Here is a 57,671-nt window from a genome sequence, read left to right as displayed (position 1 = left end):
GCACGTCCTGCTTGCGCATAGCCGCGTCAAGCTCGGATACCGCGATGATGGGGATGAAGCCGGTGGCCGGTTCGACCGCCTTGACGGCGTCGATCATCGGCTGGCGGGCCTTCTCGGGGACGGCGGTGAAGACGCCGGCCTTGCCGAGCATGCTTTTTTCCATCAGCGCGTTGCACGGGCAGACGGTGACGCAGTGGCCGCAGGAAACGCAACTCGATTCGTTGATCGGCTGGCCGCCGTCCCAGACCACGCGCGGGCGTTCCAGACTCCAGTCGATGCTCAGGGTTTCGTTGACCTGCAGGTTCTGGCAGGCCTCCACGCAACGGCCGCAGAGGATGCACTGGTCGGGGTCGTAGCGATAGAAGGGATTGCTCGCGTCCACCTCGTAGGGCTTCGGCGTGTACGGGTACACCTGATGCTCTACACCCATGTCGCGGACCGTATTGTGCACGGTGCAGGTGCCGTTGTTGTTGTCGCACAGCGTGCAGTAAAGGTCGTGATTCTTCAGCACGCGGTTGAGGCCTTCCTCGCGTGCCTCCATCGCTTCGCGGCTGTCGAGGCGGATGTTCATATCCTGGGCGAGAGTGGTGGCGCATGCGCGCCTGGGATTGCCATCGACGGCGATCCAGCAGGTGTCGCAGCTCTGGATCGGCCCGAGCGCGGGGTGATAGCAGATGTGCGGTACGTCGATGCCATGGTGGGCCAGGAACGGAATCAGCGGTTCGTCCGCTTCGCCGATGAGCGTCTCGCCGTTGACCGTGATCCGGCATTTGGCTCCCTGATCCATGCTCCGACCTCCTGGGGTAGTGTGGACGCACAGACTATGACAACCTATATTATCACTCAAATTTCTTTTATCTATTTTCTTTATTTGTATTTCTGATGTTTAGCCACTGGACACGCCATGGTCAATCCCCAGCACCTGCTGACCTTCACCGTCGTCGCGCGGTTGCGCAGTATCAGCCGCGCCGCCGACGCGTTGTATTTGAGTCAACCCGCGGTATCCGGGCAGTTGCGTCAGCTGCAGAACCTGGTTGGCGAACCCCTGTACGCGCGTCGCGGCTACGGTATCGAGTTGACCGCCGCCGGGCAGGGGCTGTTGCGCTATGCGGAAACCCTGCGCCGCGCGCATGCGCAGGCCGACGACTACATCCGCCAGTTGCAGGGCGTCGAGGCCGGCAGCATCCATATCGGCTCGACCAGTACGCTAGCCAGCTATTACCTGCCCGAGTATGTGGTGCGTTTCCAGCAGGCTTACCCAGGCGTGTCCGTATATATCGACACGGACAACTCGCTGGCGCTGATGCGGCGTCTCGAGGAGTTCGATATCGGCATGATCGAGGGGCCGCTGCCGGATATACCGATGTCCGGACAGTACGAGTTGCTGCCCTGGGTGGTGGACGAGGTGGTGTTGGTGTTGCGCGCCGGGCACCCTCTGGCCCAGCGCTATCCAGATGTGGTGCCGATGGCGGCGCTCGGCGAGTATCCGATCATCTGGCGCGAACCGGCTTCGGGTGCGCGCCAGACCTTCGAGCGCGCACTGGCCGAGGCCGGGATGCAGTTGCCGGTGAAGATCGTGGTGACCGGCGTCGATGCGATCAAGGAGGCGGTGCGGGCGGGCCTCGGCATCGGTTTCGCCTCGTTCCGGGCCTTGGCGCACGCCGGTCCGGACCTGGTGTGCCGGCATATCGAGGATGTGCGCGGAATCAGCTGGAATCTCTATGTCGCGGCGCCGGTAGGCCGCTTGCGCTCGCGCGCGACCCAAACCTTTCTCGATGCGCTGACGGATGTGGCGGATACGGCGGACCTCGGAGACTGAACTTAACGGCTCAGTTAATGCCTGTATAATGGAATTTTGTCTTTCGGCCGGGGTCAGCACTGAATGGACACAGCGCGCACGGAAAACGAACGGCTCATGGAGGCGTTGCAGCGTCTGGGTGCCTACCATTTCCAGACGCGTCTGGACGCGGCGGACTTTCCCACGATGGCGCCGCTGGCGGATGCCTTCAACACCATGGCCGATTCGATCGAGGCCTTCGTCAGCCATGACGCCAGCCAGCGGGTAACCTGGTCGGAACGTGACCGGCTTGCATGCATGAGCCAACTCACGGCGGGTATCGCCCATGAAATCCGCAACCCGCTGGAGGCCATCGTCAATTCGGTGGCACTGCTGGTGCGCAACAACCTGACGCCGCGCGAAAAACAGGAGCTTTCCGGCATCGTGTCCAACGAATGCGCGCGTCTGCAGCGCATTTTCCGGCATTTCATTCAGTTTTCGCGCTTTCCCATCGCGCGCATGGAGCCGACCGATCTCGTCGAGGCGACGGGCAATCTGTTCACGCTCCTGGGGACGAACAACCCCGAATCCGTCGAGTTCGCGTTGGAGGCCGAGGAGACGCCGGTGATGGCGCTCTGCGATGGCGACCTGATTCACCAGGCATTGATGAACCTGACGCTCAACGCACTCGAGGCCATGCCGGCCGGCGGGCGACTCACGGTGCGCATCGTGCCGGACGAACGCCACGTCGCGGTGAGCGTGGTCGACAGCGGCGAAGGCATTCCCGCCGATCGCCTCGAACAGATCATGGAGCCCTTCTACACCAGCCGCGCGAGTGGTGTCGGTCTGGGACTCGCGATCACCCAGCACATCCTGGCGCAGCATGGCACGCGCCTGGTGATGAGCAGCGAGCCAGGGCGTGGCACGCAGGCGTCCTTCATCCTGCCCAGGGCGAGGCAGCATGGCTAATATCCTGGTCGTCGACGACGAGCCCAACATCCGCCGTACCCTCCGCCTGCTGCTCGAAAAGGAGGGGCATAACGTCGCGGATGCCAACTCCGGAGAGCAGGCGCTGGCGATCGTGGCGGAGCAGCACATTGATCTGGTGATGCTCGATCTTCGTCTCGGCGCCGAGGACGGGCTGGAAATCCTGTCTAAGATCCGTGCGCGTGGCGACCATCCCGAGATCGTGATCGTGACCGCGCACGCCGAGGTCGACGAGGCGGTGCGGGCCATGAAGCTCGGCGCCTACGATTACCTGGTGAAACCGCTGGCGCCGGACGAGCTGTTGATCCGGGTCGGCAAGATTCTCGAAAAGCGCGCGCAGAGTCAGGAGCTGATGCAGCTGCGCGAGGAGGCCGCGCGGCGCCAGGAGCCTTATGTCGCCTCGCAGAGCGAAGCCATGCGCGAGATCATGCGCCGGGTGCAACGGATCGCGCGGCAGGATATGCCGGTGTTGATCACCGGCGAGACCGGGGCGGGCAAGGAAGTGATCGCGCGCCTGATCCACCGTCTGAGCACCCGCGCCGCCAAGCGTTTCGTGGCGGTCAATTCGTGCGCGCTGACCGAGAATCTGCTCGATTCCGAGCTGTTCGGCCATGTGCGCGGCGCCTTTACCGGGGCGAACACGAGTCAGCCGGGCCTGTTTCAGGAAGCCGATCGTGGTACCTTGTTTTTGGACGAGATCGGCGACATCACGCAAAGCCTGCAGGCCAAGCTGCTGCGTGTGCTGCAGGAAGGCGAAATCCGACCGGTCGGCAGTACCAAGGTCGCCAGGGTCGACGTACGCGTGATCGCGGCGACCAATCGCGATCTGTGGACCCTCAGTGAGACCGGAGAATATCGCAAGGATCTGCTGTTTCGTCTGGGTGTCATCGAGATCAAGATTCCGCCGTTGCGTCAGCGGCGCGACGACATCTATGCGCTGACCGATTTCTTCCTCGCACGGCAGAACGAAAAGAACGTGGAGGGGCAGTCATTCGAGATAACCCCGCGCGCCCGACGCAAGCTTTACATGTATGACTGGCCCGGCAATGTGCGCGAGCTGACCAGCGTTCTGGAGCGCAGCTTCGCTTTGGCGGACGGCCATGTGATCGACGCCGAAGACATCATCATCAATCAGAATACCGCCAACGACGGCATCGACGAGCCGCCGCACGGGATGAGCCTGCACGAGATCGAGGTGGCGCACATCCGGCGGGTGATGGGCCTGTGCCAGGGGAATCAGGTCAAGGCCTCGAAGCTGCTCGGGATCAGCCGCTCCACCCTGCAGCGCAAGCTCAAGTATCTTCACGGTGCCGCCTGAACGGCGGCCTCAGGCAAGACGGGGAGGGGGCGTGCTGCCGGTCAGCTTGAGCACGGAATCCGCCCAGTCGAGTGCGTCGAGTCGGGCTCGGGTCAACAGCGAAGCCGGGATGTCGGTGCGTCCGACACGTCGCCACTGGCTGAGTTCGTAGTTCAGTACCACCTCCAGGTAACGCCCGAGCGCGCCCTGGTGTTCGAGAATGGCGCGCTTGATATCTTCGGACAGCGGCAGCGGCGAGATCACCTGCGGCAACGGCCGATCGAGCAGGATGTCGAGCGCGGAGAGCAGCCCTACGATGAAGCCGTCTCCGGCCACGATCCCGCTGGTGGCTTCGCCCAGCAGTTCGCACATGCGCGCTCTGGCCAGGGCGATGACGAATACCGCGGAAGGTTTGTCGCTGAGCTGGGTCAGTGCAAGCAGAGTGCACCAGGTGGCCAGCCTCTGACGGCCCAGCAGCAGGATGGTGTCCTTGAGCGCGGTGACGGGGCGCGGCAGATTGAAAAAGGCCGAATTGATCAGGCGCAGCAGCTTGTAGCTGAGGATGGGATCGGCAGCAATTGCGCGCTCGATCTCGTGAGTTTCGGTGGCCGGATCGTGAATGATCGCGAACAGGCGCAGCAACGCGACCTTGTTGGGCGGCAGGCTGGCGCCATGCCGGATGACCCGCGGCCGGCTCAGGAAATAGCCCTGGAAATAATCGAAGCCCAGATCCCGGAAGCGCTCGAATTCCGCGAGTGTTTCGATACGCAGGGCGAGCAACTGCAAGTCGTGACGTCTGAGTGCGGCCATGTCGGCGGACAGGCGCTCCGGCGCGATGGCCCTGATATCGAGCTTGACCATGTGGGCCAGCGCATACAGCTCCGAATGCGCCGGGTCGTAGCGGCCGTCGTCGAGCGCCAGGGTATAGCCCATGGCGGCAAGGCGGCGCAGCTGCGGCAGGTGCTGCGGGTGGCCTAAAGCAGGCGGAATGTCGAATATGACGCGCTGCGGGGGCAATGGCAGCTCGTGGGCGATTTCGAACAATTGCGGGCTCAGATTGATGCCGACCCGACGCGAACCGGCCAGCTGCTCGATGCCGAACTCCTGAAAGGCGTTTACCACGACGTGCGCGGTGGCCGTGTCGGCGGCTGTCGGACCGCTGCCCCTGAACAGCAGCTCGTAGGCATCCACGCCCAGCTGGGTGTTGTAGATGGGCTGGCGCCCAATCAGGACTTCAAGCGACATCCGTTCTCGCCAGGTGAAGGGCTGGCCGCGTCAACCCGCCAGCAGGAATACAACTTCGAGTATGGGTGCTTTCTTGCCGCATGCCAATCGATTCGATGCGCGCCATCGGTAAGCGCCGCAAAATGTTATTTTTCTAACATTTGACTTGCTTATGATTTGGAAGGATCATAAGCCCATACGATTAGCCGGGATGCGGAGGCGGGTCGAATGGACTGGATCGGCGCCGAGGTCGGACACGACGCCAGTTTCACCAAACTGGAGAAGCGGGTGGCGGCCTATCTGACGGCCAATCCGGACGCCCTGCTGGTCGACACCAGCCGCGCGATCGCCGAGCGGGTGGGCGTCAGCCCGATGACCGTAACCCGGTTCTTCAAAAAACTCGGCTACGAAAATGCCGCGGCGGCAAGGCGCAAGCTCAAACGCCAAGTATACGGCCCGGAGCTGAGCCGGATCGGCAATCGCTTCGATCTGTTTCGCGAATCCAAGCCGCCCGCGGGCGGAGATGCCGTGCTGCAAAGCGGCATCGCGGCTATCCGCCGAGCCTTCGAGGTGCGAAGTCAGCCGCAGTGGCAGCGGATCGTCGAGGCGGTGGCCGGGGCCGACAGCGTCTACGTAACCGGTTTCCAGACCATGGGTTATCTGGCCCGCGGTTTCGCCATGCGGTTGGGCTATGTGCGTCCCGGGGTGCATGAAATCGACGGCGCAGACGGCGCCTACGCCGGCTTGCTGACCGACCCCGCGCCGCGCCGCGCGCTGTTGATCATGGATATCTTCCGCTACGCGCGCAACGGCCCGGTACTGGCAAGGGCGGCGCGCGCGCGCGGCGTCGAGGTGGTCGTGTTCTGCGACGAGTTCTGCGACTGGGCGGCGGACATCACACCGCACGTGGTCGCGCTGCCGTCCGCCACGCCGCTTTTTTTTCGCTCGGACACGGGGATTCATTTCAGTCTGAGCCTGTTGGAGCAGGATGTGATCGACGCCTACGGCGAGCAGCGTGTGCGCGAGCACATGGAGCTGCTGTCGGAGGCACAGGAGTGGTTCGGCCAATATTCGAAATGAAGTCCGGCGCAGACCGGGTCAGTGGCAACCGTAATCAACCTATGGGAGTTGAGGCAATGACAAGACGCAAATGGGTACGGGTGCTGGCCGTCGGGCTGGCGGTGTTGTCGCTGGCGGGCGTGCGCGCGTTTGCCGCGACGCCGGCGAATGTGCTGGTGATCGGCAAGGCGGCCGACCCGCAGACGCTGGACCCGGACGTGACCATGGACAACAACGACTGGACGGTGACTTACCCGGCGTATCAGCGGCTGGTGCGCTACGAGACGATCGGCGGCAAAGGCAGCACGCAGGTGGTCGGCCAGCTGGCGCGTTCCTGGAAGGTGTCGAAGAACAAACTGACCTGGACGTTCGAGCTCAAATCGGGCGAGCGCTTCGCGGACGGCAGTCCGGTCGACGCCTCGGCGGTGAAATTTTCCTTCGACCGGCTGCTCAAGCTCGGCAAGGGGCCGGCGGAACCGTTCCACAATCTCGCCTCGGTGATGGTGATCGGCCCGCATACCGTCCGTTTCCGCCTCAAGCAGCCTTTCGCGCCCTTCCTGTACACCCTGGCCAACGATGGTGCGGCGATCATCAATCCCAAGGTGATGGTGCATCAGGTGAACGGCGACATGGCGCAAGGCTGGCTTGCCGAACATACCGCCGGCAGCGGGGCCTACCAGCTGCGCAGCTGGCAGAAAGGGCAGAGCCTGATCATGACGCCCAACGCTCACTATGCCGGTCCGAAGCCGCATTTCGCGGAGGTGGTGGTCAAGATCGTGCCGGACGCCTCGGCGCGGCGTCTGCAGCTTGAACGCGGCGACCTCGACATCGCCGAAAACCTGCCTGCCGACCAGCTCAATGCGATCAAGAAGGCCGGCACGCCAGGCGTCAGCGTGCGCGAGTATCCGAGCCTCAAGGTGACCTACCTGTATCTGAACAACAAACGCCCGCCGCTGGACAAGGTGGCGGTACGGCGCGCGATCATCGATGCGGTGGATGCCAGGGCCATTATCGCCGGCATACTGAACGGCGAGGGCAAGCCGATGGGGGCGCCGATTCCTGATGGCATGTGGGGCTACGATCCTTCTCTAAAGCCCGCGACGCGCGACGTCGCCAAGGCGCGCGTCCTGCTCAAGGAGGCCGGCGCATCGGATCTCAAGCTGCGCTTCGACTATTCCGACGCCGATCCGAACTGGGCGACCATCGCGCTGGCGGTGCAGGCCAATCTGGCGGACGCCGGCATTGCCGTGAAGCTCGAGAATTTCGCCAACGCGACCTACCGCGACCGGCTCGGCAAGGGCGATTTCGACATCGCGATCGGCAACTGGAGCCCGGATTTCGCCGATCCCTATATGTTCATGAACTATTGGTTCGATTCGGCCAACGGTGGTCTGGCGGGCAATCGCTCGTTTTATGCCAATCCGGAGGTCGATCAACTGGTGCGCAAGGCCGCGGTCGCCGCCACCCATGCCGAACGTCTGCGCCTGTATCGGAAGGCGCAGCGGATCGCGGTACAGGATGCGGCATATGTGTACCTGTTCCAGAAGAACTCGCAGATCGCCATGCGCAAGGACGTGAAGGGCTTTGTGTTCAATCCGATGCTGGAGCAGATCTACAACATCGCCGAGATGTCGAAGTCGCACTGATGTCGTCATGCGACGGGCGGTGGCTGTCCGCCGCCCGTCGCCCCCGGGCCGGCGATGCCGGTTGTTCGTACGCACGGTCTTGAGCAGACGTACCCATGACCTTTTTGAGAGTCATCCGCAAACGCTTGCTGTTTTTGCTGCTGGTGGTGTTCGGCGTGTCGCTGGTGACCTTCGTGATTTCCCATCTGATTCCCGGCGATCCCGCGCGGCTGATCGCGGGTCCGCACGCGTCGTCCGCAGTGGTGGCGCACATCCGTCATCAGCTCGGACTGGACCTGCCGCTATGGCAGCAGTACGCACGTTATGTCGAGGAGCTCGCCCACGGCAATCTCGGCGTGTCGATCCGCACCGGCCGGCCGGTGGCGCAGGACATCGCCGCCTTCTTTCCCGCCACGCTGGAACTGGTGGTCACGGCCCTGTTGTTCGCCGTGCTGATCGGTGTGCCCCTGGGCGTCGCCTCCGCGGTATGGCGCGACCGTCCGATCGACCATGTGGCCCGCGTGCTGGCCGTCACCGGCATTTCCGCGCCTGCCTTCTGGCTCGGGCTGGTGTTGATTGCGGTGTTTTACGGTCACCTCGGCTGGTTTCCCGGCGGCGGGCGCATCAGTGCGCTGATGGTGCCGCCGCGAACGATCACCGGCTTCTACCTGGTCGACTCGCTGCTGGAGGGCAACGCCGCGGCCTTCTGGAGCAGCCTGCGTCACATCGCCCTGCCGGCGTTCACTTTGGGCTTCGTGAACGTCGGCATCATCGCGCGCCAGATCCGTTCGGCCATGCTTGATCAGCTGGGCGAGGACTACGTGCGCACCGCGCGCGCCGGCGGGCTGTCGCGCCGGCGGGTGATTCTCGGTCACGCGCTGCCCAACGCGTTGATTCCTTCGGTGACCGTGCTGGGTCTCGCCTTTGGCGACCTGCTCTACGGCGCCGTGCTCACCGAGACCATCTTTGCCTGGCCGGGCATGGGCAACTATGTCGTCGCCTCGATCCAGGCGCTCGACTTTCCCGCCGTGATGGGCTTCACGCTCGTGGTGTCATTCGCTTATGTGCTCGTCAATCTGGCGGTCGACCTGGCCTATCTGGCACTCGACCCGCGGATCACGGAGGTCGGCTGATGTCCGTACCCGAGCCGATGCCCGCGCGCCGCATCGCCGTCACGCGATGGGGCTATCTCGCATACCGGCTGCGGCGCAGCCCTCTGACCTTGCTGGGCGCAGGCATGATCGCCGTCATCCTGTTCGCCGTCCTGTTGTTGCCGGCCTTGTTGAACGTCGACCCGGATCGCATCGATCTGGCGGCGCGGCTGGCCGCGCCGTCTTGGGCGCACTGGTTCGGTACCGACGAAGTCGGCCGCGACATCTTCGCCCGCGTGCTCTATGGTGGCCGTATTTCCATCGGTGTCGGCTTTTTCGTGGTCGCGATTTCAGCCGGCATCGGCAGCGTGGTCGGCGCGCTTGCCGGTGTGATCGGGCGCTGGATCGACACGACGGTGATGCGCCTGATGGATGTGGTTATGTCGGTGCCTTCGCTGGTGCTGACGCTGGCGCTCGCCGCCGCGCTGGGTCCGAGCCTGTGGAACGCCATGCTGGCCATCGCCCTGGTGCGCATTCCCGCCTATGTGCGGTTGGCCCGCGGCCAGACGCTGGGTCTGCGCGAGAGCGGCTACGTGCGCGCGGCGCGCGTGTTCGGCGCCAAACCCTGGCAGCTGCTGCGCTGGCATATCGCCGCCAACGCCATGCCGCCGATCATCGTGCAGGCGACGCTGGATATCGGCAATGCCATCCTGATGGCCTCGGCGCTGAGTTTCATCGGCCTGGGCGCGCAACCGCCGACGCCGGAATGGGGCGCCATGGTCGCCACCGGGCGTAATTACATTCTCGACCAGTGGTGGTACTCGGCCTTCCCGGGCGCCGCCATCCTGTGCACCGCGGCCGCCTTCAATCTGCTGGGCGACGGCCTGCGCGATCTGCTCGATCCGCGCCAGAGGGGGCGTTGAACATGGCGCAGCACAAGGTGGCCGTGCTGGAGATCGAAGATCTGAGCATGGAGTTCCCGGTCTACGGCGGTGCGGTGCGCGCGCTCGACGGCGTGAATCTGAACGTCGCGCAGGGGGAAATGGTGGGCGTGGTCGGCGAATCGGGCTGCGGCAAATCGGTGACCTCGCTGCTGGCCATGGGGCTGCTGCCGAGGCAGGACTACCGGGTGCGCAGTGGCCGCATCACCCTGCTGGACACGGACGTACTGAATGCCTCCGAGAGCACGCTTGTGACCATGCGTGGGCAACGCGCCGCGATGATCTTCCAGGAGCCGCTCACGGCGCTGAATCCGACGCGCCGCATCGGTAGCCAGATGATCGAGGTGATCCGCCGCCGGCGGCTGCTGTCCCGGTCCGCGGCACGCACGGAGGCGGCACGCCTGCTGGGCGAAATGCGAATCGCCGACGCCGACGAAGTGCTGCGCCGTTATCCCTTCGAGCTATCCGGTGGCATGCGCCAGCGCGTGCTCATCGCCCTGGCCTTCTCCGGCGACCCGGCCATCGTCATCGCCGACGAGCCGACCACCGCGCTCGATGTCACCGTACAGCGCCAGGTGCTCGGCCTGCTGCGCGAACGCGCGCGTCAGGCGGGCGCCGCTGTCATGCTGATCACCCACGACATGGGCGTGGTCGCGCAATACACCGATCGCGTCTACGTCATGTATGCCGGCCGCGTGGTCGAATCCGGGGGCACGCGCGAGGTCCTGTCGTCACCGGCACATCCCTACACCCGCGCGCTGCTGGCCGCTCTGCCGGAGCGCGCGACCGCCGGCGCGCCGCTGGACGCGATTCCCGGCAGCGTGCCCGATCTGCGCGACCCGCCCGCGGGTTGCGCCTATGCCCCGCGCTGCGCGGAGGCGCAGCCGGTGTGCGCCCGGCGTCCGCCGATGCGGGTGCTCGAACGTGCGCCGTCGCACGCCGTCGCGTGCTGGCTGGTCGATGGGCAGGAGGAAGCATGAACGAGGACGCGACGTCCGACATCCCGCTGCGTGTCGAGGAACTGCGCGTGCGTTTCCCGCTGCGCCGCGACTGGCTGGGCCGCGCGCGCGAATACGTGCATGCGCTCAACGGCATCGATCTTGAGGTCGCCCAGGGCGAGACCTTGGGCATCGTCGGCGAATCCGGTTGCGGCAAGAGCACGCTCGCGCAGGTGTTGACCGGGCTGCTGACCCCCAGTAGCGGTCGTGTGCAGGTCGGCGGCGCGCATGTGCATGCGCATGCGGACAAAAGACCCGCGCAGATCGTGTTCCAGGACCCCAATGCCTCACTCGACCCGCGCATGCGTGTCTGGCGCATCATCACCGAGCCAGTGTTCCTGCGCCAGCGCTTGCCGACGCGCGTGCTGCGCCGGATGGCTGCAACGCTGGCCGAGCAGGTCGGCCTGCGCGCGGAGCATGTCGACCGGTATGCCCACGAATTCTCCGGTGGCCAGCGCCAACGCATCGCGATTGCCCGCGCGCTATCCTCCGAACCCGATATCATCGTGCTCGACGAACCCACATCGGCGCTCGATGTATCGGTGCAGGCGCAGATACTCAACCTGCTGCTCGACCTGCGTCAGCGGCGCCGCCTGACCTATGTGCTCATCTCGCACGACGTTTCCGTCGTCCGTCACATGGCCGACCGGGTGGCCGTGATGTATCTCGGACAGATCGTGGAAATCGGCCCGGCCGGCGCCGTGCTCGACGGCCCGCGCCATCCCTACACGCGCCTGCTGTGCGAATCGGTGCCCCGCGTCGACGGTGGTGCCGCGGCGGAGCGTCCGCCGGAGAACGTTGAACTGCCCTCCAATCGCAGGCTACCGTCGGGCTGCTTCTTTCGCGAACGCTGCCCACACGCGCAAGCCGGTTGCGAACGCCCTCAGGAATTATCGACAGTGGTCGACACGCCGACATGGGCCGTGCGCTGCCATCGCTTCCGCGCAGCGCGCTGAGCCGGCCAGGACCGAGACCACCACAGGAGGAACGGACTTGTTCGCCATCGACCATCCCGCGATCGCCATCGACTTGCGCTACGCGACCGCCGACAACATCACGGGCCACCCGATCTACGCCCGTCCCGCTGCGCTGCTGCACCCGGAGGCCCATGACGCATTGATGCGCGCCGCCGACCTCGCCGCGGCGCTCGACTGCCGACTGATCGTCTACGACGCCTATCGGCCGCCGGCTGCCCAATGGCGTCTGTGGGAAACGCTGCCCGACGCAACCTTCGTCGCCGACCCGCGCATCGGTTCCACCCACAGTCGCGGCATCGCCGTCGATCTCACACTGGCAGGCGCCGATGGCCAAGCGCTGGCGATGGGAACCGGCTTCGACGACATGCGCGAACAGTCCTACCATGGCCGTCTGGACATTCCCCCCGACACCCAGCGCAACCGCGCGCTGCTGCTGGGCCTCATGACCGCCGCCGGCTGGTGCCACCAGCCCCACGAATGGTGGCACTATAACCTCCCTGCCGAAGACCAATACCCCATCATCGACGACAAGGAGACGGTCGCTCGCGTGATGGATGTGTGATGTCGGGAGAAGGTGATGGTGGGCCCGCTCGGACTCGAACCGAGGACCAAGGGATTATGAGTTGTATTTAAAATCAATAAGTTACGGATAAGCTGGGTAACTGGCCGTAACTTCAGGAAACGCTAAAACTTATAAATCTCTCTTTAATATCATTAGGTTACATCAATTTAGGTGAGTTGAGAGGAACTAGGGACTGTACCGCTACTGTACCGCCGCGCGGAGCCGCCGAGACAGAGACGATGGCGACATGCCTACCCCTCGTGCCGCTTGTCTTAGGCTGGAGCCGCTGCTCATCATAAGTTGGGCCCGAGATACTTTATCGTCGTCCATCATCCTTGGTCGACCACCCTTGGCGCCGCCGCGCTTACCTCCCTCAATTCGGGACTCAGTCACCCATCGACGGTACTCAGCCTCTACTGCTAGATGTGCCGAAATCCGGATCGGCAACTCCAGGTCGGGCAATCGCTTCCACCACGCCAGGGTAACTCGGTCAATGCTGGCCCCCGCCAGCACTGCTTCTAGTTTTTGGATGGTTGCCTGCTCGGTGGCAGGTTCACTTAATTCCCCTCTCAGCCTCACCACCTCGTTTAAAACTTTGTCATGAAGTGATATCACTCCTCCAGCCCATCGTGTGAGCCGCGCAGCCCGTTGTGCTCCCGGGGTGCGAGCTATATGGTGGGCGCATACTTTCGCTTTTAGCCCGAGGCCTCCAGGAGGCGAAGTTACACCTACAGACGGGCGATGGCAGTAGCTACACAACTGCCGAGCGGAGGGGCTCTGCGCATCATCCGAGTATGGCCAGCCGCGCCAGATCAATGCCTCGACTAAGTCACCCACATCGGGGGCTGGACTCCCGATCCCGTGGAGGATCTGACTTTCCCGTTCGATCTGCTCGCTGAGGCGATCTAACTTGCTCCAGCTTACCTCTCGCCGGATCTTGGCGATGCTTCGCGCCATCTTGCGTCCTCGCGGATACTGACCACGAGGCAGCAGTCTCATCACCCGCTGCGCCACTACCTGCGGAGTGAGCGCCTTTTGGCGTGGGGCTCGGAAAAGTTGCCGGTGGATTGTTTCATAACCCATGCGATGAAGTTACGACTACTTTCTGGTTACCGCAACCGCCAAAGTGCCCTCAGATAGTTAAACGAGGGCATCAGTAATGCACCGAACACACACAAGACCGGATGTCGAAGGAATTGCGAATCGCCTGCGAGCTAGTTATGGAGAACTGCTGTTACTAACCGAAACCGCTCGCGAGCTTAGGAAGTCAGTAGGCACCCTGAAAGTCACCCTCGCCAGTCCCCGCCGGAGGGAACGATATCCATGGGCACGACGATTGGCAGACTCGAGAGTGCGGATGGGGCGGAGAGTTTATTTTCCCGCGGCTGTGGTCGCAGAGGTAATCGCGTTTGGAGATGCTGTCGAACTAGATGCTGACCAACCGCAGCACGGAGATGCCGCGTGAGCATCCGCGCACAACTTGCCGTCTGGGATGCGGGGCGGGCAGTCGATGGAACACTCTTGATCGCGATGCTGGCGCTAGCCGATTGGGCGGACGACGACGGGGTGGTCATCTACCGCCGCGCGACGGTCTCACGCCTTGCCAAGCGGATCCGACGAGGCAAGCGGCAGACTCAAAGAGTCCTGAGCGACCTGGCGAGTCGGGGATGGCTGACAATCACACACCGCCCCGGACATCGCTCTATCTATCACGTTCGCGTTGATTTACTGCAGACGCTGAGTGGTGACGTCATGAATGTCGCCGCTGTCGCAGGCGTCACCCCTGAAACCTGGGATGTCACTCCGAATCCTGACACTGGTGTCGGGGGTGAAGTGACATCATCCGTGTCATCTCATATACCACTACGACCAAATGCTACTACCACAACCACCCCTCCAGTTAGCAATCAAGGGCAGGGCGGTGGTAGTGGTAATGATGACGATCGGCAGGAACTGATCTTCCCATCGATTCTGACAGGACCTGAGCGTGACGGGCTCTCGTCCCTGCTGTGCAAGCTGCCGATATGTCTGCATCAGGCGCTCCTTGATGAACTAGCGGGGGCAGTCGCCGCTGGTCGGAAAATCCCCAACCGTCTCGGTTGGCTGCGCGCGACGGCGCAACGGTGGATGACTGACCAACCCACTCCCGAGCTTGGGCTGAAGGTCGCTGCCGCCAGAAATTCTGCTGCTGAACCCGATCTTGACTCGAAGCGCGTCCGTGTTCGCGAGCTGGCGAGCGCGATAGTGCACTTCCAATCGTTGGGTCGACCCGAACTCGCGGGCAAAGAGTTGGATGAGCTCCGAATGCTCGCGCCGCACCATCCTCTTCTCACCAGTTCTACTGCCACGCCAGGAGCATCACGATGAGTATCCGGAGATCCGGTCGTGGCAAGTGTCGTTCTTGCGGCAGTATCCCAAAGAGTGTCTTGGCAGCAGCACGTTTTCTATCCACACCCGACTCACCCTCGGTGTGATCAGTAGCATTTCCCGAGCTTTTTTGCCTTTGGCTATGGCGCGTCAACATGTTTACGCGGCGTTATACGGGTGGCGGTTTAATTGCCAACGACGCCCTTATTAAATCGCGTGTCAACGCCGTTTACATCGAATCTAACGCAAATAAATGACCTTTTTGGCAAAGGAAAAGAAGAGGGCAAGAATGCGGACCATCAATACAGCAGTGCGGCTTCCAGAAAGCATTCATCAACAGATAATGAATCGAGCTGAACGCGACGGCACGACGTTTTCGGATGCTATGCGAAGTCTTATTAATGACGGGCTCGGGACTAACGCTCAGGAAAACAGGCTGGCAGCCATGGAAGCTCGACTGGCAAAAAAAATTGAAGCGTCCGCACAGAAAATCATCGCTGACCTGATCGCGGAGTGAGACATAAATGGACCGTGACTACCCTCTCACTCTTCTCTCAATTTCGATTTTGGGGTTGCTGTTTATCCCCGCTTTGGCTGTGGCAGCGCTCTACGTGGGATACGCCAGCAGTCTCTATCCGCGGGGTTGGCTCTATCCAGTTTCATTTCACGAACTGATGGTCGTAGTTGTTTGGTCGCTCACACCCGAGAACCTCCCTTCGCTTACGAGGCATGTTATCTCAGCTGTGGTGGGTTACTCAGCCGACCCAGACTCGGCAAGAAGATGGCTGTCTGTCTACGCGAAATGGTGGTGGTTATGCTCTGGCGCCGGAGCATTCGCTGGACTGATGGTGGCCATCATATCGGGCGTGCGGGTTGGTTCTGTGGATGTTCGCCCTCTCCGCGGCCGTTGGCTGCTGATCGGCCGTACAGCGATGCGCTCCGCACAGCGAGAAATGAGAGCTGAGTGTCGTGCAGGCGGAGCCGGTGTTCGGATTCACCCGCAGCTGCAGATCAGCCGCCTACGCGAGTCTGAATCCATTTTATTTATTGGCGGTCAAGGTAGTGGCAAGACCACCGTCGAGGAATGGCTTGTCACATCAATCCTACGTGATGAGCCAGCGAGTCGCTTGGTCATCCACGATCCCAAGCGTGAGTACACTGCTCGAATTCTGAGCCAACCCGAGGCCAAGGGGGCGATTCTGCACGCCCTATGGGACAGGCGCACGGTCATTTGGGCGGTTGCCGAGGACATCGATTCGGAAATCGCCGCGCAAGAATTGGCCTCTCGGCTAGTACCTCCGGCAGATGGAAGAAACGCGATCTTTGCCGACGGTGCGGCGGCGATCCTGACTGGCCTGTTGGTGTATCTGGCAAATCGGAAAAAGAACGAGGGCATAAATTGGGGGTGGGCCGATCTACGTGCCGCAATTCTGCAGCCGTTCGCTGAGATGCGCGCTGTGGCTCTGGAGGGCAATCCCGACGCAGATATAGCCGAGAACCCGGCCTCCAATCCCACGGCCAGCTTTCTGTCGAACCTCAAAACGCAGGTTGCCCCTCTGCTGCGTGGACTCGCTGTGGCAGAGCAGGAGGCGCGAAGCCGAAAGAATTTTCGGGCATGGAGCGCCCGTGAATGGATCCGCGGTGAGTGCGGCCCACGCGTCGTGATACTGCAGGGGTCTGGAAACTACAAACAGCTCGCGGAAGCGGTGAATGGGGCAATTATTCAGGCGCTCGTAGCCGAAGTCAGTGAACTAGAAGACTCTCGCTCTCGCCGAGTGTGGCTAATGTTGGACGAGTTTGCACAACTCGGCACTATCGATGGTATCGAGAAGTTTTTGGAGACTGGGCGATCAAAGGGAATTTGCTGCTTCTTCGCCACACAGCAGACGAAGCACTTTGAGCGGTACCGGAACGTCAACCTGCCAGGTCTCTTCAGCACAGTTTTGTTAGGGAAATGTCGGGATGAGGACGCTACCTGGGCAGCGGATTACGTAGGACGCCAACTGATCACCCGCCGCACTCAGAGCCAAAGCGGCACGCCGGGGGTTATTGCGCATCAGACGAACTCCATAACGGCCACCGAACAGCATGCCGAATCATATGTTGTCTACCCCCATGAGTTTAGCGGACTCGGGTTTCGTCGCCGTTGGTTTCGCCCAGGGATTGATGCGCTGCTGTTGACCGGTCCCGATTACGTGTTTCGGCTGTGGTGGCCTAGTAGCCAATGGCGGAACGTCACCAAAAGCCATCTGCCGGCCCTGTGGACCCAATCGCTCAAATCAAAGAAGGCGGGCAAGGCCAGGCCATGTCCCGCTCCCACCCAACCTGCTCCGCCGCCCAAGTCGGTCGGAGGCGCATCCGCCAAATCCGAACAGCGGATGGCCGAGGCACAACATGGCTCTACGAAGATTTCGGCCGACGAGGAAGCCGAGCAGCTTCAGCAAGTGACCGAAGCTCCAACTGCATCGCAACCGTCCACCGCCATGTCCCGACGTCGGAAATTTCGTCTCCGTTCCAGTTCCGAGCCCGCTGACCAGATGGAGGTCCGATAATGCTAAGCATCAGCAGCCGTGGGAGCGCCGGCGAAGCAGTCAACTATTACACGCACATGCGCGATGAGCGGGGGCGCGCGGATGAGTACTACGCGTCCGAAGGAGGCGGTCAATGGTTCGGGGCGGGCGCCGCTGCGCTGGGTCTGATCGGAGAGGTCAAGGCTGACATGTTTGTTATGGCGGCCGAGGGCCGGTCCCCGAGTGGCCAGGACTTGGTACAGGGAGCGGGGTCCGCGCACCGAGCCGGATGGGACGCTACGTTCAGTGCACCGAAATCCGTATCCGTCCTCTGGGGTTTGGCTGACGTCACGCGTCGCATGGAGATCCAGCGTACGCATGATCATGCGGTAGAGAGTGCGCTTTCACATATTGAGCAAGAGTTTTCGCTAGCCCGTCGTGGTAAGGGCGGCAGAGAGTATGAGTCGGCGAAGTTACTCATAGGTCTTTTTCGGCATGGCACAAGCCGTGAGCAAGACCCGCAGCTTCACACGCATGCATTTCTTCACAACTTGGCCATGAGGCAGGATGGAACCTGGGGCGGGATTGATCCCCTTGAGCTATATCGTTGGAAAATGGCTCTAGGCGCCATATATAGGGCCGAGCTAGCTGCCGGCATGGCCGAGCTGGGTTACCAAGTGGCTGCCGACGGTGATTCATTCAAGGTATGTGGCGTGCCCGATGATGTGTGTCGGTATTTCAGCAAACGCCGTGAGCAGATTGAGGCAGCGCTTTCCGAAGTTGGTATGGAAGGCTCCGCCAAAGCTAGCGAGCTGGCCGCCCTCAGCACCCGGGTGAGTAAAGCCAAAGATCTCGATGCCGAGCTTCTGCACGCGCGTTGGCAGGAGGAAGCGTCCGAAATGGGCTTCTCGGCCGATCAGACGCTGACCGCCAAAGTAGAGCCCAAAGACATCGGCCCTATGCCGAACCCCGAAGAGTTGCTGACCAAGGCTACAGCCTTGGATGCGGTGATCGAGAGCCGCCATATTTGGCGGACCGTTGCTGTCGCCGCCCAACACCGCGGGCTTCAGTTAGACACTATCCGTGAGCACGTAGACCTAGTCATGCGGAGCAGCGAGATCCTACGCATGGTGCATCCTGAGACTGGGGCTGTCCGCTACACCTCGCGTGCACTGTACCGTCAGGAGCGCAAGATCATCACCGCCGCCGAGGCCCGCAGCGCAGAAACCCACCACGTTGTGCCGAGCGCATTAGTGGACTCCGCGTTGGATCGATTTGCTGCTGAAAAGGGCTTTGCCCTGTCTACCGAGCAACAGGCCGCTGTCCGCTATGCGACCCAAAGCGATGGCGCCTTCCGGGTCATTGTCGGAGATGCTGGCGCCGGCAAATCCACTGCGATGCTGGCAGCGCGCATGGCCTGGGAAAGCAATAGTCAGCGAGTGCTTGGTTGTGCAATTTCCGGAAAGGCCGCAGCGGGTCTGCAAGAGGGCAGTGGGATTAAAAGCCGCACGATTGCCGGTCTGCTAATAGCCCTGGAACCGTCGGTCAATGAGGATACAGACGAGGTTCATCCACCGCGAGAGGTTCTCTCCAGCACCGACGTTCTCGTGATTGATGAGGCCGGCATGGTCGACTCACGGACCATGCACAGGATCATGCAACACGCCGCCATCGCCGGATGCCGCGTGGTCATGGTGGGTGATCACAAGCAGCTTCAGGCAGTTTCGGCCGGCGGGGTTTTCAGGCATCTCGCCGAACGCGATTCGGCACGAATCTCAGAGATTCGTCGTCAGAAAGCCGAATGGGCCAAAGTAGCCGTCGAGGAATTCAGTCGCGGCGAGGCGGCCGCCGCGATCACCAAATTTCTCGATCGCGACTTGGTCTATGTCGAGGACGATCAGCGAGCAGCAATCGATCGCACCGTGGACCGCTGGGTACACCACTCAGCCGTGGTGGGTGAGTCAGAAACGTTATTAATGGCCTCAACCAATGTGGAGGTCCAGGCACTGAATCAGGCGGCGCGCGCTCGGATGTCGGCCGAGCACAAACTAACCAATGAAGTCGTTATTCAGGTGCGTGACAGGGAAGGGCGGCCAGCCGGTCGACTTCAGGTCGCCGAAGGTGATCGATTGCTTGCGAAGAAAAACGACCGAGCAACAGGCCTGAAGAATGGCGATCTGGTAACCGTCGATCGAATCAACTACACGCAAGAAGGCTTGCGGATCCTCGTCCGTCTCGACCGCACTGGTGAGCGCGTGGCAATCGATCCAGCGGAGTACAGCCAGCTCCGGCATGGCTACGCCGTTACGACTTATGCAGCCCAAGGCGCCACGGTTGATAGAGTCGTGGCGCTCGCGGGCGGCAGCATGACCAGCCGCGAAAGCATCTATGTACAGATGAGCCGTATGCGGCAAACGGCCGAGATCATAGCGACTAGGCAGCAGCTGCGCGACGCGGCTGAGCAGCTGCCGCCAACAGAAAAAATGCGGGGTCTGGCCCAGACAATTGCCGCGGAGCAATTCGTCGAGTTGCCGCCCGAATGCGACGACTCATTTGCAGCATGTCGAGCCTGGCTGGATCAGCACGCGTGCAATGTTCTGGGCATTGACGGGCGGCCAGCAAGCGACCCGCGGCTGGCTGAGATGCGTGATTTGGTGTCGGCGATGAGCGCCAGCAGGCAAAAAGAGACAACCCTGGACTATGTGGTCGAGCAGTCCGGGCTGGAGGAAGCCCAAGCGATGAGCGGCTCAGAGCAACAAGACATGGTCGCCCAGGCGATGCAGGAGCAGGAAGACGAAATAGTCATGACGATGGAGGATTGGTGATGAAACCGATTTATCCCCCCCCTTTAGACGTACTTGCTAGCCCCGCTATTCATGCGGGTCGATCAAGACTAACGGTTTTAGTCGTCTACATACTCAGCAAGTTGACCTGAAGTTTGAAGGAGTTATCTATGCAATGGGGATTCACGTTGGGCTCTGGTTCAGACATGCAGCAGTGGATAGTCCGCGTTCCTGAAGGCGCGCATCCGCCTAGCGTCGGCGAGACGGTTCATTTCAGCAAGGGACTGGCGGGGGCATTTACAGTTATTTCACGAGTGTTTATGGCAGAGCTGCCTGAAGAAAAACTCGATGGCCCACTGACTTGGGGTTGGTCATTTGTCATTGAGTAAAGGTGTGCGGATCTGGCTGTGGGAAACACAGCTAAATCCTGTTTCTGTTTCATGTCATGGCGCCGGCCTCCTGCCTAGTTCAGGTTCAAGAACAGCTCATTCGGCTGTGGAGGCTCGCACCTAAGTTAATAAGTGCTCAGTGAGCGTTTAGTGAATTCTCGCTGGGCACTCATCCTTCTTCCATCTGTGCCCATTGGGGCCGGCGGCAGCCGGTTTTCGCTTGGCTACATCTCTCTCGTGACTCCGCTGCGTTCATGTGCGCGATAACCCTCTGCGCACATCATCTACGCTGCGCGCTTCCGCTTGCCCAACAGCGCCGGACTGTCGGCAGAAAGCGCCAGCAGACCGGCAAAGGCCGCTAAGGGGCGCCGCCCCTCGCGCGCGTCAAGGGTGCGCTTCGCCCTGCAGGGTCAGCCCGTGTCCTCGCGGTGCTGCGGGCCGCGCCAGCCGGCCCCTCCGGCTCTTGACGCTTGCTACCCCTGCCCTCGCCGGGCGGCAGGTTTGCGTACGCCACGCAAACCGACCGCCACTAAGGCTAGGAGCAGCACCGATGAATCAGACTGCAAGCAACTCAAGCGCTTTCGCCCGTGACGAAGAAGGTAACTACCAGGCATCCCGGCCGGTCAGCGCCGACGACGTGCTGGAGCTGGCACGGAACATCCTGGCAGAACGAGTGCATCGCGGGACAGTCATCAGCAGCCCCAGGGAGGCCGAGCAGTACATCAGCCTTCGCCTTGCGCCTCGGGAGCATGAGATGTTCGCCATCCTATGGCTGGACAACCGGCATGGGGTGATCGCCTTTGAAGAACTGTTTACGGGCACGATTGACGGATGCAGCGTCCACGCACGGGAGGTCGTCAAACGAGCATTAGCGAATAACGCGGCTGCATGCATCCTGGCTCACAATCACCCCAGCGGTAACCCTGAACCCTCGGCGGCGGATCAGACCATCACACGGCGGATTAAAGAGGCGCTTGGGCTAGTCGACGTGCGCGTCTTGGATCACCTCATTGCTGCTGGCGGCGGGGTTTCAAGTATGGCGGAGCTGGGGATGGTTTGAGCCTATCATCGGACAGTAGGCATGGACATGGATGCCTATGTGGACAACAACACTATGCCAATTAATATCAACTGTTGATATAGTTAACTATGCGCACAGATCATGGCATAGATACCCTGCTAGACCTGGATGGTCAGATCATCGATCAAGGCCGCGGGTACTGGATCAAGTTCGAAGTTTGGCGTGTCGAGGTGAGTCCGGCCGTTCCACATGGCATCCGCTACTCCCTAACGCTCCACGAGCCATATGGAACGAGGATCTTAGGGTACGACAACGCACACGCAGTCAAACCGCCGAAGAAGTTCAAGTATGCGGGGCGCATCCTTGCCCATGACCACAAACATCGTCATGTCTCTGACAAAGGTGTGTCCTACGAGTTTCAGGACGCCGCCCAGTTGCTGGCGGATTTTTTTGCAGACGTGGATCGCGTACTGAAAGAGGTTGAAAGCCAATGAAACAGATTGTTATCGGCATCATGCCGCAAGAGCAGATTCGAGAGCGGATGCTGGCCATCGCGCGCGGCGAGTACAAGCCAAAGCCTAGCGAGCCCAAGGTCTGGTTTACGTCCATGCGCTCCCTGGCCGAAGTTCTGAGCGACGACAACCGCGCACTGCTTAAAGTCATCATGGAAACCAAGCCGGAATCGATCTCTGCTCTGGCTGAAGCGACTGGCCGTAAGCAGGGCAACCTATCGCGCACGCTGAAAACGCTGTCCAACTACGGCATTGTCGAAATGCGCCGCGAGAACCGTCATGTGCGACCGATCGCGAAAGCGTCCAAATTCAGGATAGTGGCAGCGTGATTCAGTTTGATTGGCACTTGGCCGACTCGACTCCCGAACGACCGGATCGGGAGTTTGCGCGCTGATGCCGAATACACTGCTGACGCCGTTCCAAAGCCAATACTACGCCTGGCTGCTTACTCGCCGAGCGGCCAGTGACACTGTTGAATCCCTGGCGTCTACCTTGGTGGACTCTCAGGTCGACCTCAACCCGCATCAGGTTGAGGCCGCCCTGTTCGCCTGCAAGAACCCACTTTCCCGCGGAGTGATCCTGGCTGACGAGGTGGGTCTTGGCAAAACCATCGAAGCGGGCTTGGTCATCATGCAACGCTGGGCAGAACGGCGGCGCAAGATGCTGATCATCGTCCCAGCCAACCTGCGCAAGCAGTGGCACCAGGAGCTGCAGGACAAGTTTGGCCTGCAAGGGCTCATTCTCGAAGCCAAAAGCTATAACGCGATCCGCAAAAACGAGGGGCGTAATCCATTTCAGACCACAGATGGCCCGATCATCTGCTCTTACCAGTTTGCAAAGGCTAAAGCCGATGATGTCAGAGATATCGCGTGGGATCTGGTGGTGCTCGACGAAGCTCATCGCCTGCGCAACGTCTACAAGACGGGCAACGTCATCGCTAGGACGTTAAGAAATGCGCTTGCTCATGTTCATTCCAAAGTCCTACTGACCGCAACACCACTACAGAACTCGTTGCTTGAGCTCTACGGGCTGGTGAGCATGATCGATGACCGGGTATTTGGTGACCTGGACAGTTTTCGAGTGCAGTTCTCTGCGCTGGGCGGGGACCGGGATTTCAGTGGCTTGCGTGAACGTCTGGCTAGCGTGTGCAAACGCACGTTACGCAGGCAGGTTCAACCGTACGTGTCATACACGGAACGCAAGGCCATCGTTCAGGAGTTCATCCCTTCGGAAGAAGAGCGTGAACTGTCCAGGCTCGTTGCCGCTTACCTGCGCCGGCCTAATCTCAAGGCGTTGCCAGACGGACAGCGCCAGCTGATCTCTCTCGTCCTTTGGAAACTGTTGGCGTCCAGTACGCATGCGATTGCAGGTGCGTTGGAGACTATGGCCAATCGTCTACAGAAGGTGCTGGATGAGGCACCCGAAGTGGACGACCTGTCCGAAGTGCTGGATGAAGACTACGAATCGCTCGACGAAACGGCTGATGAATGGAACGACCAGGCTCCGGACTCCGCACCTAGTCACGCCGAACGTGAGGCTATCGCCGCAGAGATCGAAGAGCTTCGACAGTTCAAAACCTTGGCGACCAGCATTCAGCACAATGCCAAGGGCAAAGCGTTGCTCGTCGCGCTGGACCGCGCCTTCTCTGAATTGGAGCGGCTGGGTGCAGCCCAGAAGGCCATAATCTTCACTGAGTCCCGCCGCACGCAGGATTACTTGCTCGGCTTACTGGCGGACACGCCCTACGGTGAAGACATTGCACTCTTCAACGGCACAAACAGCGACGCACGCGCCCAGGCGATATACAAAGACTGGCTACAACGACACGCAGGCACTGATCGCATCACCGGTTCCAAAACGGCCGATACCCGTGCGGCCCTGGTCGAGCATTTCAAGGAACGCGGCAAGATCATGATCGCCACAGAGGCCGGTGCCGAGGGCATCAACCTGCAATTCTGCTCGCTCGTTATCAACTACGACCTGCCATGGAATCCGCAACGGATCGAACAGCGCATCGGGCGCTGCCATCGTTACGGGCAAAAGCACGACGTGGTCGTCGTCAACTTCGTCGACCGCAGCAACGAAGCCGATGCGCGGGTCTACGAATTGCTCGCGCACAAGTTCCAGCTTTTCGAAGGCGTCTTCGGAGCCAGTGACGAAGTGTTAGGAACCATCGGCTCCGGCGTCGATTTCGAACGGCGTATAGCTGACATCTATCGCAACTGCCGCGAACCTAGCGAGATCAAGGCCAGCTTCGAACAACTGCAACTCGATCTGTCCGGTGAAATCAACGAAGCGATGGTCAAAACACGCCGGATTTTGCTGGAGAACTTCGACGAAGAAGTGCAGGAAAAGCTCCGTGTCCAGGCAGACGACAGTCGCGCCGCACGCAACCGCTTCGAGCGGATGCTGATGGACCTCACCGAAGCCGAATTGAACGGCTACGCGAGTTTCGATGCCGGCGGCTTCCGGCTTCAGCGCCTGCCGATCGGCGTTGACGGCAAGGGTCCAACGGGTATCGAACTCGGGCGCTACGAACTGCCCCGTCGTTCTGGTGAGGCGCATCTATACCGTGTCAATCACCCGTTGGCCCTATGGCTGACCGAACAGGCAAAGTCTCGCGCACTGGATGGCGCGCGACTCGTATTCGACTATGAGGCTTATGGCTCTCAGATTGCCACCTTGAAGCCCTACCGCGGCAAAGCAGGGTGGCTTACCGTGAAACTGATCGAAGTCGAAACACTCGGGAGCCGTGAGCAACACCTGCTGGTCGCGGCCAGCACCACCGATGGCACCACGCTTGTCGAAGACGACCCGGAAAAGCTGCTGCGCTTGCCCGCCACCCAAGAGCAGGCGGGGTTATTCAACACAGCCGACGCCGTGCTTTCGTCCGACTTAGAAACGCGCAAGAACAATCTTTTGCGAGATGTGAACCAGCGCAACCTCGGCTACTTCGAACAGGAAGTACGAAAGCTGGACGCCTGGGCGGACGACCTCAAGCTCGGGCTTGAACAAGAGATCAAAGATATTGACCGCGAGATTAAGGAGTTGCGCCGTACCGCCGCCGTCGCGCCTACATTGGAAGAAAAGCTCTCATGGCAAAAAAAGCAGCGAGAACTGGAAGGTAAGCGAAGCAAGCTGCGCCGAGAGTTGTTTGCGCGGCAGGATGAGGTGGAAGCTCAACGCAACGAACTGATCGATCAATTGGAATCGCAGCTTCAGCAACAGGTTCATGAACAGACACTATTTGACATCGAATGGGAGCTGAAATGACGCCATATCTCAACCTCAACGGGAACTCCAATGTTCTTGCTTTTGAGGCAACTGAGGATTCGATTCTTGTGGTCTTCAAGAGCGGAGCGTGTCGCAAATATCTCTACAACACCGCTCGTCCAGGCGGGGCAGTAGTCGAGAGGATGAAAGTCCTTGCGGTGCAAGGACGCGGATTGAACTCCTACATCAATACGACAGTGAAAGATCGCTACGCAAATAAGTGGTGAGAATCGTATGAAATCTCCGTCCGAAGAACTTGTTGAGTTGATCGCTCCACTCTTGGTAGAGCGTGGCCTGCTGTTGCCTGAGGATATGAATAAGTACCAGGCCAAGATAGCTGCAGGAACAATGAAGTCAGAGGACTGGCTTCTTGCAACGGAAAAAGCAACGGATCGAGGAGAAACTGATGACTAGTCCCTCGCTGGTCAACCTGCGGGTAGAGAATCTTCGCGGAGCAGTTTCGCCATTTATCCTCGACTTCGAGAAAGGGAGAAAGCTCACCATCGTTTATGGCGAAAACGGAACGGGGAAATCAACAATTTCGGACGCCCTCGATCTGCTTGGCAATGGCAATGTAGGGTCTTTAGACAGACGTGGGGTGGGAGGCACCACTCGGACGTACTGGCCGTCAGTCGGCAAAGCGCATACCGATGTGAAGGTTGTGCTTGAGACTTCGGCAGGAACATGCACTTTGTCGTTGGGCAAGAAGACTGCGGTAGTAGATAACGAGCAGTTCAAGCCACAAGTTGATGTCCTTAGACGTAGTCAGGTGCTGAGTTTGATAGCTGCTCAACCCGCTGAGCGCTACAAAGAAATCAGCAAATTTGTTGACGTATCCGGCGTGGAAGCTTCAGAAACAGCCCTGAGAAGGTTGATCGACAACAAGCAAAGTGAATACGAAACCGCAACAACGCGCCTTGGCGCAAACAAAGAGGCCATTGAAAATTTTTGGGCCCAGGCGGGATGCCCTGCGCCTGATGCTTTCACATGGGCCCAGTCGGAAATCCAAAAAGATCAGAAAGAACTCGATCTTCGAAAAGCTGCAATTGACGGTTTACTTTCTTGTTGGGACAAGGTTGCTTCACATCCAGATAAGCTTGAGAGGCTCAACGAGCAAGTTGAGCTTGCGAAGACTGCTTTACGGGTTTCCAAGGAAAAATTCAATGAAATTACTAGTGATGCAACGGATGACTACTTGGAAGTTCTGGGTATCCTGAAAGCTGCGCAATTGCACTTTGCACAGCATCCGCATCCAGAAGTTTGTCCACTTTGCGAAAGTGCAGAAAAGGCTGAGGGATTGGTTGAGGAGGTCAATAGACGCATTCAGGCGCAAGGACTTCACTCCAAACTCGATACCGCGAAGGAAGCGGTCGCGAACGCAGAACGAACCGTGCAAATGAGCACGCAGCGCCTTGAGGATTTTAGGGGCGACGCGAGCAGTGACTTTGAGTCACTCGAAAACTATTGCGCGGATACCAAAGCGATTTTCGACTTAGACATCCCCTCGTTTCCCATCCCCTCTGGGGATGATCAATGGAAAGATTGGCTTGATGCTCACAAAGCAAAGCGTGAGGGGTGGAAGCAAGCCGCTGACGCTTGCGTGGATAGCAAGAACTTCATCGAAACCTTACGCCGTTCACTGAACGACTACAAAGAGAGTGAAACCGTCGCCAAAGACTTGGTAGCAGTGCTTCCTCGGCTTCGAGAAGTTCTGGCTATTGTGGAGCGCGAACGAAAGCAATACACGGATGAAATTCTTGCCGTTATCTCCACTCGAGTAGGTGAGTTATATGAAAAAATCCATCCGGGCGAAGGATTAAAAAAGATTGTATTAGCGCTAAATGCAGCAAGACGTGGTTCCCTGGACATAGCCACTGAATTCGCTGGTAAGGCAGGCACACCTCCGCAGGCATATTTCAGTGATTCGCACTTGGATACGTTGGGTCTGTGCGTGTTTCTGGCATTGGCGGAACGGGAAAATCCGGAAACCAAGATTCTCGTGTTAGATGACGTATTGGGCAGCGTGGACGAACCGCATGTCGAAAGAGTCATTGGGCTGATATATGACATCAGTCAGCAGTTTCAGCATGCTATTGTGACCACTCACTACCGCCCCTGGCGAGAGAAGTTCCGTTGGGGCATATTGAAACCGGATCAGGTATGTCAGTTTGTCGAGTTGCGACACTGGTCATTTGGCGATGGTATCACTCTGACGGGCTCCACCCCGGAAATCACACGATTGAAGGCTCTCTTAGCCACGCCTGATCCTGACGTTCAGGCTATCACGGGTAAGGCAGGTGTCATTCTCGAGGCGATCCTTGATTTCTTAACTTTGAAGTACGGGTGCGCTGTTCCGAGAAATCCGAGAAACGCCTATGTGCTGAGCGATTTGTTGAATGCCGTCAACGGAAAGCTGCTCAATGCGCTGTCTGTTGAATCCGTTGGTGAGGATGACAACGGTGATCAGGTCATCATACCTTTTCCGATTAGGCCGATTCTTGATGAACTAAAGGCCATTGCCCAAGCGAGAAATGTCTTGGGGGCGCACTTCAATGCGCTTTCTTTCGAGCTGTACCCTGAAGATGGGATCAGATTTGCCCGATTGGTTGAGCAATTATCCGATGCGCTTATATGTCCAGATCACGGCTGGCCCACAAAAGACACCGGTAGTTATTGGAAGAACGGTGGCGACACACGCCGCCTGCATCCTTTGAGAAAACCAAGTTAAATCCACATGATTATCAAACAAAAACTCGAACTCACCTGGATTGGCAAGGAAAAGAGGCCGAAGCTAGAGCCACGCATTCTGCTCGAAGGTCCCGAAAAGTCCTATCACGCCAAGCATCGCGTCTCCGACAATGACATCTTCGACAACCGCCTGATCTTTGGAGACAACCTGCTGGCACTGAAGGCGTTGGAGCAGGAGTTTTCAGGCCAAGTAAAATGTGTGTTCATCGACCCGCCGTACAACACCGGCAGCGCGTTCACGCATTACGACGACGGTTTGGAACATTCGATTTGGCTCGGCTTGATGCGCGATCGGTTAGAGGTCATCAAACGGCTGCTATCGGAGGATGGCTCGCTGTGGATAACAATTGATGACAACGAAGCACATTACTTAAAGGTATTGTGCGACGAGGTGTTTGGGCGTGCCAACTTTGTAGCAAACGTGATTTGGGAAAAAGCCGACTCCCCACGCAATTCGGCTAGGCAGTTCTCGAATGATCATGACCATCTTTTTGTTTTTTCTAAAAACCCAGAATGGGTTCCTAAGAAACTAGCGCGTACTGAAGAAGCAAACTCAATTTATTCCAACCCTGATAATGATCCGTTAGGACCGTGGCTACCTGGCGATCCATACGCAAACAAACCCTATTCTAAAGGCCTGTATTCGATTGTGGGGCCAACAGGACGAGTTTTCTCACCTCCACCAGGTCGTTTCTGGCGAATTTCAGAAGAGAAGCTTAGGGAGTTGGACGCAAAAGGTCGAATATGGTGGGGACCGACGGGTGCGGCGCGCCCGAGCATTAAGCGCTATTTATCGGAAGTTGGAGACTTGGTGCCGCGCACTTTATGGAGCAAAAATGATGTCGGAAGCAACCGGACGTCGAAAAATGAAATGCGCGCCCTTTTCCCCGGAGATAGTTCATTCGATACGCCTAAGCCCGAGAAGTTGATCGAGCGGGTTATCAATATCGCCACCAACCCTGGCGACCTTGTTCTCGACTCCTTCGCCGGTTCCGGCACTACCGGTGCAGTCGCGCATAAAATGAGTCGCCGTTGGATCATGGTCGAACTCGGCGAGCACTGCCATACCCTCATTATCCCGCGCCTAAAAAAAGTCATCAACGGCGAGGACCAAGGGGGCATTTCCAAGACAGTTAACTGGCAAGGCGGCGGTGGTTTCCGCTATTACCGCCTCGCGCCCTCTTTGATCGTCAATGACCGCTGGGGCAATCCGGTCATTAATCCGGAGTACAACGCGGCGCAATTGGCCGAGGCGTTGGCTAAGCTGGAAGGCTTCACTTACGCGCCATCGGAAACGCTCTGGTGGCAGCACGGGCATTCCAGCGAACGCGATTTCATCTATGTCACCACGCAGAACCTCTCCGCCGAACAGTTGCAGGCGCTGTCCGACGAAGTCGGCGCAGAGCGCAGCCTGCTAATTTGTTGCTCGGCCTTCCGGGGCGTGAGCGCCGCGCAGGCCGCCGACCGCTGGGCGAATCTGACGTTGAAGAAGATTCCTAAGATGGTGTTGGATCGCTGTGAATGGGGCCACGACGATTACAGCCTTAATGTAGCCAATCTGCCTATGGCAGAGGTTGAGCAGGAAGACCGAACGACTACCGTAGATAACGCCGAACCCACTAAAGGAAAGAAGGCAAGCGTTGCTGACGTAGCACAGGTTGATCTCTTCGATCAAAGCAGCGGTGAGGATGAATGATGAGCCTTCGTACGCTGCATGCTGTTACCGGTCGTTTGTCACTTCGCCCACCACAGGCAGAATCTTTAGAACGTCTGAAGCGGATGCTGGACGCTGCGCCTAAGATGCTGCGGCATGAAGATCGAGACGTCGCTGTACTTCTTTCCACGCTGAAGGCTGAATTCCCGACGTTGGAAGACTTCGAGCGCGAGTTCCCCTCACTGTGCTTCGCCCTGGCGACCGGCGTGGGCAAAACGCGCCTGATGGGTGCGTTCATCGCCTACCTGCATCTGGCGCACGGCATCAACAACTTCTTCGTGCTGGCGCCGAACCTGACCATCTACAACAAACTGATCACCGACTTTACGCCGAATACACCGAAGTACGTGTTCAAGGGCATTGGCGAGTTCGCAATCAATGCGCCGCGTGTGATCACGGGCGACAACTACGAACAGCAGAACATCACCGGCGGCGAATTGTACGGCGAGATTCGTATCAACATTTTCAACATCTCGAAGATCAATTCCGAAGTACGTGGCGGCAAGGAGCCGCGCATCAAGCGCATGCGCGAGGTGCTCGGCGAGAGCTACTTCAATCATCTGGCGAATCTGCCAGATCTGGTGCTACTTATGGACGAGTCGCACCGCTATCGCGCTCAAGCCGGGATGCGCGCGATCAATGAACTGAATCCGTTGTTCGGTCTGGAGGTGACGGCCACGCCGTTCGTGGAATCCAGCCGTGGACCGGTACCCTTCAAGAATGTGGTGATGGATTATCCGTTGGCGCGGGCTATTGAAGATGGCTTCGTCAAAGAGCCGGCGGTGGTTACTCAGCGCAACTTCGACGCTAAGTCGCATAGTCCAGAGGAAATTGAGAAGACCAAACTCGAAGACGGCGTGCGACTGCACGAAACCACCAAGGTGGAACTGCTGACCTACGCCCGCGAGAACGGTGTCAAGCCGGTCAAGCCGTTCATGCTGGTGATTGCTCGGGACACCACGCATGCGGGTCAACTCCGGGCGCTGCTGGAATCCGTCGCCTTCTACGAAGGTCGTTATAGCGGCAAGGTGATCCAGGTCGATTCCAGCCGTACAGGCGCGGCCGAGGAAGAGATGGTCACGCGCTTACTGGCAGTGGAGAGCGTGGATGAGCCAACCGAGATCGTGATTCACGTCAACATGCTCAAGGAAGGCTGGGACGTGACCAATCTCTACACCATCGTACCTCTGCGCGCTGCCAACGCCCGCACGTTGATCGAACAGAGCATCGGGCGCGGTCTGCGTCTCCCTTATGGGAAACGCACCGGCGTAGCGGTTGTGGATCGGCTCAACATAGTGGCCCACGACAAGTTTCAGGAAATCATCGACGAAGCCAATCGCGGCGATTCGCCGATTCGATTGCAGCGGGTCATCCTCGATGCGCCGAGTGCGGATGACAATAAGGTGAGTGTGCGGGTTGCACCCGGCGCGGCCGTGCGTCTTGGTCTCACGGAGACGCCAGGCGTTGGCGGCTTTCAGGCATCGTCTACTGACGAACCGGCGGCGAGCGCCACACTTGCCCCAGTCTTTTCGACCGAAGTTGAGAAGCAGGCGGCGCGCGTCGTCCTGGATGTCATCGGCAGATACGAAGTGAAGCGCGAACAGGTGCCGACCAGCCGTGCTCTGCTGGATGAAGCTGTGCAGCAGGAAATCCTGACGGAAGTATCCGAGCGTCTGAAGCCCATGCAAGCCGGTCTGCTGGACGGCGCGGACACATCGACGCCGGCGTTGGATCTAGTCGCGGTGGTATCCAAGACCACCGAAATACTGATCGACCAAACCATCGACATCCCACGCATCGCCGTGGTGCCGAGCGGCGAGGTGACGACCGGCTTTCATCCATTCACGCTGGATTTGAGCCAGCTTAATCTCCAGCCGGGGCAACGCGAGATTGTTGGCCAAATGCTGCGTACGAACGAGCAGTTCACGTTGGCCGCGGAAATCGGATTGAAGGAGCGACGTCCTGAGGACTATATCGTTCACGCCCTGGTAGACTTCGACGATATCGACTATTTCACGCATTCCGGCTTGCTCTACGACCTGGCTGGCCAGATGGTGCAGCACCTGCGTGGTTACTTGTCGGAAGAAGAAGCCATCGAGGTTCTAGATCGCGACCGGCGTCTCATCGCCCGCGAAATCCACGCGCAGATGATCAACCACTTCTGGGAAGAAGCGACCGAATACCAGGTGCAAGTCAGCCGAGGATTCACGGAACTAAAGCCCTGCAACTACACTGCTGCAGCAGGCCAGGCCCCGCACAACTATCGAGAAACCGTGACCGAAACGGGGCGCATCAAACAGATGCTGTTCGACGGATTCTCGCGGTGTCTATATCCGCTGCAAAAGTTCGACTCGGATACGGAACGGCGTTTCGCTGTGCTACTGGAACGTGACGCACTGAAGTGGTTCAGGCCTGCGAAGGGACAATTCCAGATTTACTACCAGCTCGGCACCGAGCAACCCGAGTACATCCCGGATTTCGTCGCCGAAACAGACTCGACGGTTTTCATGATCGAGACCAAGGCGCGGGGCGATATCGATACCACTGAGGTTCAAGCCAAGGCATCTTCTGCAACGCAGTGGTGTAGACACGCTTCGGATTATGCGACGGGTGTCGGTGCGAAGCCTTGGAAGTACTTACTGATTCCGCACGACGATGTGGTTGAATCGAGGAGGCTCTCCGATTTCCTTCGGTTTGAGTGCACAGCATAGACCGTCACCGGTGCATAAGTGGATTTCCGGACCAGTCGGCTTTTGTCATTTACCGTTAGGGTGAACTAGTGGACATACAGCGGGTAGAACAAAGGCGATTCACAAAAGGCGATTGTGGCGTTGCCTGTGTTGCGATGATCACAGGAAAGCGGTACGAGGAAGTTGAGCGTAGATTTCACAAAAGAGGGTTGGTATCGAACGGTGAGTACTTCACCTTTCATAAGGACTTGATGGATGTTCTCGAAAGTTTCGGATACGAGGTAAAGCGTAGGAAGTTCGTCTCATGGAAGACTGTGTGCTTCCCGGCAATCGTGAAGGTGAATGTCCGTGCAGGAAATTATTGGCACTGGGTTGTTCTCGCTGGAGATCGAAAAATTCTTGACCCAAAGCCAGGAATGCCTAAGGTCGTGAATCATTATCGCGGGAGAAAGGGCGAGGGTCAGTATTTGTATGTCGTTCAGTCCTAACCAACTAATGAAGCCGACACCGGGAAGCGTTACGCTTTACGTAGGAATCGGCGCGGCTTATCGGGAACGTTAGCTTTTATTCTCAAAATGGCAAACATTACGCAGATTCGTGGGGCGTTACTGGAGGAAGCTGTACTTTTCCTTCTTGGCAAAGTGGGCTATGACGTTGTCGATCCTACATCCCCCCGCATTTCGGCCGGGCGATGATATGCGGGTTGGCCATTCAGGACTAGAGATTCGTGGACGCGGCACCTGGCATCAGATCGATGCATTCGCGCTGTGGCCTCATTCTCCCGCTTTTATGTATCCGCTACGACTAATAGTCGAAGCAAAGTGCTACAAAGTTCATCAGCCGGTTGGGGTTGGAGTTCCGAGAAACGCCGTTGGCGTACTCAAAGATATTTCAGAAAATTACTTCACATATCGAAGACACGGGCAAGAGTTTCAGGGCCCGCGCTATAATTACACGGCAGCTATATTCTCCACCTCAGGATTCACCCGAGGTGCAATAGAATACGCGATCGCTCATCAAATATTTCTCATCCAGTACGAGAATGTTCCAGTAATCCGGCCGTTGGTTGAGGCCATTCGGCGATTTGATGAAGGCTGCATTTCCGTTCGGGGTCAGGGAACGATATCGGCCGCTAGAAATTATTACCGCGACCTCTTGGCGGGGCGTGAACCTGCGGATAGTGGTACTAACCGGTTGAGCGAGGAAGGGATTGAGCTTCTTAGGGGCTCTATTACTGAGGCGTGCCGCGCGATTGGAGGGTCGTACTTTGGAATGCTTCAAGGTCGATGGCCAATGCATTTACTTCGATCCGAACCGCTTCCGTCATCTGCGTTTGAGAATGATATTGTCATGTGCAGCGTTAATGGCAACAATCGTGGCGAATGGACGTTCGTTCCGCTTGATGTCTCAAGAGGTAGCGCTCGCTGGTTCGAGTTGGAATTCAGCTTGCCATCGGTAATGGCCGATCTAGTGGCTGAGAACTGGGACAACCCAATAGCCGTCGCAAATATCAAGCAGGACTTCTTTTCATACATTGATCTTTCTGGCGTCATTGGTGGGATTCGCCGGAACGTTCGTCTTAAGCTAGATCGAGACTGGATTAGGCGCTACGTCTCGCTGAGCGCGGAAATTTAACCTCCCGGTGGATAGGGACTACCGGCAAGCTGCACTTGCCGCCATCGCGCCATCGTTATGTGGTCGGTTCTACCTACAGAAGATCGACGATATCGTGTGCCTGAAGATGTGAATACCGATTTAGCATGGATAGGGTCTTATGCCGTGTTAGTTGTTGTAGTTGCTGGCTAGTAAGTCCGCGCTTAGCGTAGATCGTGGTCGCCAAGTGCCGCAAATCGTGAATTCGGACATCTGACAAGTCGGCGCGGTTGATCACTCGCTCCCATGCCTTATGTAACTGAAATGGCTTGAATGGCTGCCCTGGTTTTGGGGGCGTTACGCAAAAAATCAAATCAGCACCGCGAGGTCTTGCAGGACAGGCGATTGCTTCATGCAGAGTGCGGCATGCGCGCGCTGAGAGCGGCACCGCTTGCCTCTGGCGAGGCCCAGCCGCTTTCGCGTAGACATACAGAACACGACGCGCAAAGTCGATATCTTGGACCCTTAACCCCACTATCTCACCATGCCTCATTGCGGTCTGCATGGCTAGGCGTATCGCATGCATGATCATGGGTTGTGAGTCTGCGTTAGCGGACTTCAGAAGGCGTTTAATCTCCGACCATGACAGAAGGCGGTCGCGAACACGACCTGCTGGCTTTTTCACCTGCTTGGCGGGGTTGATGGCCAATCCGACTCGCCATTCCTTGATGGCTACGTCAAAGAGCGATCCGAGCAGGGTCAATTCGAGGCGGACCGTGTCTGGTGCTAGTCCTGCAGATAACCGAGCTTCTCGGTACTCAGCGATCTTTCCAGCATCAAGTGAGGCCAAGCTGTATTGACCTAGAGCGCGGTTGAGCTGTCTGGCAATCACACCTTCTTTCTTTCTGGTGTGCTCCTTTTTGGTGGGCGACACTTCTCGAAGGTAGCGTTCCAACGCTTCGCCCACCGTAAACCGCGATGGTGCCGCACGCGAGACGAAGACTCCTTGGACCATCGCATCTTCCGTGGTGCGTGCCCAATCTTCTGCATCGCGTTTTAATCGGAAGGTTTTGATGGTGGTCGGCCAGCCCCGTTTCCGGATCAAGGCCTTCCAGGTGCCAGACGGGGTCTTCACTATGGTCGCCACTGATACACCTCGGTACACTGAGACTGTACCGAAATTGTACTTCATCGAGCTATGAGAAGAAAATTGACCCTTTTAAACTTCGTAACCTATTGATTTATATGGTGGGCCCGCTCGGACTCGAACCGAGGACCAAGGGATTATGAGTCCCCTGCTCTAACCAACTGAGCTACAGGCCCGCACTGTGTGACGGCCCGCCGTGAGGTGGCTTGGCGGGCCGTGCGACTCTATCTTATTGTTCGGCGTCGAGGAAGCTGCGCAGCAGCTCGGAGCGGCTGGGGTGGCGCAGCTTGCGCAGAGCCTTGGCTTCGATCTGGCGGATGCGTTCGCGGGTCACGTCGAACTGCTTGCCGACCTCTTCGAGGGTGTGGTCGGTGTTCATGTCGATACCGAAGCGCATGCGCAGCACCTTGGCTTCGCGAGCGGTGAGCGAGCCGAGTACTTCGCGGGTGGTTTCGCTGAGGCTGTCGCGCGTGGCCGTATCGATGGGCGACATGACATTGCCGTCCTCGATGAAGTCGCCCAGGTGCGAATCCTCGTCGTCGCCGATGGGAGTCTCCATGGAGATCGGTTCCTTGGCGATCTTGAGCACCTTGCGGACCTTGTCCTCGGGCATTTCCATGCGCTCGGCCAGCTCTTCGGGCGTGGCTTCACGGCCCATTTCCTGGAGCATCTGGCGGGACACGCGGTTGAGCTTGTTGATGGTCTCGATCATGTGCACCGGAATGCGGATGGTGCGGGCCTGGTCGGCGATCGAGCGGGTGATCGCCTGACGAATCCACCACGTCGCGTAGGTCGAGAACTTGTAGCCGCGGCGGTATTCGAACTTGTCCACAGCCTTCATCAGGCCGATGTTGCCTTCCTGAATCAGGTCGAGGAATTGCAGGCCGCGGTTGGTGTATTTCTTGGCGATGGAGATGACGAGGCGCAGGTTGGCCTCGACCATTTCCTTCTTGGCGCGACGTGCCTTGGCCTCGCCGATGGACATGCGCCGGTTGATTTCCTTGATCTCGCCGATCTGCAGGGAGGCGTTGGTCTCGATGGCCTTGAGCTTCTTCTGCGCGTGGCGGACTTCATCGGCCACTTCGGTGAGGGCCTCGGCGTATTTCTGCGCGTTCGGCGCTTCCAGGCGTTCGGCGAGCCATTCGATGCGGGTTTCGTTGCCCGGGAAGCTGTCGATGAAGGCGCGGCGCGGCATGTGGGCGCGGCGGATACACAGGTCCATGATCCGGCGTTCCTGCTCGCGGATCAGTTCGATGGTGGTGCGCAGCTGGTTGATCAGATCGTCGATCACGCGCTGGGTGAGCTTGAATTCCATGAAGTAGGTGGCGATCTCCTTGCGGAGCTCGTCGTACTTCTCCTTCTGGTTCTTGCTCTGCGCCTTCATGGCCTTGGTGTACAGCTCGCGCAGCTTGGTGAAGCGCTCGCGCGCCTCGACGGGGTCCGGGCCGGTGTCGGCCGGTTCCTCGTCATCGTCGTCATCGTCGTCGCTGTCGGCGGCGGCCTGGCTCTTTTGCGCCGGGGTGGGGATGACTTCGTTTTCCATCGCGTCGCGGTCGAGAAAGCTCTGCACCACGTCGGTGAGTTTGGCGTCGCCGGCTTCAATGCGGTCGTATTCGGCGAGCAGGCCGCTGATGGCCTGTGGGTAGTGCGCCAGCGCGAACAGCACCTGCGAGAGGCCGTCCTCGATGCGCTTGGCGATCTTGATTTCGCCTTCGCGCGTGAGCAGCTCCACGGTCCCCATTTCGCGCATGTACATGCGCACCGGGTCGGTAGTGCGTCCGAATTCGCTGTCCACGCTGGTGAGGGCGGCCACGGCCTCCTCTGCCACGTCCTCGTCGGCGGCGACGTCGGAGTCGGATAGCAGCAGGCTGTCGGAGTCGGGCGCGACCTCGTGGACGGTGATGCCCATGTCGTTGATCATTCCGATGATATCTTCGATCTGTTCGGGATCGACGATGCTGTCGGGCAGGTGATCATTGACCTCTGCGTAGGTCAGGAACCCTTGTTCCTTGCCCTTGGCGATGAGCTCCTTGAGGCGGGACTGCTGCTCTTCATGCTGCATGGAATGAAACACCCAAAGAATCGAATAGAACAGGCAATGATAGTACAACTCAAGCCTCTTGGGCTAGAGTTGTCAATCGTGCGTATCGCGCCCGCCGGTCAGCGCAAGCTGGCTGAACTCGGCTTTTTCAGCAGGGTTCAGGCCTTCGTCAAGCGCCTTGCGACGCAGTACCTCAAAGCGTACCGCGCTGCGCTGGGCTAGCAATCGTGCAACGGCATCCTGAAATTCCCGCCGGGCGGCGTCCGCGTCCAAATAGACATCTCGGGATTCGATCAGACGCAGAAGGTGAAGTTCCTCCTTGCGGCCGCGCCAGCGCTCCAGGATGCCGGCAGTGGTGATATTGGGGTGCGCGCGCAGGGTTTCAAGGAGCTCGGCATAGAGGGCGATGCCGGGGTTGTCCGGGCTGCCAAGCGCATCGGCTGCGGGTGCCTCGCTCGCGAGGGTCGGGTGCTCGGCCAGCAGGGCGATGGCGGCGCGCAGCGGGGACCAGCGTACGGTGCGCCGGCGGTCGATGCCTTGGGGCCGGCGTACGGTGGCCGGTGTGGCTGCGGTACCGGTCGGCGTCTCGTCTCGCGCGATGCTGGTTTCGAGCCTTGCGGGGTCCATTCGGGCTTCGCGCGCGAGCATTTCGACGATGCGGCTGCGCAGTACCCCGGCACGCAGATCGCGGATCAGCGTCATGCCTTCGTGGGCGAGGCCGGCGAGCGACTCGAGATCGCCACCGGGGTGGCGTCTGCGCAGTTCCTGCAACAGCAGTTGCGACAAAGGGGTGGCTTGCACGCAGGCGTCGAGGAAGGCCTCGCGGCCGGCGCTGCGCACGAAGCTGTCGGGGTCCTGGCCTTCGGGCAGGAATAGAAAAGCCGCCTCGCGACCATCCTCGAGCACGGGCAGGGCCTGTTCCAGCGCGCGCCAGGCGGCGGTCCTGCCGGCGCGGTCGCCGTCGAAGCAGAACACCACTCGGCGTGCGCTGCGATACAAGCGCTGCACGTGCTCGCGGGTGGTCGCGGTGCCGAGAGTGGCCACGGCATTGTGCACGCCTTGCTGCGCGAGTCCGATCACGTCCATGTAGCCTTCCACGATCAGCATCTCGTCCAGCGATGCGCCGGACTGCCGCGCCTCGTAGAGGCCGTACAGCGCCTGTCCTTTGTGGAAGACCGGCGTTTCGCTGGAATTGAGGTATTTCGGCGTGCCATCGCCGATGATGCGCCCGCCGAATGCGACGACGCGGCCGCGTGGATCACGGATCGGGAAGATGATGCGATCGCGGAATCGGTCGTAATGGCGCTGTTCGCGCGCGACCACCAGGTCCGCCTCGATCAGTCGTTGGCGGCCATGGCGGGGTTCGAGCGCCTTGCGTAGCGCTTCCCAGGCTGCCGGCGCATAGCCGAGGCCGAAGCGTGCGGCGATTTCACCGTCCAGCCCACGTTGTTTGAGATAGTCGATGGCCGGTGGATGGTTGCGCAATTGTTGTTTGAACCAGCCGGCCGCGTCCTCCAGGCAGCGGTAAAGCGCCTCGCGTTCGTCGCGCCGCCCCGGTTCCTCGGTCGCACCACCTTCGCGTGGCACGTCAAGCCCGAGGGAGGCAGCCAGTGTCTCCACGGCTTCGACGAAGTCGAGGCGGTCGTGTTCGATCAGGAAGCCAAGCGCGGTACCATGGGCGCCGCAGCCGAAGCAGTGATAAAACTGCTTCTGCGGGCTGACGTAGAAGGAGGGCGTTTTTTCGTTGTGGAAGGGGCAGCAGGCCTTGAATTCGTGGCCGGCGCGCTTGAGCGGCACACGCGCATGGATGATCTCGACGATGTCGGCGCGGGCGAGGAGCTCGTCGATGAACGGCTGCGGTATGCGAGCCATGTACGTCAGGCCCTGTTGAGACGATAACGGGGCTGGTCGCGGCGGACCGCGACCAGCCAGGTCGTGTTCAGGCGGCCTCGCTGAGCGTGCTGATCAGCCCGGCCAGGTCCGAGGCGCGCGGCTTGACCAGCCAGAACTTCGGCAGATAGCGCTTGAAGTTGGCCAGTATCTCGGCCGCCCAGGGACTGCCCGTTTCGGCATGGTATTCCTCCAGCAGGCCACGCAGGAAGGCGCGTGGCGCCTCCATGTGCTCGGGGTCGAGGCGGTGGAGGTCGATCAGCTCGTGGTTGCAGCGGTCGACGAATTGGTTGTCGAGGTCGAGCACGAGGGCAAAGCCGCCGGTCATGCCGGCGCCGAAGTTGACCCCGGTGCGTCCGAGTACCGCGACCACGCCGCCGGTCATGTATTCGCAGGCATGGTCGCCTGCGCCCTCGACCACGGCGGTGGCGCCGGAGTTGCGCACGCAGAAACGCTCGCCGGCAATGCCCGCAGCGAACAGCTTGCCGCCGGTGGCGCCGTACAGGCAGGTGTTGCCGATGATGGCCGCCTCATGGCTGTTGAACTGGCTTCCGGCCGGCGGGTGGATCACGATCTTGCCTGCGGCCATGCCCTTGCCGACGTAGTCGTTGGCGTCGCCTTCAAGGTGAAGGTGCAGGCCACCGGCGTTCCAGACGCCGAAACTCTGCCCCGCGGTACCCTTGAGATGCACCGTGATCGGGTTGTCGGACATGCCGTAGTTGCCGTGGCGACGGGCGATTTCACCGGAGACGCGAGCACCGATCGAGCGGTTGACGTTGCGGATATCGTAGTGGAACTCGCCGCCCTGGCCGGACTCGATGGCCTGCAGCATGTCGGCAACCATGCGTTCGGCCAGCTCGCCGCGGTCGAAGGGCGCGTTGTGCGGCTCCACGCAGAAGCGCGGCACCTCGGGTGCCACGCCGGCATCGGACAGCACCGGCGCCAGGTCCAGTCGGGCCTGGCGAGGGGTGTCGCCGGGGATGATTTCCAGCAGGTCGGTGCGGCCGATGAGGTCGGTCAGGCTGCGCACGCCGAGCTTGGCCATCCACCGACGGGTTTCCTCGGCGATGAAACGGAAGTAGTTGACCACCATGTCGACCTTGCCGACGAAGTGGTTCATGCGCAGTACCTTGTCCTGGGTGGCGACGCCGGTGGCGCAGTTGTTCAGATGGCAGATACGCAGGTACTTGCAGCCCATGGCGATCATCGGGCCGGTGCCGAAGCCGAAGCTTTCGGCGCCGAGGATGGCGGCCTTGATCACGTCGAGGCCGGTCTTGAGACCGCCGTCGGTCTGCAGGCGTACCTTGTCGCGCAGGTTGTTGGCGCGCAGGGTCTGGTGGGCCTCGGTCAGGCCGAGCTCCCAGGGGCCGCCGGCATATTTGACGGAGGTCAGCGGGCTGGCGCCGGTGCCGCCGTCGTAGCCGGAGATGGTGATGAGGTCGGCATAGGCCTTGGCCACGCCCGCGGCGATGGTGCCGACACCGGCTTCGGCGACCAGCTTGACCGACACCAGCGCCTGCGGATTGACCTGCTTGAGATCGAAGATGAGCTGCGCGAGGTCCTCGATCGAGTAGATGTCGTGATGCGGCGGCGGCGAGATCAAGGCAACGCCCGGGCGCGCGAAGCGCAGCTTCGCGATCATCTCGTTGACCTTGTGTCCGGGCAACTGGCCGCCTTCGCCGGGCTTGGCGCCCTGGGCGACCTTGATCTGCAGCACTTCGGCGTTGACGAGGTAGTGCGGCGTCACGCCGAAACGGCCGGAGGCGATCTGCTTGATCTTGGACATGCGCTCGGTGCCGAAGCGTTCCGCGTCCTCGCCGCCCTCGCCGGAGTTGGAGCGCGCACCGAGACGGTTCATGGCCGCGGCCAGGGTCTCGTGCGCCTCCGGCGACAGCGCGCCGAGCGACATGCCGGCCGAATCGAAGCGCTTGACGATGGCATCGATGGATTCGACTTCGTCCAGGGGGACCGAAGGCGTGTCTTCGCGCAGCTTCAGCAGGTCGCGCAGCACCATGGGCGGGCGTCCGTTGATCAGGGCGGCGTGCGCCTCCCAGTCGCGGTAGTCGCCGGACACCACTGCGCGGTGCAGTGTCTGCACCACGTCGGGGTTGTAGGCATGGTATTCGCCGCCATGGATATATTTGAGCAACCCGCCCTGGGCGGTCTGTTTGCGTGGATTCCAGGCCAGGCGGGACAGTTTTTCTAGATCCTCCGCGACGTCTTCGAAATTCATGCCCTGCACGCGGCTGACGGAGCCGGGGAAGCAGGTGTCGACGATTTCGTGGTGCAGGCCGACGATCTCGAACAGCTGCGCGCCGCGATAGCTGGCGATGGTCGAAATGCCCATCTTGGACATGATCTTGTACAGGCTCTTGTGGATGCCGCGGCGGTAGGCCGTGGCCAGCTCGCCGTCAGTCTTGTCCGTGATCTCTCCGCTGCGACGCAGCCCGTGCAGGGATTGCAGGGCCAGGTAGGGGCAAACCGCGGTGGCGCCGTAGCCGATCAGTACCGCGATCTGGTGCGGGTCGCGCGCGGTGGCCGTGTCGACGATGAGATTGGCGCGGCAGCGCAGCCCGCGGTTGATTAGGTGATGATGAACCGCGCCGGTGGCGAGCACCGCGGGGAGTGGTATGCGGTCCGGTGCGATGTCACGATCGGACAGCACCAGCAGCACGGCGCCGTCGCGCACGGCCTGCTCGGCCTCCTGGCAGATAGCCTGTATGGCCGTTTTAAGATCGCGGCCCTGCGCCACATTGAGGTCGATCCGATGGTTGCGCAGGTCGTCATAGGGCAGGTCGAGCAGTTGCTGCAGGCGCATTTCCGAGAGCAGCGGCGAGCTCATGACCAGGCGCGCCGCGTGGTCCGGGCTTTCCTCGAACAGGTTGCGCTCGTGGCCGAGATTGGTTTCGAGCGACATCACGACCCGCTCGCGCAGCGGATCGATCGGCGGGTTGGTCACCTGGGCGAACTGCTGGCGGAAGTTGTCGAACAGGGAACGCACCTGCCGCGAGAACACGGGATAAGGGGTGTCGTCGCCCATCGAACCGACCGCTTCCTGCCCGGCCTCTGCGAGCACGCGCAGCACCTGATCGCGTTCCTCGAAACTCAGGTTGAACAGTTTTTCGTAGGTGCGCAGGCGTTCGGGGTCCATGGCCGGCGCGACCGAGGCCTCGTCGTCGAGCCGGGGCAGGCTTCTTGAGTGCTGGTCGAGCCAGCTGCGATAGGGCTGGCGGTTCTTGAGGCGCTCGTTGATGGTTTCTGGCAGCAGGAGTTCGCCGGTCTCGGTGTCGACCGCGAGCATCTCGCCCGGCTTGAGTCGGCCCTTGGTCACGACATCCTCGGGTGCGTAGTCGTAGACGCCGATTTCCGAGGCGAGCGTGATGTGGCGGTCGCGGGTGATGACGTAGCGTGCGGGGCGCAGGCCGTTGCGGTCCAGGCAGCAGGCGGCATGGCGCCCGTCGGTGAGCACGACGCCTGCAGGGCCGTCCCATGGCTCCATGTGCATGGAGTGATATTCGTAAAAGGCGCGCAGGTCGGTGTCGACATGCTGCATGTTCTGCCACGCCGGCGGCATCAGCAGGCGCATGGCGCGGAACATGTCGATGTCGCCTGCGAGCATGATCTCCAGCATGTTGTCGAGCGAGCTCGAGTCCGAGCCCTCCATGGATACCAGCGGGCCGAATTCGGAAAGATCCGGCAGGTGGGGGCTGGAGAGCGTGTGCGCACGCGTGCGGGCCCAGTTGCGGTTGCCGCGGATGGTGTTGATCTCGCCGTTGTGGGCGAGAAGGCGGAAAGGTTGCGCGAGGCGCCACTGCGGCAGTGTGTTGGTCGAAAAGCGCTGGTGAAACACGCACAGGGCGGTCTCCAGGCGCGGATCGCGCAGATCGGGATAAAAACGCGTCAGGTACGCCGGCATCACCAGGCCCTTGTAGCTGAGGACGCGCGCCGACAGGCTGGATACGTAGAATGTGTCGTCCCGGCCCGCGAGGGCGTGCTCCGCGCGCCGCCGCGCAACGAATAGCGCACGCTCAAAGCCGGCGTCGTCCATTTCGGCAGGCGCGTTCACGTAGATCTGTTCGATGGCGGGCAGCGAACGCAGCGCCTCTTCGCCGCAGGCGGCAGGGTCGGTGGGCACGACGCGCCAGCCAGCGGTGCAAAGGCCACTGGCCTGCAGCGCCTGCTCCAGGGTCTGGCGGGCGATTGCGGCCGTCTGCGGATCGGTGCTTAGAAACACCATGCCGGCGGCAAAGCGTTCGCCCAGATGGAAGCCCTGCTCGCTGGCCAGGGCGCGTAGAAACGGCGTCGGCGTCTTGAGCAGCAGGCCGCAGCCGTCGCCCGTCTTGCCGTCAGCAGCCACGGCGCCCCGATGAGTCAGTCGCTCCAGTGCGTGTATCGCCGTTTCGAGCACCCAGTGACTCGGTCGTCCGTCCATATGGGCGATCAGGCCGAAGCCACAGTTGTCACGCTCGAATTCAGGGCGATAGAGACCGCCGATGGGGGTATGGGCCGACATGCTTCGCGACTCCTGATGCTAGGTTTTTTTCAATTCGGCCGATCAGTATAGTGCTGGGCTGTCGCCGGGTTCAATTCGCCGGCGCTGTAACGACTCAGGGCGCCCGGGGCGCGCCCGTACGCGTAGGGGCGACGAATGTCGCTGCCAGCGGTGCCGGTGGACGGCTGTGCGGATGCGGTTTCCGGTGGCAGCGGGATTGACTGCGTCCGAGTGGCGTCGGATCGTGGCGATGACGGCAGCAGCAAGGCGGCCGCAATGGCGCCGACAGCGAACAGGCGCAGGAGACGTAGCAGCCTCGTGCCAGGCGTGTGCCGCCTGCCCGTGTCGCCGAGTTGATGAACGAGCTGGCCGGGCAAGCCGCCGCTGCTGCGATGGAGCCGTGCCATGGCGGTGGGCGAGGGCTCATAGCCTCGGTTGCGCGCCAGTTGTTCGGATTCCTGGCGCGTGAACGGCCGCAATCCGAGACAGACGGGAAGCAGGTTGGGCGTCACTTCCGCGGCGAGAGCGGCAACGCGTGGTTCCAGCGTCGCGTTTCCGCACAGGACGAGGCCCAACGGGATGCCGCCGTAGTGGGCAAGCGCCTGCTTGAGCCCCAGCACACCCTTGATTTCAGCGCGCGAAAGGCGTTCGGCGTCGTCGATCAGTAGCAGGCGTGCGCGCGCCGTGGGCGTGTCGCACAGATGTTGGAAAAGATGGCGTGTACTCGCGTCGAGCGGGCCATCGGGCAGCCACCGCCGGAGGATGGTTTTGTGCAGCGACGGTGCGCCTGCCGGGCGGTCCGCGGCGAAGCTGCAGATGTCGAAATCGCTGCCGAGCTCGCGCATCAGCCGACGCAACAGGGCCGTCTTGCCCGCACCGGGTTCGCCTTGTATGACGATGGGCGGGGAGTGCCCCGCGAGATAATCGCGGATCACGTTGCGCAGCATGCCCAGGCCGGGGGTGTCGAGATAGTCTTCAGACATCGGCAGCGGCATGGATGCGTGCGTGTTCGGCGTAGGCATAGCGGTCGGTCATGCCGGCGATGTAATCGGCGACGACGCGCGCGCGGGCCGTTTCGTGTACGGCGCGTTGCAGCTTGTCGCGTGTGTCGGCGGGGAGCTGCTCGGGTGCCGTGCGGTAGGCGACGAACAGCTCGGCGACGATGCGCTTGGCCTCGTCGGTGAGTTTGCGGACCCGCTCGTGACGGTAAAGATGAGCGTGCAGAAAGCGCTTGAGCGCCAGGTTGGCGACCCGGATGGCGGGGCTGAACGCAATCAGCGGTTCCCGCTGTGCGCGTACCGCGTCGCAATCCAGAGGGGCCGCGGCGGCAATGCGCGCGCGCGAGGTTTCGACAAGATCGTTGACCAGTCGGCCGATCATGCGACGTATGACCTCGTGCACCACGCGGCGTTCACCGAGGCCCGGGTAGCGACCGGTCACGGTTTCGTAGGCTTCGCCGAACAGGGGCAGCGGCCGCAGTTGCTCGATGAAAATCAGGCCAGCGCGCAGGCCGTCGTCGATGTCGTGGTTGTTGTAGGCGATTTCGTCGGCGAGATTGGTCAGCTGCGCCTCGAGACTGGGCTGCCCGCCGCTTATGAAGCGCTCGCCCAGGGCGCCGAGCCCGGCGGCAACATCCTTGCGGCAGTGCTTGAGTATGCCCTCGCGGGTTTCGAAGCAGAGGTTGAGGCCGTCGAACTCGGCGTATTTCTCTTCCAGTGCGTCGACCACGCGTAGCGACTGCAGATTGTGTTCGAAGCCGCCAAAGGGTTGCATCAGCTGATTCAGGGCGTCCTGCCCGGCGTGCCCGAAGGGCGTATGGCCGAGGTCGTGGGCGAGCGCGATGGCTTCGGTGAGATCTTCGTTGAGCGCGAGCGCACGCGCGGCGGTCCGCGCGATCTGGGCGACTTCCAAAGAGTGCGTCAGACGGGTGCGATAAAGGTCGCCTTCATGGTTGATGAAGACCTGGGTCTTGTATTCAAGCCGACGAAAGGCGGCGCAGTGGACGATGCGGTCGCGGTCGCGCTGGAACTGGCCACGCATGCCGGGGCCAGGTTCCGGGTGGCGACGGCCGCGGGACGCGGATTCGTGGGCGGCGTATGGGGCGAGCGACTGGGCCGCCATGCTCATGCGGCGGCTGGGGTTGCCAATGTGCGTTCAAGCGCGGCGGGGTCGAAATCCGCCGTGACCAGCGCCTGCCCGATGGCGCGCAGCAGCACCAGGCGCAAGGCGCCGTCGATGACCTTCTTGTCGACCGCCATCAGCGCGCGGAAACGCTCGGGCGCGAGCTCCGCGGGCGGTGTGACCGGTAGGTGGGTACGCAGCAGCAGCGTGCGCAGGCGTGCCACCTCGGTATGCGGCAGCCAGCCCAGTTCGGCCGACATCGTCGCGGCCATGAGCATCCCGCAGGCGACGGCCTCGCCGTGCAGCCACTGTCCGTAGCCCATACCGGTCTCGATGGCATGGCCGAAGGTGTGGCCAAGATTGAGCAGGGCTCGTGCGCCGGCCTCGCGTTCGTCGGCGGCCACGATACGCGCCTTGTTCAGGCAGGAACGTTCGATCGCATGGGAGAGCGCCGCGGGTTCCCTCGCGAGCAGATCGTCCATATGGCGTTCGAGCCATTCGAAGAAAGGGGCGTCGTTGATCAGGCCGTATTTGATGACTTCAGCGATGCCGGCACTTAGTTCGCGGTCGGGCAGGGTGTCGAGCGTGCGGGTGTCGATGATGACGGCGCGAGGCTGATGGAAGGCGCCGATCATGTTTTTGCCGAACGGGTGGTTGACGCCGGTCTTGCCGCCGACGGACGAATCGACCTGCGCCAGCAGCGTGGTTGGAATCTGCACGAAATTGACGCCGCGCTGATAGGTGGCCGCCGCGAATCCGGTAATGTCGCCGATAACGCCGCCGCCCAATGCAATCAGGGTGGTGTGACGGTCATGGCGGCCTTTGAGCAGCGCGCTGTAGATAGGGTCCAGGATGTCGAGGGTCTTGTAGGCTTCGCCATCCGGCAGCACGACGGCCTCGTGACGCAAGCCTGCGAGATGAGCTTGCACGCGCTCGAGATACAGCGGTGCAACGGTCTCGTTGCTGACGACGACCGCGCTGACACCGCCGATCGCCCGGCGCAGCGGCTCGGGATCGTCCAGCAGGTTCGGCCCGATCAGGATCGGGTATGTGCGTTCGCCCAGGTCGACGTTCAGTGAAATCATGCGCACATACTAAAACATCGTCTGTTCGGGTGGATAGATTCAGTCCGGACTGGACAGACGCTGGATCAATTCACGGGCCAGGCGGCGGCTGTCGTTGGCGGCGGTGTCGACCACGATGTCGGCAATGGAACGGTAGAGCGGTTCGCGTTCGCGCTGTAGGGACTCCAGTCGCTCGCGCGGGTTCGCGGTTTGTAGCAGCGGGCGCTGGCTGTCGCGCCGGGTGCGCTTGAGCTGCAGCTCGATCGGCACGGTGAGATAAACCACCCGCCCCCGTGCCTTGAGGTGTTCGCGATTGTCGGCGCGCAGCACCGCGCCGCCGCCGGTGGCGAGGACAATGCCGTCATGCTGGGTGAGTTCGTCGATGATGCGACTTTCGCGCTCGCGGAAACCGGATTCGCCCTCGATGTCGAAAATGGTGGCGATGTCGACGCCGGTTCGCGTGATGATGGCTTCGTCGCTGTCGTAGAAAGACAGCCCGAGCGCCGGTGCGAGTTTGCGTCCGATGGTCGTCTTGCCCGCACCCATCGGGCCGACCAGAAAAATGTTACGCATTGCATTCATGGGCTGCGGGGCGTATGCCCGGCGGGACTGCCCGCCGGGCGTCCGACGATCACTGCGACAGGCTGAGATTGTTGTCGATGATCTTGGGCGTGATGAAGATCAGCAGTTCGGTTTTGGTGTTCGAGGTGCTGTTCTCGCGGAACAGGGTGCCGAGCACGGGCAGATCGCCGAAGAAAGGCACCTTGTTGACGGTTTTGCTGGTGTCGTGCTGGTAGATGCCGCCGAGCACGACCGTCTGGCCGTTGTCGACCATCACCTGTGTCTTGACCTCCTGGGTGTTGATGCTGGGTACGCCGCTGTAGAGTCCGCCGACGCTGTCATTGCTGACGTCGAGCTCCATCAGTACGCGGTTGTTCGGCGTGATGTGCGGCGTGACCAGCAGCTTGAGGGCTGCGGTCTTGAAGGACACGTTGGTGGCGCCGCTGGAGGAGGCCTGCTGGTAGGGGATTTGCACGCCCTGCTGAATCATCGCCTGGGTGTCGTTGGCGGTGATCACGCGCGGATTGGATATCTGGCGGATCTGATTTTCCGCTTCGGCCGCCGACAGCTGCAGGCTCAGATTGAAGGTCTGCCCGAGTTTGACCAGGGTCAGGCCGAAGGTGCTGGTCGGACTGGCGGCGGGCAGGTTGACGTTGAACTGGTTGTACTGATTGTTGCCGGCAGGATAGCCGCCGATGCCGTAACGTTGCGATCCGATGGTGACGCCACCGCCCGGCGTCGTCGCGGTTTGGGGATTGTTGACCGAACCGAAGGTCACGCCGAGATCGCGGCTGAAGCCCTGTTTGGCGACCACCAGGCGGGAACCGATAAGCACCTGCTTGACTGGTACGTCAAGGCGTTGGATCAGTTTGGCGACGTTGGCCAGCCCCTGGTCAGTGTCGCGTATGATCAGCGAGTTGGTGCGCGGATCGGCGACCACCGAGCCGCGCGAGGAAAGCCCGGACACGCCGGTATTGGTCTGGGTGTTGTTGCCCGTATTGCTGCTGCTTTGCGTGCTGCGGATGGATTGCAGCAGCGCGGCCAGCGTGGCGGCCTTGGCATAGCGTACCTGGAAGATTTCGGTGTGCAGTGGCGCCAACTGCTCCTGGGCCCGTTGTGCGCGTATCTGCTGCTGGTCCTGGGCCTCGATCACGCTGGCGGGGGCGATCATGATCACATTGCCGCTGCGCTTTTCGGCGAGCCCCTTGGCTTGCAGGATGATGGCCAGCGCCTGATCCCAGGGAACATTCTTGAGGCGCAGCGTGACGCTGCCCGTCACAGCGTCGCTGACGACGATGTTGAGGCCGGTGAAATCGGCCAGCAGCTGCAGCACTGAACGGACCGGGATGTTCTGGAAATTGAGCGAGATGCGCTGGCCCTTGTAGACGGGTTGCGAGCCGGCGCCGCCATTGGCCTTCGTGGCCACGGGCTTGATATCCACGGTGAACTTGTTGTCCGCCTGGTAGGCGAGCTGCTCGTAATCGCCGCTCGCGGCGATCACCAGCTTGACGTTGCGGCCGTCCTGCAGACTATCGATGCGCTCGACGGGCGTCCCGAAGTCGGTGACCACCATGCGGCGCTGCAGCGCCCGGGAGAGGCTGGCGTCATGGGCTTCGACCACGACCTTGCCGGCCTGCTGGGTGAGGTCGATGACCTGGTTGGGGTTGCTCAGCGTGAGCGTGATCAGCCCGCCTCCGTCCTTGCCGCGGTGGAATTCGATGTCGGTGATTTTGGACCGGCTGGCGCTTGACGTATCTTCCTGGCTGCCGAAACGGGTGGTCTGCACCGTCGCCGCCGTCTCCATCGTGCCTTCCTGTCCGCCATGTCCGATCGTGACGATGACGCGGTGGCCCTCGACGCGGGTCGTGTATGGCGCCGGGCGGGTCAGGTTGAACACCAGCCGCGTGCGATCGCCGGCTTCGGCGGCAGCGATGCTGCGGACGGTCCCGGTATTGACGGTGTACATCCGCTGACTCAGCCCCATGCGCGTGTGGGTGAAGTCCAGGGCGATCTTGGCGGGGTTCTCGATACTGAAACCAAGCGGCTTGGCTGGAGCCGAGGCGAAATCCAGCACGACCTGGAGCTGATTGTTCGGCAACTGGTGGCTTTCGATGGATTTCAGGGTGTTGGCCGCGGCCATGACGGGCCATGCGCAAATCGCCATGAGGCCGGCCATGAAGACGAGCAGTCCCCTTGCTCTCCGGTTGGACCGGGGCGTCGAAGTGGCGGGGAGGGCCCCCTTAGCCGTCGCGTGAAACATGATTGTTGTCCTCATTTGGTCTGGCCCATCGCGATCGAAACGGGTTGTTCCTTGAGGCCGCCGAAGCCGTCCGGAACGATTTCCCGCAGTTTGACGCTGTCGCTGGTGATGGCAGTGATCTTGCCGTCGTGCTGGCCCATGTAATTACCCACCTTGGTTCTCTCGATCGTGCCGTCGGGGGTCTGGATGAGCGCCCAGGTGGTGCCGTGGTCGACCAGTGTGCCGACCATTTTCAGGCTGTCCAGCGGGAACTGCTCCAGGTATTGCCGCGGGCGGTGCGGGTTGATTTTCACATTGCTGCGGTGAGCCGCGTTGTAAAGCTCCAGCAGGATCTTGCTGTCAAACGGACTCTTGGTGTGGCCGGGATAGGTATAGCTCTTGTAAGGCGGCACCTCCGGAATTGGCGGTACGCGGCCTCCGGGCTTCGCCACCTGTTCGGCCACCCAGTGCTGCAGGTCGGACATGCTATGCCCGCAACCGGCCAGGCCTGCGGCCAGGGCGGCGGTCGCGACCAGCTTCGCTGCCCGCATCAGGTGGGCAGGTCGGCCATTCTTGGCATCGTGTCTGGTATCGGCGAGTTGGGTCATGTCACTGATCCCCGTGGTCGGGCAGATAACGGTAGGTTCTGGCCACGACGCTCATGGAGAGGATGGGGGAGCCTTTCTTGATCGGCTGCATGCTGATGTCGCCCAGAGTCACGATACGCGGCAGCGCGGCTATCTGGCTGACGAAGTGCGCGAATTCGGGATAGGTGCCCTTGGCCTGAATCTGAATGGGCTTGATTGCGTAGAAGCCCTTCTTTTGCTCGGGCTCGGGCCGAAACAGGTCTATTTCCAATCCGCTAGACAACGCAGTTTGGGAAATGTCGACGAGTAGACCCGGTATCTCGGTCTTGTTGGGCAGCTGCTGCAGCATTTTGCCGAACGAGCGCTTCATTTCGGCCAGCTGTTGCTCGTAAGTCTTGAGATTTGCGGCGCGCCGGGCCTTGAAGACCAACTCGTTTCGCAGCGCTGTCTCCTGTGCCTTTGCGCGCTCGAGCGTTACGCGCTGGTCGCTGGTGTCGAAGTGGTAGCCGGCGGCCAGGATCGCCACGAAAAGGACCAGGAGCAGGGTGTTGCGCACCCAGCGTGGCGCTGTACCGATGTTGTTGAGATCGATCTGGCGCAGTTCATTGAGATCGATTTCGCGCAGGCTGCTGAGATTCATGTCACGGCCCCTTCTTGTCGGCATGGCCCTTGGTGCTGGGCATGGTTTGCTGCACGGTCAGATTGAAGTCACTGACCTTGCCGATCTCGGTGCTTTTGGTGACGATCAGGTCCAGCTTGGCGTTGGCGAACCAGGGCGAAGCGTCGAGTTGCCGCATGTAGGTCGAGACGCGCGCGTTGGAATCGGCGCGTCCCGCCAGGGCGATCGTGTTGCCCTTCTGTACGAAGCTCGTCAGATAAAGGCCTGGCGGCTCTGTGGTGACCAGCTGGTCGAACAGGTGCACGACGCCGGGGCGGCTGGCCTGCAACTGCTCGACGATCTTCATGCGATTGAGTAGTGCTTTTTTGGTCGCATCCAGGGTCTTGATCTTGGCGATCTTGTGGTCCAGCAGCGTGATCTCGTTGCGCAGGTACTGATTGCGCGCATTTTGGTAGTCGATCAAGCCTGTCATATAACTGTGTACCAGGAAGATCACGAAGCCGGAGACGATGGCAATGAACAGCGCGAGTGCGAGAAACTCGCTTTGCTTTTGTTTGCGAAGCTCCGCGCGCCAGGGAAGTAGGTTGATACGGGCCATGGTCAGTCGAAGCTCCTCAGGGCCAGTCCACACGCGATCATCAGCGCCGGCGCGTCGCTGCCGAGGCGTTGGGCGTTGATGCCGGAGGCGATCGACATCCGGCTGAACGGATTGGCGATGGTGGTCGGGGTGCCCAGCCGCGATTCGATGAGTTCGTCGATGCCGGCGATGGAGGCGCAGCCGCCGGCCAGCAGGATCTGATCGACCGACTGGTGTTCGCTGGCGGCGTAATAGAACTGCAGGAATCGATGCACCTGCTGCGCCATGTTGTCCTTGAAGGGCTCGAGGATTTCGGAGACGTAATTGTCCGGTAGCCCGCCTTCCTTCTTCGCGAGACCCGCTTCCTCGTAGGAAAGGCCGTAGCGACGCATGATGTCCTCGGTCAGCATCTTGCCGCCGAAGGGTTGTTCACGGGTGTAGGTGATCACGCCGTCCTCCAGCACGGAGATGCTGGTCATGGTGGCGCCAATGTCGATCACCGCGACGATGCCGCCCGATCCGTCCAGGCCGGCCGTCTGCGCGACGGCATGTTCCGTCGCATAGGATTCCACGTCGAGCACCTTGGGCTTCAGGCCGGCCAGATCGGCGGCGCCGACACGAACGTCGACGTTCTCGCTACGCGAAGCCACCAGCAGCACTTCCATCATGTCGGGGTTGCCGGGGGAGGGGCCGATCACCTCGAAGTCGAGGTTGATCTCCTCCAGCGAGTAGGGGATGTACTGATCCGCCTCGATTTCGATCTGGCCTTCCAGCTCCGATTCCTTGAGGCTGGCGGGCAGAGTGATGGTCTTGCTGATGACGGCGGATGAGGGCACGGCCAGTGCGCAGAGCTTGTTGCCGGTGCCCGCTTTCTTGACGGCGCGCCGCATGGCGTCGCCGACGGCATCGACGTCCGTCACGTTCTTCTCGGTTACGGCATTCATCGGCAAGGGTTCGACCGCGTAGGATTCCACGCGATACTCGGCGCCGTGGCGGCTCAGCTCGACAAGCTTGACCGCCGTAGAGCTGATGTCTATCCCCAGCAATGGCTTCTTCTTGGGTCTAAGGAGCGACACGCGGTTCCCCTTTTTTGCCGTTGGTTATGTTTCTTATGTATAGTTCTCGTGAGGTATTGAGTATAAGTCTATAAAAGTTATTGGTAAACATGCAAAGTGTCTTGTCGGGGGGCTTTTGCTGTCTGATAGTATGCATGCCCTATCGCTCTGGCCACCGTAGATAGGATACATGAGCGCCATGAGACTCATCGGCAGGATCGTTCGCTGGCTCCTGATATTGATTGCGGGCGGCGCCACCGTGGGCGCCCTGGCCGCCGCCTTCGCCTACCTCTACTTCGCCCCGAATCTGCCCGACGTCGCAGCACTGCGTGACGTCCAGTATCAGGTGCCGCTGAAGGTATATAGCGCAGATGGCAAGCTTGTGGCCGAGTATGGCGAGAAGCGCCGCGATCCCCTGCGTTTCGATCAGATACCGCCGACCCTGGTGCATGCCTTCCTTGCGGCCGAGGATGCAAACTTCTACGAACATCCCGGCGTCAGCATACGCGGACTCCTGCGTGCGACCTTCGAGCTTATCAAGACCGGCCAGAAGCGTCAGGGTGGCAGCACCATCACCATGCAGCTTGCACGCAACTTCTTTCTCTCCGATAAAAAGACCTATTCGCGCAAGATTCGTGAGCTGTTCCTGGCACTCAAGATCGAAAAGGCGCTGACCAAGGATCAGATACTCGAGATCTATCTCAACAAGATCTACCTGGGCAATCGCGCCTACGGCGTGGGCGCGGCGGCACACGTATATTACGGCAAGAACGTCAAGGATTTGAGCGTTGCCCAGATGGCCATGATTGCCGGCCTGCCCAAGGCGCCCTCGGCGTACAACCCCATCGCGGATCCCAGCCGCGCGCTCGAACGTCGCGGCTACGTGCTGACGCGGATGCACGATCTCGGTTTCATCGATCGGACTCAGTATCAGCAGGCCATGCAGGCGCCGATCACCGCCAGCCTGCATGGCACCGATATCGAGGCGCCGGCGCCCTACCTGGCCGAGATGGTGCGCCAGGAAATGTACAACCGGTATGGCGACCGTGCCTACACGGACGGCTTCAAGGTATACACCACAATCCTCGCCCGGGATCAGATCGATGCCGTGCATGCTCTGCGCAACGATCTGATCGCCTATACGGAGCGCCATGGCTATCGTGGCCCGGAAGCGAAGGTGAAACTGGACGCGGGCGCTTTGAAAGCGTGGCGGGCGGATTTGACGCGTATGCCGGCTGCCGGTGCTTCCGCGAGCGGTCAGGCCGTGCCTGCGTGGGACGCGATGCTGGGCCGCTACGCGCCGGTCGGCGGTTTGCCGGCTGCGCTGGTGGTGGCGTCCGGCGACAAGACCGCGCAGGTCTACCTCGACGGCGGCCAGGTGGTCACGTTGGACCTTAAGGACATGAGCTGGGCCGGCGCCTATATCAGCGTCAACCGGGTCGGCCCGGTGCCCACGCGCGTCGATGCCCTGCTCAAGCCGGGCGACGTGATCCGGGTGCGCGATGAGCAGGGACGCTGGTCGCTGGCGCAGGTGCCCAAGGTCGCAGGTGCGCTGGTCTCGCTGAATCCGCGTAACGGTGCGATCGTGGCGCTGGTGGGCGGATTCGACTACTACGCCAGCAAGTTCAACCGCGTGACCCAGGCGCTTCGTCAGCCCGGTTCGAGTTTCAAGCCCTTCGTATATTCGGCTGCCCTGCATGACGGCTATACGCCCGCAACGCTGGTGAATGACGCGCCGGTGGTGGTCAAGGACTCGGCCCTGGAGGGTGTCTGGCGCCCCGAGAACTACGAACGTAATTTCAACGGGCCTACCCGCCTCAGGCTTGGCCTCGTGCATTCGCTCAATCTGGTATCGATACGCGTACTGCAGTCGATCGGTATCGACTACGCGCTCAAATACGCCTCGCGATTCGGTTTCGATCCGGCGCGTCTGCCGCACAATCTCACACTGGCGTTGGGCAGTGCCAGCGTGACGCCATTGGAAATGGCGACGGGCTACGCCGTGTTCGCCAACGGTGGCTATCGCGTGAAGCCGTTCTACATTGAAAGGATCGTGGGCGGTGATGGCAGTGTGCTGTACCAGGCTCAGCCGGACACGGTATGTGAGCCCGATTGTCCGGCTTCCGCTGCGGCCACTGCGCCGGCTGCACCGTTGCCCGCCGACACCACCGGCCCGGCGGTCGCGACACCTTTGCCGCCGGCGGGCACGCTCGCTCACGGCGCCACGACATCGGTGCCGGCCATCAAGCCGGCCATGCGAGTGATCAGCGCCGGCAATGCCTATCAAATGACCAGCATGATGAAGGACGTGATCCGCATGGGTACAGGTCGCGCGGCGCTGCGCCTGCATCGTGCCGATCTGGCAGGCAAGACCGGTACTACCAATGATCAGGTCGATGCGTGGTTCAGCGGTTTCAATTCCGATCTGGTGACGACGGCCTGGGTTGGATTCGACGGCAATCAGCCTCTGGGGCATGCCGAGACGGGTGCGCGTGCGGCCTTGCCGATGTGGATGGGCTTCATGGGGGCGGCCCTGGCCGGCAAGCCGGAAGCCACCATGCCGCAGCCGCAGGGCATCGTCACCGTCAAGATCGATCCGAAGACGGGGCTGCTGGCGAGTCCCGGCGAGGCCGATGCGATCTTCGAGACATTCCGCGAAGGCCATCTGCCCAAGCCGGACACGCCAGCGGCGGTATCGGGCTCGGAGGCGACGCCGCAGGGCAGCCGCGGTTTGACCCAGCAGCTGTACTAGGGTCTGTTTACACGATGGAGTGGCATGCTGTTGCGACTGAAACACCACCAATCAAGTCGCGAGGAGCGTAGTTTGGTGCTGCCAAATCAGCGGCGCGCAGCGCCGGGTGGCGGTGTTTCGGCCGCACCACGCGGGACCGGGTCGCTTTTCGCATCTCGCGCAGTGGCCGCTCGCTCATGCGGCCGGACACACCGCGCGCGGCGCCTGCCAGAGCCGCGAAAAGTGGCTCCGGCAGCACGGCCACCCCGTCGTGGGAAAACAGGCCCTAAACAAGTTGTGCAAGACAGCAATCAACAGGGAGGATAACGCAGCCCGCAACCTGCAGCACCAGCACCGCGAACGTCAATCCAACGTCCTGTCTGTGGAACGGAGCGAGGGGGTGGTAATGTCTGCCAACATCGAGCGCCAGAGAATACTGGTGGCACAGGAATGCGCACGGATCATGCTGGAAGAGGGCGTGCATGATTTCGCGATGGCCAAGCACAAGGCGTCGCAACGTTTGAGGGTGGTAGGCCGTCGTCACCTGCCGAGCAACCGCGAAATCGAAGCGGCCATGCAGGATCACCGGCGATTGTTTTTCGACGAAGAGGATCGCGCGGCATTGCATGAGTTGCGCGAAAGGGCGCTGCAGGCGATGCAACTGCTTGAAGGGTTCCAGCCGCGTTTGGTGGGGGCCGCGCTAAACGGTACGGCAGGGCTGGGCTCGCGCGCCGTGCTCCATGTGTTCGCGGAGGCGGTAGAGGATGTCATCTTCGTGCTGATGGATCGGCGGATCAGCTATCGTGAGTCCGAGCGCGTGCTGCGCGAGGGCCGAATGGCGCGGGCCTACCCGGCACTGCTGCTCAGGCTAGGTGACGAAGAGGTGGAGGTGGTGGTCTTCCCCTCCGACGGTTTACGCCGCGCCCCTCCCAGCCCGGTCGATGGTCGGCCGATGCGCCGCGCCGATATGGCCGAACTCAGACGTTTGATGGCTTCCGGCGGCGTGCCCGCCTAGGCGCCGCCAACGGCCGATCGACCGGCAGTCGCGCCTGCAAGATGCACGGCGTCAACCAATGCGGCCACGTGCTCTGGATCGATGTGCGGATGTATGCCGTGCCCGAGATTGAACACGTGGCCGCTGCCGCCGCCATAGGCGGAGACAATGGCGGCGGCTTCCGCGCGAATGCGCTCTGGTCCCGCATATAGTACTGCAGGGTCCAGATTGCCCTGCAGGGCTACGCGGTCACCTACGCGGCGACGTGCATCGCCGATGTCTATGGTCCAGTCCAGCCCGAGTGCATCGCAGCCCGTGTCGGCCATCGCCTCCAGCCACTGCCCGCCACCCTTGGTGAACAGCGTTACCGGCACGCGCCGACCCTCGTGCTCGCGGATGAGTCCGTCGACGATGCGATGCATGTACTCGAGCGAAAAGTCGCGATAGGCGGCGGGCGTCAGGATGCCGCCCCAGGTATCGAATATCATCACCGCTTGCGCGCCCGCGCGGATCTGGGCGTTGAGATAGTCGGTGACGGTGTCGGCCAGCCTGGTCAGCAGACGATGCAATACCGCGGGTTGGTCGTACAGCAGGCCTTTGGTGTGGGCGAATTCGCGATTTGCACCGCCCTCCACCATATAGGTCGCCAATGTCCATGGGCTGCCCGAAAATCCGATCAGCGGGACGCGACCGTCAAGCTCGCGGCGGATCATGCGGACGGCATCCATGACGTAGGCCAGGGCTTCCTCGGGGTCCGGGCGAGGCAAAGCATCGATGTCGGCAGCGCTTCGCAGCACGCGCTCAAACCGCGGTCCTTCGCCCTCCACGAAATACAGGCCCAACCCCATCGCATCGGGCACGGTCAGGATGTCGGAGAACAGGATGGCCGCATCGAGCGGGAAGCGCGCCAGTGGCTGCAGCGTGACCTCACACGCCAGTTCTGGCGTGCGACACAATTGCATGAAGCTGCCGGCGCGTGCGCGTGTGGCCCGATACTCGGGCAGGTAGCGTCCTGCTTGGCGCATCACCCAGATCGGTGTCGTGTCGACGGGTTGCCGCAACAGGGCTCGCAACAACCGATCATTATTAAGTATTTGCATATATTATGATGCGCAGATAAAAGTATTAGGGTTGATCGGGCAATTCTAGCGGTAGCGTGCGTCTGATCCAACCGCCGCGCCTCGCCGTTCGATTGCCCATCTCTGCTGTTGTGCCATGATGGGGAGGTCAAGGAACATTGTTCGGATTCTTCAAGAAGAAAAAACAGGCCGATCAGTCCATCGAAGCGGATGACGGGGCAGCTGTCGGGATCCGCTACAGTGCCGATCTGGTCCCGCGTCTCAAGTCCGATCATCAGGAGCTGCTCGTCATCTACCGAGCCATTGAGTCGCATTTTTCACAGGGTGACCTGCCGG

General features: G+C 60.8%; 45 protein-coding genes and 1 tRNA gene (2 of these 46 running past the window's edge). 29 read left to right on the top strand and 17 right to left on the bottom strand.

Annotated elements, in window-relative coordinates; translation table 11 throughout:
* On the bottom strand, nt 1-787 hold the 5' end (the start) of the coding sequence (gene fdhF / locus THPRO_RS12515; RefSeq protein ID WP_038090133.1) for a formate dehydrogenase subunit alpha. 2,174 nt of this gene lie to the left of the window's left edge; 787 of the gene's 2,961 nt are visible here — the first part of the coding sequence; the start codon lies at nt 785-787; the stop codon falls past the left edge of the window.
* Nucleotides 788-904: 117 nt separating this feature from the next.
* Between fdhF and THPRO_RS12510 the strand changes: the two genes are divergently transcribed.
* The 3 genes from THPRO_RS12510 to THPRO_RS12500 all read left to right on the top strand — a co-directional run bounded on the left by THPRO_RS12510 (nt 905) and on the right by THPRO_RS12500 (nt 4,082).
* A complete protein-coding gene (locus tag THPRO_RS12510) occupies nt 905-1,819 on the top strand; it encodes a LysR family transcriptional regulator (RefSeq protein ID WP_052064347.1) in 915 nt (304 codons plus the stop codon).
* A gap of 63 nt (nt 1,820-1,882) precedes the next feature.
* Nucleotides 1,883-2,746 carry a sensor histidine kinase gene (locus THPRO_RS12505; protein WP_038090129.1) on the top strand — a complete coding sequence of 288 codons (864 nt, stop codon included), beginning with the start codon at nt 1,883-1,885 and terminating at the stop codon, nt 2,744-2,746.
* Entirely contained in the window at nt 2,739-4,082 is a 1,344-nt protein-coding gene (locus THPRO_RS12500; RefSeq protein WP_038090126.1) for a sigma-54-dependent transcriptional regulator, read from the top strand. The genes THPRO_RS12505 and THPRO_RS12500 overlap by 8 nt, the downstream gene beginning before the upstream one ends.
* A gap of 9 nt (nt 4,083-4,091) precedes the next feature.
* On the opposite strand, the gene THPRO_RS12495 is transcribed toward THPRO_RS12500, so the two are convergent.
* Entirely contained in the window at nt 4,092-5,306 is a 1,215-nt protein-coding gene (locus THPRO_RS12495; protein ID WP_052064346.1) for an EAL and HDOD domain-containing protein, read from the bottom strand.
* Between the two features lie 207 nt (nt 5,307-5,513).
* Here THPRO_RS12495 and THPRO_RS12490 point away from each other — a divergent pair, with 207 nt between their 5' ends.
* From THPRO_RS12490 to THPRO_RS16805, 23 genes are all read left to right on the top strand, one after another.
* Nucleotides 5,514-6,365 carry a MurR/RpiR family transcriptional regulator gene (locus tag THPRO_RS12490; RefSeq protein WP_038090123.1) on the top strand — a complete coding sequence of 284 codons (852 nt, stop codon included), beginning with the start codon at nt 5,514-5,516 and terminating at the stop codon, nt 6,363-6,365.
* Nucleotides 6,366-6,421: 56 nt separating this feature from the next.
* On the top strand, nt 6,422-7,990 hold the full coding sequence (locus THPRO_RS12485; RefSeq protein WP_145930858.1) for an ABC transporter substrate-binding protein: 1,569 nt from the start codon (nt 6,422-6,424) through the stop codon (nt 7,988-7,990).
* A gap of 95 nt (nt 7,991-8,085) precedes the next feature.
* The gene (locus THPRO_RS12480; protein ID WP_038090115.1) at nt 8,086-9,102 is read left to right on the top strand and encodes an ABC transporter permease; all 1,017 of its coding nucleotides are present in this window, start codon (nt 8,086-8,088) and stop codon (nt 9,100-9,102) included.
* On the top strand, nt 9,102-9,983 hold the full coding sequence (ddpC, locus tag THPRO_RS12475) for a D,D-dipeptide ABC transporter permease (RefSeq protein WP_038090113.1): 882 nt from the start codon (nt 9,102-9,104) through the stop codon (nt 9,981-9,983). The genes THPRO_RS12480 and ddpC overlap by 1 nt, the downstream gene beginning before the upstream one ends.
* A 2-nt stretch (nt 9,984-9,985) precedes the next feature.
* Complete coding sequence (locus THPRO_RS12470; RefSeq protein WP_038090108.1) at nt 9,986-10,981, top strand: ABC transporter ATP-binding protein; 996 nt, start codon at nt 9,986-9,988, stop codon at nt 10,979-10,981.
* A complete protein-coding gene (locus tag THPRO_RS12465) occupies nt 10,978-11,955 on the top strand; it encodes an oligopeptide/dipeptide ABC transporter ATP-binding protein (protein ID WP_038090105.1) in 978 nt (325 codons plus the stop codon). The genes THPRO_RS12470 and THPRO_RS12465 overlap by 4 nt, the downstream gene beginning before the upstream one ends.
* Before the next feature lie 37 nt (nt 11,956-11,992).
* A complete protein-coding gene (gene ddpX, locus THPRO_RS12460) occupies nt 11,993-12,538 on the top strand; it encodes a D-alanyl-D-alanine dipeptidase (RefSeq protein WP_038090103.1) in 546 nt (181 codons plus the stop codon).
* Between the two features lie 1,461 nt (nt 12,539-13,999).
* Nucleotides 14,000-14,905: a hypothetical protein gene (locus THPRO_RS16825; protein WP_145930857.1), complete on the top strand. Its 906-nt coding sequence runs from the start codon at nt 14,000-14,002 to the stop codon at nt 14,903-14,905.
* A gap of 253 nt (nt 14,906-15,158) precedes the next feature.
* Complete coding sequence (locus THPRO_RS12450) at nt 15,159-15,422, top strand: hypothetical protein (protein ID WP_038090098.1); 264 nt, start codon at nt 15,159-15,161, stop codon at nt 15,420-15,422.
* A gap of 7 nt (nt 15,423-15,429) precedes the next feature.
* On the top strand, nt 15,430-17,457 hold the full coding sequence (locus tag THPRO_RS12445; RefSeq protein WP_082954640.1) for a type IV secretion system DNA-binding domain-containing protein: 2,028 nt from the start codon (nt 15,430-15,432) through the stop codon (nt 17,455-17,457).
* Nucleotides 17,457-20,240, top strand: coding sequence for a MobF family relaxase (mobF, locus tag THPRO_RS12440; RefSeq protein WP_065089706.1), 2,784 nt, complete (start codon nt 17,457-17,459; stop codon nt 20,238-20,240). The genes THPRO_RS12445 and mobF overlap by 1 nt, the downstream gene beginning before the upstream one ends.
* A gap of 128 nt (nt 20,241-20,368) precedes the next feature.
* Nucleotides 20,369-20,587, top strand: a complete 219-nt coding sequence (locus THPRO_RS16820; protein ID WP_145930856.1) for a hypothetical protein — start codon at nt 20,369-20,371, stop codon at nt 20,585-20,587.
* A 550-nt stretch (nt 20,588-21,137) separates the two neighbouring features.
* On the top strand, nt 21,138-21,647 hold the full coding sequence (radC, locus tag THPRO_RS12435; RefSeq protein ID WP_038090085.1) for a RadC family protein: 510 nt from the start codon (nt 21,138-21,140) through the stop codon (nt 21,645-21,647).
* An 89-nt stretch (nt 21,648-21,736) separates the two neighbouring features.
* A complete protein-coding gene (locus tag THPRO_RS12430) occupies nt 21,737-22,102 on the top strand; it encodes a toxin-antitoxin system TumE family protein (protein ID WP_065089705.1) in 366 nt (121 codons plus the stop codon).
* Entirely contained in the window at nt 22,099-22,449 is a 351-nt protein-coding gene (locus THPRO_RS12425; protein WP_038090082.1) for an HVO_A0114 family putative DNA-binding protein, read from the top strand. The genes THPRO_RS12430 and THPRO_RS12425 overlap by 4 nt, the downstream gene beginning before the upstream one ends.
* 64 nt (nt 22,450-22,513) lie before the next feature.
* Nucleotides 22,514-25,393: an SNF2-related protein gene (locus THPRO_RS12420; RefSeq protein ID WP_038090077.1), complete on the top strand. Its 2,880-nt coding sequence runs from the start codon at nt 22,514-22,516 to the stop codon at nt 25,391-25,393.
* Nucleotides 25,390-25,620, top strand: a complete 231-nt coding sequence (locus tag THPRO_RS16395; protein WP_082954639.1) for a hypothetical protein — start codon at nt 25,390-25,392, stop codon at nt 25,618-25,620. The genes THPRO_RS12420 and THPRO_RS16395 overlap by 4 nt, the downstream gene beginning before the upstream one ends.
* A gap of 7 nt (nt 25,621-25,627) precedes the next feature.
* A complete protein-coding gene (locus tag THPRO_RS16815; protein WP_145930855.1) occupies nt 25,628-25,807 on the top strand; it encodes a hypothetical protein in 180 nt (59 codons plus the stop codon).
* Nucleotides 25,800-28,121: an AAA family ATPase gene (locus THPRO_RS16390; protein ID WP_145930854.1), complete on the top strand. Its 2,322-nt coding sequence runs from the start codon at nt 25,800-25,802 to the stop codon at nt 28,119-28,121. Before THPRO_RS16815 ends, THPRO_RS16390 begins: the two co-directional genes overlap by 8 nt.
* Before the next feature lie 6 nt (nt 28,122-28,127).
* Nucleotides 28,128-29,837: a site-specific DNA-methyltransferase gene (locus tag THPRO_RS12405; RefSeq protein WP_236717315.1), complete on the top strand. Its 1,710-nt coding sequence runs from the start codon at nt 28,128-28,130 to the stop codon at nt 29,835-29,837.
* Entirely contained in the window at nt 29,837-32,566 is a 2,730-nt protein-coding gene (locus THPRO_RS12400) for a DEAD/DEAH box helicase family protein (RefSeq protein WP_038090068.1), read from the top strand. Before THPRO_RS12405 ends, THPRO_RS12400 begins: the two co-directional genes overlap by 1 nt.
* A 68-nt stretch (nt 32,567-32,634) precedes the next feature.
* On the top strand, nt 32,635-33,033 hold the full coding sequence (locus THPRO_RS17520; RefSeq protein WP_161489986.1) for a cysteine peptidase family C39 domain-containing protein: 399 nt from the start codon (nt 32,635-32,637) through the stop codon (nt 33,031-33,033).
* A gap of 160 nt (nt 33,034-33,193) precedes the next feature.
* Complete coding sequence (locus tag THPRO_RS16805; RefSeq protein WP_145930852.1) at nt 33,194-34,180, top strand: restriction endonuclease; 987 nt, start codon at nt 33,194-33,196, stop codon at nt 34,178-34,180.
* 73 nt (nt 34,181-34,253) lie between these two features.
* Here THPRO_RS16805 and THPRO_RS16385 read toward each other — a convergent pair whose 3' ends face one another.
* From THPRO_RS16385 to THPRO_RS12335, 14 genes are all read right to left on the bottom strand, one after another.
* On the bottom strand, nt 34,254-35,330 hold the full coding sequence (locus THPRO_RS16385; RefSeq protein WP_082954637.1) for a tyrosine-type recombinase/integrase: 1,077 nt from the start codon (nt 35,328-35,330) through the stop codon (nt 34,254-34,256).
* Nucleotides 35,331-35,384: 54 nt separating this feature from the next.
* Nucleotides 35,385-35,461 (bottom strand) — tRNA-Ile (locus tag THPRO_RS12395).
* Between the two features lie 53 nt (nt 35,462-35,514).
* Entirely contained in the window at nt 35,515-37,347 is a 1,833-nt protein-coding gene (gene rpoD, locus THPRO_RS12390; protein WP_038090292.1) for an RNA polymerase sigma factor RpoD, read from the bottom strand.
* Between the two features lie 72 nt (nt 37,348-37,419).
* On the bottom strand, nt 37,420-39,198 hold the full coding sequence (gene dnaG, locus THPRO_RS12385) for a DNA primase (RefSeq protein WP_038090065.1): 1,779 nt from the start codon (nt 39,196-39,198) through the stop codon (nt 37,420-37,422).
* A 67-nt stretch (nt 39,199-39,265) separates the two neighbouring features.
* Complete coding sequence (gene gltB, locus THPRO_RS12380; protein ID WP_065089704.1) at nt 39,266-43,729, bottom strand: glutamate synthase large subunit; 4,464 nt, start codon at nt 43,727-43,729, stop codon at nt 39,266-39,268.
* 29 nt (nt 43,730-43,758) lie between these two features.
* Nucleotides 43,759-44,691, bottom strand: coding sequence for an ATP-binding protein (locus tag THPRO_RS12375; protein ID WP_161489984.1), 933 nt, complete (start codon nt 44,689-44,691; stop codon nt 43,759-43,761).
* Nucleotides 44,684-45,829, bottom strand: coding sequence for a deoxyguanosinetriphosphate triphosphohydrolase (locus THPRO_RS12370; protein WP_082954635.1), 1,146 nt, complete (start codon nt 45,827-45,829; stop codon nt 44,684-44,686). Before THPRO_RS12370 ends, THPRO_RS12375 begins: the two co-directional genes overlap by 8 nt.
* 2 nt (nt 45,830-45,831) lie before the next feature.
* On the bottom strand, nt 45,832-46,914 hold the full coding sequence (gene aroB / locus THPRO_RS12365) for a 3-dehydroquinate synthase (RefSeq protein WP_038090059.1): 1,083 nt from the start codon (nt 46,912-46,914) through the stop codon (nt 45,832-45,834).
* Between the two features lie 39 nt (nt 46,915-46,953).
* Complete coding sequence (aroK, locus tag THPRO_RS12360) at nt 46,954-47,475, bottom strand: shikimate kinase AroK (protein ID WP_038090056.1); 522 nt, start codon at nt 47,473-47,475, stop codon at nt 46,954-46,956.
* 49 nt (nt 47,476-47,524) lie between these two features.
* Nucleotides 47,525-49,594, bottom strand: a complete 2,070-nt coding sequence (gene pilQ / locus THPRO_RS12355; RefSeq protein WP_161489983.1) for a type IV pilus secretin PilQ — start codon at nt 49,592-49,594, stop codon at nt 47,525-47,527.
* 131 nt (nt 49,595-49,725) lie between these two features.
* Nucleotides 49,726-50,301 (bottom strand): pilus assembly protein PilP, encoded by a 576-nt coding sequence (locus tag THPRO_RS12350; RefSeq protein WP_236717314.1) that lies wholly within the window; start codon nt 50,299-50,301, stop codon nt 49,726-49,728.
* A gap of 1 nt (nt 50,302) precedes the next feature.
* Entirely contained in the window at nt 50,303-50,896 is a 594-nt protein-coding gene (locus THPRO_RS12345) for a type IV pilus inner membrane component PilO (protein ID WP_038090289.1), read from the bottom strand.
* A gap of 25 nt (nt 50,897-50,921) precedes the next feature.
* Entirely contained in the window at nt 50,922-51,497 is a 576-nt protein-coding gene (locus THPRO_RS12340) for a PilN domain-containing protein (RefSeq protein ID WP_038090053.1), read from the bottom strand.
* A gap of 2 nt (nt 51,498-51,499) precedes the next feature.
* Nucleotides 51,500-52,552 carry a pilus assembly protein PilM gene (locus tag THPRO_RS12335; protein ID WP_038090051.1) on the bottom strand — a complete coding sequence of 351 codons (1,053 nt, stop codon included), beginning with the start codon at nt 52,550-52,552 and terminating at the stop codon, nt 51,500-51,502.
* A gap of 169 nt (nt 52,553-52,721) precedes the next feature.
* Between THPRO_RS12335 and THPRO_RS12330 the strand changes: the two genes are divergently transcribed.
* Both THPRO_RS12330 and THPRO_RS12325 read left to right on the top strand, forming a co-directional pair.
* Nucleotides 52,722-55,283 carry a penicillin-binding protein 1A gene (locus THPRO_RS12330; RefSeq protein WP_236717312.1) on the top strand — a complete coding sequence of 854 codons (2,562 nt, stop codon included), beginning with the start codon at nt 52,722-52,724 and terminating at the stop codon, nt 55,281-55,283.
* Between the two features lie 106 nt (nt 55,284-55,389).
* Nucleotides 55,390-56,277: a hypothetical protein gene (locus THPRO_RS12325; RefSeq protein WP_236717311.1), complete on the top strand. Its 888-nt coding sequence runs from the start codon at nt 55,390-55,392 to the stop codon at nt 56,275-56,277.
* Here the strand turns inward: THPRO_RS12325 and hemE are convergent.
* Nucleotides 56,274-57,356 (bottom strand): uroporphyrinogen decarboxylase, encoded by a 1,083-nt coding sequence (gene hemE, locus THPRO_RS12320; RefSeq protein WP_038090048.1) that lies wholly within the window; start codon nt 57,354-57,356, stop codon nt 56,274-56,276. The genes THPRO_RS12325 and hemE overlap by 4 nt on opposite strands.
* Nucleotides 57,357-57,493: 137 nt before the next feature.
* On the opposite strand from hemE, the gene THPRO_RS12315 reads away from it, so the two are divergent.
* Nucleotides 57,494-57,671, top strand: partial view of a hemerythrin domain-containing protein gene (locus tag THPRO_RS12315; RefSeq protein WP_052064343.1) — the 5' portion only. It continues 323 nt past the right edge of the window; only the first 178 of its 501 coding nucleotides appear in the window; it begins with the start codon at nt 57,494-57,496; the stop codon falls past the right edge of the window.

This window comes from Acidihalobacter prosperus (assembly GCF_000754095.2).
GTDB classification, from domain to species: domain Bacteria; phylum Pseudomonadota; class Gammaproteobacteria; order DSM-5130; family Acidihalobacteraceae; genus Acidihalobacter; species Acidihalobacter prosperus.
Note: the sequence above shows the minus strand (reverse complement) of the source record. Positions and strands in the feature narration are given on the sequence as shown.

Coding starts and splice junctions, on each gene's coding strand:
- THPRO_RS16815 (WP_145930855.1), top strand. CDS start 25,628: ATGAAATCTCCGTCCGAAGAACTTGTTGAGTTGATCGCTCCACTCTTG.
- THPRO_RS12450 (WP_038090098.1), top strand. CDS start 15,159: ATGACCTTTTTGGCAAAGGAAAAGAAGAGGGCAAGAATGCGGACCATC.
- pilQ (WP_161489983.1), bottom strand. CDS start 49,594: ATGGCCGCGGCCAACACCCTGAAATCCATCGAAAGCCACCAGTTGCCG.
- THPRO_RS12420 (WP_038090077.1), top strand. CDS start 22,514: ATGCCGAATACACTGCTGACGCCGTTCCAAAGCCAATACTACGCCTGG.
- THPRO_RS12430 (WP_065089705.1), top strand. CDS start 21,737: ATGCGCACAGATCATGGCATAGATACCCTGCTAGACCTGGATGGTCAG.
- THPRO_RS12510 (WP_052064347.1), top strand. CDS start 905: ATGGTCAATCCCCAGCACCTGCTGACCTTCACCGTCGTCGCGCGGTTG.
- aroK (WP_038090056.1), bottom strand. CDS start 47,475: ATGAATGCAATGCGTAACATTTTTCTGGTCGGCCCGATGGGTGCGGGC.
- ddpC (WP_038090113.1), top strand. CDS start 9,102: ATGTCCGTACCCGAGCCGATGCCCGCGCGCCGCATCGCCGTCACGCGA.
- THPRO_RS12500 (WP_038090126.1), top strand. CDS start 2,739: ATGGCTAATATCCTGGTCGTCGACGACGAGCCCAACATCCGCCGTACC.
- THPRO_RS12505 (WP_038090129.1), top strand. CDS start 1,883: ATGGACACAGCGCGCACGGAAAACGAACGGCTCATGGAGGCGTTGCAG.
- THPRO_RS12445 (WP_082954640.1), top strand. CDS start 15,430: ATGGACCGTGACTACCCTCTCACTCTTCTCTCAATTTCGATTTTGGGG.
- THPRO_RS16820 (WP_145930856.1), top strand. CDS start 20,369: ATGCAATGGGGATTCACGTTGGGCTCTGGTTCAGACATGCAGCAGTGG.
- THPRO_RS12490 (WP_038090123.1), top strand. CDS start 5,514: ATGGACTGGATCGGCGCCGAGGTCGGACACGACGCCAGTTTCACCAAA.
- rpoD (WP_038090292.1), bottom strand. CDS start 37,347: ATGCAGCATGAAGAGCAGCAGTCCCGCCTCAAGGAGCTCATCGCCAAG.
- hemE (WP_038090048.1), bottom strand. CDS start 57,356: ATGCAAATACTTAATAATGATCGGTTGTTGCGAGCCCTGTTGCGGCAA.
- THPRO_RS12340 (WP_038090053.1), bottom strand. CDS start 51,497: ATGGCCCGTATCAACCTACTTCCCTGGCGCGCGGAGCTTCGCAAACAA.
- dnaG (WP_038090065.1), bottom strand. CDS start 39,198: ATGGCTCGCATACCGCAGCCGTTCATCGACGAGCTCCTCGCCCGCGCC.
- THPRO_RS12485 (WP_145930858.1), top strand. CDS start 6,422: ATGACAAGACGCAAATGGGTACGGGTGCTGGCCGTCGGGCTGGCGGTG.
- THPRO_RS16805 (WP_145930852.1), top strand. CDS start 33,194: ATGACGTTGTCGATCCTACATCCCCCCGCATTTCGGCCGGGCGATGAT.
- THPRO_RS16395 (WP_082954639.1), top strand. CDS start 25,390: ATGACGCCATATCTCAACCTCAACGGGAACTCCAATGTTCTTGCTTTT.
- THPRO_RS12330 (WP_236717312.1), top strand. CDS start 52,722: ATGAGCGCCATGAGACTCATCGGCAGGATCGTTCGCTGGCTCCTGATA.
- THPRO_RS12495 (WP_052064346.1), bottom strand. CDS start 5,306: ATGTCGCTTGAAGTCCTGATTGGGCGCCAGCCCATCTACAACACCCAG.
- THPRO_RS12470 (WP_038090108.1), top strand. CDS start 9,986: ATGGCGCAGCACAAGGTGGCCGTGCTGGAGATCGAAGATCTGAGCATG.
- THPRO_RS16385 (WP_082954637.1), bottom strand. CDS start 35,330: ATGAAGTACAATTTCGGTACAGTCTCAGTGTACCGAGGTGTATCAGTG.
- THPRO_RS12400 (WP_038090068.1), top strand. CDS start 29,837: ATGAGCCTTCGTACGCTGCATGCTGTTACCGGTCGTTTGTCACTTCGC.
- radC (WP_038090085.1), top strand. CDS start 21,138: ATGAATCAGACTGCAAGCAACTCAAGCGCTTTCGCCCGTGACGAAGAA.
- THPRO_RS12465 (WP_038090105.1), top strand. CDS start 10,978: ATGAACGAGGACGCGACGTCCGACATCCCGCTGCGTGTCGAGGAACTG.
- aroB (WP_038090059.1), bottom strand. CDS start 46,914: ATGATTTCACTGAACGTCGACCTGGGCGAACGCACATACCCGATCCTG.
- THPRO_RS12480 (WP_038090115.1), top strand. CDS start 8,086: ATGACCTTTTTGAGAGTCATCCGCAAACGCTTGCTGTTTTTGCTGCTG.
- THPRO_RS12350 (WP_236717314.1), bottom strand. CDS start 50,301: ATGACCCAACTCGCCGATACCAGACACGATGCCAAGAATGGCCGACCT.
- THPRO_RS16390 (WP_145930854.1), top strand. CDS start 25,800: ATGACTAGTCCCTCGCTGGTCAACCTGCGGGTAGAGAATCTTCGCGGA.
- THPRO_RS12370 (WP_082954635.1), bottom strand. CDS start 45,829: ATGGCGGCCCAGTCGCTCGCCCCATACGCCGCCCACGAATCCGCGTCC.
- THPRO_RS12425 (WP_038090082.1), top strand. CDS start 22,099: ATGAAACAGATTGTTATCGGCATCATGCCGCAAGAGCAGATTCGAGAG.
- THPRO_RS12405 (WP_236717315.1), top strand. CDS start 28,128: ATGATTATCAAACAAAAACTCGAACTCACCTGGATTGGCAAGGAAAAG.
- mobF (WP_065089706.1), top strand. CDS start 17,457: ATGCTAAGCATCAGCAGCCGTGGGAGCGCCGGCGAAGCAGTCAACTAT.
- gltB (WP_065089704.1), bottom strand. CDS start 43,729: ATGTCGGCCCATACCCCCATCGGCGGTCTCTATCGCCCTGAATTCGAG.
- THPRO_RS12375 (WP_161489984.1), bottom strand. CDS start 44,691: ATGTCTGAAGACTATCTCGACACCCCCGGCCTGGGCATGCTGCGCAAC.